The following is a 57,671-nucleotide window of genomic DNA, read 5'->3' on the forward strand; positions in this document are numbered from 1 at the left end:
CTCATGACCGACAGTGACGAACCGAGCACGAGCACGGCGCCGGCCGCCTCGACGAGTCCGAAGCAGCGCTCGACGAGCGCCTTGGGCACGGACTCGCCGAAGAAGACCACGTCGGGCTTGACGGTGTCGTTGCCGCAGACGAGGCAGCGCGGCGCGTGGAAGGACTCGACGAGGGCGTCGGCCAGCACGATGTCGCCGTCAGGCCGCACCTGCTCGCCCCACTGCGACCCGACGGACGTCGCGGCCTCGGCGAAGCGTGCCATGAAGCCGGGGTTGGCCTCCGTCATCCTCTCGTGCAGGCCGATTCGCGAGGTGTACTCGCCGCAGGTCAGGCACACCGCGCGCTCCAGCGACCCGTGCAGCTCGACGACGTCGGTCGCGCCGGCAGCTTGGTGCAGGCCGTCGACGTTCTGGGTGATGACCGGGCCGAGGTAGCCCGCACGTTGGAGGTCGGTGACGACCCGGTGGCCCTCGTTGGGGGACGCGGCTTTGAACCGCTGCCACCCGATGTAGCTGCGGGCCCAGTAGCGGCGGCGCGCGTCGCTGCTGCCCGCGAACTCGCCGTACGTCATCGGCTCGACCCGGCGCGTCCCGTCGGGACCCCGGTAGTCGGGGATGCCCGACTCGGTGGACAGGCCCGCGCCGCTCAGGACGACCACGCCACCGGCACTGACGAGGTCGACGAGGTCGTCGAAGGTGCCGAGGTCGTGCGTCTGCAGCGGCAGCGTGCGCGACGTCKACAGCCGGGTCGTCGCGCCCACCGCGCCCGCAGCGCCTGTCGGGTGCGTCGCCCGAGGGGGTATGCCGGTCGGCTGGTGCACCCGGCCAGCCTACGTGGGCGACGCGACCCCTCTCGAGCGCGCGGAACTCACAGGATTCCATAATCACCGGTTATGATCGGTGCATGATCGACGCTGCTGGCCTCCGGGTCATGAAGGCCATTGCCGACGAGGGAAGCTTCACGAGCGCCGCCAACGCGCTCGGCTTCACCCAGCCGGCCATCTCCCAGATGGTGCGGCGCCTCGAGCAGCGCACCGGCACGGTGCTCGTCGAGCGCTACGGCCGGCAGGTCCGCCTCACCGAGGCGGGGCAGGTGCTGGCCCGCCACGCCGTCGGCGTCCTCGCCGCGCTCGACGCCGCCGAGGAGGAGATCACCGCGATCGCCGGGCTGCGCGCCGGTCGCGTGCGCATGCAAGCCTTCCCGAGCTCGTCGGCGACCCTCGTGCCCCGCACCCTGGCGATCCTCAAGTCCAAGCACCCCGACATCACGGTGACCTTCACCGAGGCCGAGCCGCCCGAGTCGCTCGCCGCCCTGCGCAACGGCGACTGCGACGTCGCCGTGGCGTTCGCCTACGAGGGCGCTGACCTCGGCGAGCTCGAGGAGGACCTCTCGCTGCTCGTCACGCGACGCCTCATGGACGACGAGGTGCGCCTCGTCGTGCCGGGCCACCACCCCCACGCGGGCGACGCGGCCGCCGTGCTCACGGACTTCTCCGGCGACGAGTGGATCGCCGGCTGTCCCCGGTGTCGCGGCCACCTGCTCTCGCTCGCCGACACGGCCGGCTTCCGACCCAACGTCGCCTTTGAGACGGAGGACTACGTCGCGCAGCTCGGCCTCGTCACCGCAGGCCTCGGTGTTGCGCTCGTGCCCGACCTCATCCTCAACGCGGCCAAGCACGACGAGGTCGCGACCCTGCCGCTGTCGCCCGCCTCACGTCGCCAGATCCTCGCGGTGACCACCCCCGACCTTCAGCGAGTGCCCGCCGTGGCCGCAGCGCTCGACGCGCTCTGCGAGGCCGCCGGCGCCGACCCGGCGACGTCCACGGCCAAGCTCGTCGGCGCCAAGGCCTGACACTCACACTCTTCACACCGCGCCGGACGCGCTCGTGACCGGCAGAATGCGGTCATGACACGGGTCGCTCTCGCCGCCACCGGTCCGGCTCCACTCGAGGCCGGGCTCGAGGCCGCGGCCGACGGCGGCAACGCGGTGGATGCGGCCATCGCTGCGGCTCTCAGCGCGATGAGCACCGAACCGGGCGTCGTCAGCCTGATGGGGGGCGCCTACGTCAACGTCTGGCCGGCCGGCTCCGACCCCGTCGTCGTCGACGGCAACGTCGAGATGCCCGGCCGCGGCCTCGACGGCACGGCCTTCGGTCACGGCGTGCGTGAGGTGCGCACCGACTACGGCGGCGGCGTCACCATCGGCGCCGGGCACGGCTCGGTCGCGAACTCCGGTGCCCTGCAAGCCCTCTCGCTCGCACGAGACAGGTTCGCGGTGCTGCCGTGGCGGCGGCTCGTGGAGCCGTCTGCGCGAGCCTGCCGCGAGGGCTACCGCATCGGGGCGGCCGCGGCGCTCTACCTCGGCATCGTCCGAGACACCCTCTTCGGAGCCGACGCCGAGGCGCATGCCCTCGTCACCGGGGCGGACGGCGGCGCCGTGCAACCCGGCGAGACCTGCCTCAACGTCGACCTCGCCGACATCCTCGAGCTGCTCGCCGTGCAGGGCGTCTCGCTCTTCACCACCGGCGCCGTCGGGCGGGTGCTCGTCGACGACATGGCCGCGAACGGAGGGCTCGTCACCGCAGCCGACCTGACGGCGTACGAGGCCGTGGTGCGAGCCCCGACGATGCGGTCGGTCGGCACCTGGAGGGTCGCGCTCAACCCGCCACCGTCCGTCGGTGGTCCGATGCTGGCGGCGATGCTCGGGCAGCTTGCACGCCACGAGCACTGGACCTGGCCCGAGGTGATCGACATCCAGCGCCGCGTCCTCGCCTACCGCCTCTCGGTGCACGACCGGTCTCGCGACCTCGACGCCGACGGACATGCCCTGCTCGAGTCGGTCGAGCGGCACGGGCTCGCCGGCCTGCCGACGTCGGCCTCCACCGCCCACGTCTCCGCCGTCGACGAGCAGGGGAACGCTTGTGCCATCACGATGTCGGCGGGCTACGGCGCCGGCATGGTGATCCCGGGCACCGGCATCCTGCTCAACAACGCCCTCGGCGAGCCCGAGCTGAACCGGCTGGGGCTGCACGCGGTCCCGCCCGGAACCCGGCTCGCCTCGAACATGGCACCCACCACCGCCCGGAGCGCGATGGGGTCCGCGCTCGCGGTCGGCTCCCCCGGCGCCGACCGCATCACGACGGCGTTGATGCAGGTGCTGGGACGCAGCCTTCTGCTCGGCGATGAGCTGCAGCACGCCATCGACGCACCGCGCCTGCACGTGCGCTTCCTCGACGACGGCTCGCCGCGCGTCGAGCACGAGCCGTCGGACGACATCGCCGCGGCCGCTGCGGCGGGGGGCCTGCCCGCGCACCGCTACCCGGGACCCCACATGTACTTCGGCGGTGTCGGTGCAGCCCTGCTCGGAGGCGACGGCCTGCTCGCGGCGGGCGACGCGCGGCGGGAGGCGGCCGTCGGGGTATCTCCTTGATGGCTGACGCGACCCACCGCCTCCCGGCACGACGCACCGCCTCCCGGTGCGACGGACGCCACGCGGCGCGGCACCAATCCGGGCCGCCGCCTGCGCCGAACATCTCGCGTCGACCCCTACGAGAGGCCACCTGCGATGACCATGACCGACGACCGCCCCGACGCCGAAGCCTCCCTGACGGCGCCGCCGAGGCCCGCCCGACCCGACGCGGTCGCCGCCCGGGTGGCCGCCGTCGTCGCTCCGCTCTTCGGGGGCCGGCTCCCGGTGCGCCTCAAGGCCTGGGACGGCAGCGTCGAGGGCCCGGCGGACGCTCCCACGGTCGTGCTGCGCGATCCCGGGGCTCTGCGCCGGCTCGTGCGCCATCCCGGCGAGCTCGGGCTGGCCCAGGCGTACGTCACCGGCGAGCTCGACGTCGAGGGTGACCTGCTCGACGGGTTCCGTCGGGTGTGGTCGACGGCGCGCTCGCTCTCCGGCGGGCGGCCCTCCGCCGCCACCCTGGCCTCCGTCGCGAGGACCGGCATCAAGGTGGCGCTCGACCTCGGCGTGGTCGGCCTCCCGCCCGAGCCCCCGGTCTCGCAGGCGCGGCTGCGAGGTCGGCTGCACACGAAGTCGCGCGACCGCAGCGCCATCGAGCACCACTACAACCTCTCCAACGACTTCTACGCCCTCATCCTCGACCCGCACATGGCGTACTCCTGCGGCTACTGGACGAACACCGACGCCGGCTACACCGTCGAGGACGCCCAGCGCGACAAGCTCGACCTCGTCTGCCGCAAGCTGGGCATCCAGCCCGGCGGGCGGCACCTCGACATCGGCTGCGGCTGGGGCTCGCTCTCCCTCCACGCCGCTGAGCAGTTCGGCGCGCAGGTCGTCGGTGTGACGATCTCGAGCGAGCAGAAGGCGTTCATCGACGGGCGCATCCGCGAGCGTGGGCTCCAGGGTCGGGTCGAGATCCGACTGCAGGACTACCGCGAGGTGCCCGACGGGCCGTTCGACACCGTCAGCTCGATCGAGATGGGCGAGCACGTCGGCCAGCGGAACTACCCCCCCTTCACCCGCCAGATCGAGCAGCTGCTGCGTCCGGGCGGCCGTGCGCTCATCCAGCAGATGTCGCGCACGTCGCGGCCGGGGGGCGGCCCCTTCATCGAGGCGTTCATCGCCCCCGACATGCACATGCGGCCCGTCGGCGAGACGATCGGGCTCATCGAGCAGGCTGGCCTCGAGGTGCGCGACGTGCACGCTCTGCGCGAGCACTACGTCTGGACCGTGAACGCCTGGTACGACACGTTCGAGGCCAACTGGGACCGCGTCGTCGAGATGGTCGGCGAGGAGGTCGCGCGGGTCTGGCGGCTCTATCTCGTCGGCGGCGCCCTCGCCTTCGAGGAGGGTCGGATGGGAGTCGACCAGATCCTCGCGGTCAAGCCCACGCGCGACGGGCTCAGCAGCATGCCGCCGGTCCGGGCCTGGTGACGGCGTGGGCTTCGTCGGGGTGATGCTCAGCACGGCTCTCGCCGTCGTCGTGATGCTGGGAATCACGTTCCTCGCCGCGCTGCGGGTCGGGAAGCAGGCGGTCATCGACGTGACGTGGGGGCTGGGCTTCGTCGCGATCGCCCTCACCGCGTTCGTCGTGACCGGCGGACAGGGCGACCCGCTGCGTCGGTGGTCGGCGCTGCTGCTGACCGCGGCGTGGGGGCTACGGCTGGCCACGCACATCTACCTGCGCTCGCGCGGGAAGGGCGAGGACCCCCGCTACGAGGCGATGCTCGCCCGAGCCGACGGCAACCCCAACGCGTACGCCCTCATGCACATCTACCTGCCGCAGGGCGTCATCATGTGGTTCGTCTCGCTGCCCGTGCAGGTCGCGATGGTCGTTCGTGGTGGCCTCGGGTGGGTGCTGTGGGTCGGTGTGGCCGTGTGGGCGGTCGGGTTCTTCTTCGAGTCGGTGGGCGACCTTCAGCTCACGCGGTTCCGGGGCAACCCGTCCAACAAGGGCAAAGTGCTCGACACGGGCCTGTGGCACTACACGCGTCACCCCAACTACTTCGGCGACGCGTGCGTGTGGACAGGCCTCTTCCTCGTGGCCGCCAGCGCCTGGCCCGGCGTGCTGACGATCCTTTCGCCGGCCGTGATGGTCTGGAACCTCTACGGCGGAACGGGAAAGAAGCTGCTGGAGAAGGACATCGGCGACCGTCGACCTGAGTACGCCGAGTACGTCCGCCGCACGAGCGGCTTCTTCCCCCTACCTCCGAAGCGGGCCCGCTGACCCCTCGCGGTTCGTTCGGCCGCGCGCCACGAGGTAGGCCGCCGAATCGACGAAGATGGGGGCATGCGCCCGCCACTCGCCGACGTCCTCGACCTGCAACCGCACCCGGAGGGCGGCTGGTACCGCCAGACGTGGGTCGCCCCCGAGACCGTGACGCTTCCCGACGGCCGCACGCGGGCCACCGCGACCCTGATCCACTTCCTGCTGCCGGCGGGTGAGTCGTCTGCGTGGCACCGCGTCGCCTCCGACGAGGTGTGGATCGCTCACACGGGCTCGGTCGTGCTCGAGCTCGGTGGTGGCGGTGGCGCGCCCGACGCATCCTTGCAGTCGGTCGTCGTCGGCCTCGATCTCACGGGCGGCGAGGTGGCCCAGGCCGTCGTGCCTGCCGGCGTCTGGCAGCGCACCGTGCCCGGGCCGGCGGATGCGCTCGTCAGCTGTCTCGTCTCCCCCGGCTTCGACTTCGACGACTTCGAGCTGGTCGAGGACGCCGACGTGCAACGAGCCACGGCGGGCCCGGAGGACGAGCCCATCGCCCCCGAGGCGCCCACGAACCCAGCCTGAGCGACGGGTCAGCCAGACACGGCTGAGACTTCGGTGCCGTCGGCGCCGTCGGTGACGATCGCGACGTCACCCTCGGTGTCGGTGCGATGAACGGCAAAACCTCTGTCCTGCAAGGCTTTCATGGTCGCCGGGGCAGGATGGCCGTAGTCATTGCCCTCTCCGACACTGATCACAGCCAGACGGCCTGCGACCCGGTCGAGGATGCGGTCGTCTCGGTTGCTGGAGCCGTGGTGAGCCACCTTCAGGACGTCGATGCTGCCCCAGCGCGCCGGGTCGAGCTGCGACTCGCGCACCACCTGCGCGGCGGCCTCCCTTTCGATGTCGCCGGCGAGAAGCACGGTGACACCACGGACGTGCATCGTGAGCACGACCGAGCCGTTGTTCGGGACCGAGCCCGCATCGATGCGACGCGCCGGCCACCACACGTCCGCGGTGACGCCGCCGACGCTCAGCGACTCGCCCGCTCGCAGCTCACCGAGAGGTGTGCGGTGGGCCGCAGCGAGCTGGGACACGCGCCGTGCCTCGGCAGGAGGATCGAGCACCGGTGAGCCGCGGATCTCCGCCACCGGACGCTCGAGCACCGCGGTGAGGCCACCCACGTGGTCCGCGTGGTAGTGGGTGAGCACGACGAGGTCGATGGCAGTGGCCCCGATGCGGTCGAGGCACCGGCGCATGGGCTCCGGCTCGGGACCCGTGTCGATGACGACCACGTGACCCGCGCCGTTGTCGGCAACGAGCCCGTCTCCTTGCCCGACGTCGCAGGCGATGAGAACCCAGCCGGGCGGCGGCCACGAGATCGCGGTCGTCGGCACCGCCATACCGGATGTCAGGACGACGACTGCCACCGCGACCGTCGGCCGGTGCCGGGTGCGGTGCCAGGCCCAGGGCGCCATCGCGATGACGGCGACCGTGATCGCCGCCAGCAGCAATGCCGCACCGGCCGAGTCGCCCCAGCCGACGCTCCCGAACGGCAGACCTCCGCTCCAGCGTGCGACGGTGGCGATCGCCTGCGCCGGCGCGGCTGCTGCCCACGCCAGCCAGGTGGCGCCCGTGATCCAGGCCACCGACACGACGGCCACCGCGACCCCGACGACGGTGGTGGGCGCCACGAAGGGCGCGGCGAGCAGGTTCGCGAGCACGGCGACGAGCGAGACACTGCCCTGGAGCGGCACGACGACCGGCGCGCACACGGCCTGTGCGGCGAGCGGGATGGCGAAGACCGGCCCGAGAGGCTTGAGCGGCCCCGGCAGCAGGCGGGAGATGGACCTCCCCCACGAGGCCGCGAGGACGAGCAGGCCGAGGGTCGCGATGCTGGACAGGGCGAAGCCGTAGGAGCGGGCGAGCCAGGGGTCCCACACGAGGAGCAGGGTGATGGCGCCGGCGAGCGCCGGGATGCCCGCGCGCCGCCTCGAGGTCGACAGGGCCAGCAGGCCGACGAGTCCCATGACGGCGGCGCGCACGACGCTCGGCTCGGGCCTGGCGAGGATGACGAACCCGAGCAGGGCAAGCACCGCGACCGGCGGACGCCATCGGCGACGCACCCCGACGAGGCTGCAGCCCCACATCACGCTCGCCAACACGAAGGTGACGTTGCTGCCCGAGACCGCGCTGAGGTGTGACAGTCCGGTGTCGAGCATGGCCACCGTCAGGTCAGGAGGGGTGCGCGAGGTGTCGCCGACGACGAGGGCCGGAACGAGCCCTCGGGCATCGGGCCAGACGGCGTCGGTGGCCGCACGGAACCTCTCGCGCACGACGTCGGCGGCCGCGAAGACGCCCCCCGCGTGAGCCACCAGCGTCGTCGGCCCCTTGGGACTCGCCACGGCGACGACGTCGTCACCGGGCTCTGCCGGCTCGAGCCGCACGACGGCGTGGACCTCGTCGTGCCACCGCAACCCGGCCCAGGCCGGACCGCTGCCGATGACCAGCACCGGCGAGGCCACGGTGGTCATGCGTCCCCGCCCGACCACCTGGGTCACGTCGAGACGCACCACGCTCAGGGCCGGGGCGCTGCGGCCTGGACCACCGCCGCGGTCGGTGCGCACCGGACGAGGCTCGGCAGCGACGGTGGCCGTCAGGGTCACGACGGCCCGTTCGGCCGCCAAGGTTTCGAGCGGGCCCACCGAGGCCACGGCTCGATGACCGGCTGCGGCACCCAGCAGCAGGGCCAGGACCGCGCAGCCCACCCCCAGGCCCCGCACCGCCGCCCGGCCCCTGACGAGGATCGCGACGACTGCGGCACCGATGGCAGCCAGGGCCACGCACCAGACCGGGGCGACGAGTCCCCAGAAAGCCATGACCGGCCAGGTGACGAGCACGGGCACGAGCAGCCGCAGGTCGAGACGTCGGCCGGTCAGAGGCCGCACCCGGCGCACGGTCGAGCGACCTGTCAGGACCACGAGCGACGGACCTCGCGGTTGCTGCTCCCGTGCTGCCCCGCGCGCTGCCTGCCGGGCCGCACTCCCGGTCGGTGCGCGGCCGGCCGTCACAGCGTGACCCGGGGACGGAGCCGCTCGAGCAGCTTGTCGCCGATGCCGCTCACCTCGCCGAGCTCGTCGACGGACGTGAAGCGGCCGTGCTCTGCGCGCCAGTCGATGATCCGCTGCGCCAGAACCGGGCCGACGCCGGGCAGCGAGTCCAGCGCAGCGGTATCCGCCGTGTTGAGGCTCACGGACGCCCCTGACGCCGTCCCGGACCCGGATCCGCCACCACCCGCAGCGGACCCGCCACCTGTTCCCGCCTCACGACCCGCTGCGGCGACGGCGTCGCCCGGCCGGGGCACCCTGATCTGCTCCCCATCCACGACGAGACGAGCAAGGTTGAGGGCGGCGACGTCGGCGCCGGCTCGCGCACCTCCAGCCTGCTTGATCGCGTCGGCGACCCGCGAGCCGGGACGCAGGCGGACGAGTCCCGGACGCAGGACCTGCCCGACGACGTCCACGACGAGCTCGGCGCCGGCCGTGGGAGTGGCTGCGCCGGTGGGCTCGCCCGCGCCCGTGGACCCCAGGCCACCGGTTGCGGGCATCGAGGCCCGGGCGGGAGCCGTGCCGCCGACGACCTGGACGGAGCGGGACGGACCCGGCGCGACGTCGGGCGTCGACGCGGACCTCTCGGCCCAGAGCACCCGCAGCACGAACGCGCACCCCACGGCCACCACGAGGGCGAGCAGCGAGACGAGCGCCGCGCTGCTGACGGCGCGCCGACCCGACCGCAGCTCGTCGGGAACGGTCAGCAGTCCCGGCCGACGCGCGCGACGCAGGTCGGCGTCGAGCTTCGACACCTCGTCGTCGGGCGCGCGCGTCATCCGGCGGCGCACGGCAGCCTCGGCCGCCGATACCGAGCCAGCCACAGAGCCCGCCACCGAAGCCGGCGACAGCGACCTCGACGCTCCCGGAGGCGGTGGCACCCAGCCCCCGTCGGGCGGCAGCTGCACCGCCCCCTCCCCCGGGTCGATGACCGGATCGTCCGCCTCCTCCATCGCCCGACCAGAGTCGAGATCAGCGGGCCAGACACCGTCGGTGTCGTGCCGACGCGCACCGAGCACCCGAGCCGCCCGCTCGAGGTCGGTCGGTCTCTGGGAGGCACGGAACGGCATACGTCGACGGTAGGAAGCCCTTCACACCTGGGCCGGAAGCTGGCACGGCACTGGGGACAACGGGCCCCGGCGCCGAGGGGGTGTGGACGGCCACAGCCCGAGACGGCCCGCGCGTCGATTCACGCCAGCCCGGCCGGCTGGGCCACACTGCTCCAATGGCTCGGCACATCATGACCCTCACCTGCGACGACCGCCCCGGCATCGTCGCAGCCGTCTCGTCGGCGCTGCTCAAGGTCCAGGCCAACATCGTCGAGAACCAGCAGTACTCCGACGAGGACACTGACCTCTTCTTCATGCGCACCGTCTTCGACGCCGAGGCCGAGGACGTGGAGCAGGTGCTGGACGCCCTCCGCGAGAGCCCGGCCATCGCGCACCAGCACCTCGCCGTGCGCCCAGAGGACGAGCACTGCCGCACCATCATCCTGGTGAGCAAGTTCGACCACTGCCTGCTCGACCTGCTCTACCGCTGGAAGTCAGGCGACCTGCCCATCGACATCGTCGGTGTCGTCTCCAACCACGAGGACTGCCGCGCGCTCGTCGAGTACTACGGACTGCCCTTCACCGTGATCCCGGTGACGGCGGACACGAAGGCTGACGCCGAGGCCGAGCTGCTGCGCCTCGTCGACACCAACGGCGTCGGGCTCGTCGTGCTCGCCCGCTACATGCAGATCCTCAGCGACTCGCTGTGCCGCGCGCTCGAGGGTCGCGCGATCAACATCCACCACTCGTTCCTGCCCGGCTTCAAGGGTGCCAAGCCCTACCACCAGGCGCACGACCGTGGTGTGAAGCTCATCGGGGCCTCCGCGCACTACGTGACCGCCGATCTCGACGAGGGCCCGATCATCGAGCAGGACGTCGTCCGCGTGACGCACGCCGAGACGCCCTCCCGGCTCGTCGCGCTCGGCCGCGACGTCGAGCGCCGCGTCCTCTCGCGTGCCGTCCGCGACCACGCCGAGTCACGGGTCTTCCTCTCGGGGCGCCGCACGATCGTCTTCTGACCGACCGAGGACGTATGCCGCCCGGCGGGGTCATCCCGTCACCGCCGGTAGCGTGCGTGGCATGAGCGACAGGGAGTTCGTCGTCGGTCGGCCACACTTCGGGCGCTTCACGCGAACGCCCGAGGAGAACGCGGAGGCCCTGGCGGAGGCCCGCGACGCCCTCACCAGAGCCCTTGCCGCCGACCCCACGCAGCCCGGGGCCGCCGACCTGCTCGATGCCACCGTCGACCTGGCCGAGGCCCTCACCATCGCGGGCCGCGAGACCGAGGCGATCACGCTGGCAGGCCCGGCCGCACAGCTCGCCCGCGACGCCGGCCGCACCGAGAGCCTCGGCTGGGCGCTTCTGGCACTCGCGACGGCTGAGCACTACGCGGGGCGTCCCGCCGACGCCGGGCCGCACTTCGACGAGGCGCTGAGGGCGGCCCGGACGGTCGCAGACCGCGTGCTCGAGCACTACGCGTTGCACCACCTCGGCCGGTTCCTCGTGGACGAGGGACGCACCGACGAGGCCGTCGAGGCCTTCACGGCGTCGTTGGCCATCCGCGAACGGCTCGGCGAGCCACGTGCGGCGAGCACCCGCGCCGCCCTCGAGGCGTTGCTCAGGTCTCGCCGCTGAGGTGCCGCTGACGCCACCAGCCGACGACGTTGTTCTTGTGGCGGGCGAGCACCAGCAGCCCGATCGCCGTGAGCCACAGGCCGGTCCACACATCGCCAGGTGCCCGCCCGGTCCAGATGACGACTGCCACCACGAGCATCGCGAGCGATCCGAAGATCGAGCCGGCCGCGACCCATCGGGTCAGGGCGACGCCCACCGCGAAGACCACGACGACCACGAGCGCGACCCACGGGTGCACGCCGAGCAGGGCGCCGAGCGTCGTCGCGACCCCCTTGCCGCCGCGACCCCTGAGGTAGGGCGACCAGATGTGGCCGAGCACGGCGGCGACACCCGCGGCGTAGGCCAGGTGTGCGCCACCGAACCAGTGGCCGGCCACGAACGCCGGCACCAGGCCCTTGAGCACGTCGAGCACCCCGACGACGACGCCCCACTTGCGCCCGAGCACCCGACCGGCATTGGTGGCCCCGGGGTTGCCGGAGCCCGATGAGGCGAGGTCCTTCCCGAGCAGCCTCGCGATCATCGTCGCCGGGTTGAGCGCTCCGATGAAGAAGGCCCCGAGGACCACTGCGGCCCAGGTGAGCACGGTGGCGGTGCTCACGACCCGGCGTGCCCGTCGGGAACCTGGGCCGGCGGCTCGGGGAGGGGCTCGCCCGGGTGCGGGGACACGGCGATGGCCACGGTGCCGGGACCGACGTGGGCGCCGACGACGGCACCGAGCTCGACGACGACCACCTTCGGCGAGCCGGGGACCAGCTCGCGCAGCTCGGCGGCGATCTGCTCGGCTCGCGCGGCGGCGTCGAGGTGGTGCACGGCGACGTCGGCGACGTCTCCGCCCTTCTCGACGTGCTCGACGACCATGGCCTCGATGCGGGCGACGGCTCGCGAGGAGGTGCGCACCTTCTCCACGGGGACGATGCGGCCGCCGCGCACGGCGAGGATGGGCTTGATCGCGAGTGCCGACCCGAGCAGCGCCGAGGCAGCCCCGATGCGACCGCCCCGCCGCAGGTGCTCGAGGGTGTCGACGTAGAAGAGGACGCCGGAGGGCTCCAGACGTGCACGGATGACCTCGAGAACCGTTGGCACGTCAGCGCCCCCGGCTGCCGACTCCGCGGCCGCGACGACCGCGAAACCCATCGCCATCCCGATGGTCTCGCTGTCGACCACCTCGACGGGAACGGACGCTTCTGCGGCCGCGAGCCGGGCAGCCTCGACGGTGCCCGACATCTGCGAGGAGAGGTGGACCGAGACGATCGCGGTCGCGCCCTCGTCGGCGAGGCGTTGGTAGGTCTCGGCGAACACCTGCGGGGTCGGCCGCGAGGTGGTGACGATGGTGTAGTCGCGCAGCGCGGCGGCGACCTGCTGGGCCGAGATGTCGCGACCTTCGATGTGGTCGCGGCCGCCGACGACGACGTGCAGCGGCACGACCTCGACGTCGTGCTGCTCGATGACGTCGGCCGGCAGGTAGGCCGTCGAGTCGGTGACGATCCGCGTGGTCACGTCGCGCTCCTTCCGCAGGTCGGCCGGTGGCTGGTCTCAACCTAGCGTCGCCCGCCACGCGCACGCGGCAGCCCGCGCGCGGTCGTGCACCAGATCGGGCACCAGATCGGGCGCTCGGTCAGACGGGGACGACGTTGACGAGCTTCGGGGCGCGCACGATGACCGTGCGGATGCCGCCCTCGGTCGCGGCCCTGACCTTCTCGCGGCCGAGTGCCAGCTCGCGCAGGTCGTCCTCGGAGATGTCGGGGCTCACCTCGACGCGGTCGCGCACCTTGCCCTTGATCTGGATGACGCAGGTGACCTGCTCCTCCACGATCTTGGCGGTGTCGCTCACGGGGAAGGCGGCATACGCCACCCCGCCCTCGTGGCCGAGCCGCTGCCACATCTCCTCCGCGATGTGCGGCGCGACGGGCGCGAGCATGAGGACCATCGCCTCGACGACCTCCCGCGGAGGCGCGTCGAGCTTCGTCACGGCGTTGTTCAGCTCGATGAGCTTCGCGATGGCCGTGTTGAAGCGCAGGCCCTCGAAGTCCTCGCGGACGCCGGCGATCGTCTGGTGCAGCTGGGTCGTCAGCGCCTGGCCGACCTCGACGTCGGCGACGCGCACCTCACCGGTCGACTCGTCGACGACGTTGCGCCACAGCCGCTGCAGGAAGCGCTGCGAACCCACGACGGCGCGGATCTCCCACGGCTTGGACAGCTCGAGCGGGCCCATCGACATCTCGTAGACGCGGAAGGTGTCGGCGCCGTACGCGTCGTACATCTCGTCGGGGCTGACGGAGTTCTTCAGCGACTTGCCGATCTTGCCGTACTCGCGGTTGACGGGCTCGCCCTCCCACGTGAAGGTCGGCTCGGTGCCGTGGCTCCCCGCGTGCTCCTCGACCTCGGACGCCGTGACGTACTGGCCGCGGCTGTCGGTGTAGGCGTACGCCTGGATGTAGCCCTGCGAGAAGTACTTCCGGAACGGCTCCTCGCTGCGCACGTGGCCGAGGTCGAAGAGGACCTTGTGCCAGAAGCGCGCGTACAGCAGGTGCAGCACGGCGTGCTCGACGCCGCCGACGTAGAGGTCGACGCCGCCGGGGTCGCGCGTGCCGGCGGGCGCACCGGCGACCGCCTCGTCGTGACGGCCCAGCCAGTACGCCTCGTTGGCCGGGTCGACGAACGCGTCGTGGTTCGCCGGGTCGAGGTAGCGCAGGTAGTACCAGCACGAGCCGGCCCAGTTGGGCATGGTGTTGGTCTCGCGGCGGAACTTCCGCAGCCCTCGCCCGTCGCCGAGGTCCTTCTCGACCTCGACCCACTCGGGCACGCGCGACAGCGGCGGCTCGGGGCTGCTCTGGGCGTCGTCGGGCTCGAACGTCTTGGGGCTGTAGTCGGGCACGTCGGGCAGGGCCAGCGGCAGGTCGTCCTCCGGCACGGCGTACGCGACGCCGTCCTCGTCGAACAGGATGGGGAACGGCTCGCCCCAGTAGCGCTGGCGGCTGAACAGCCAGTCGCGGATGCGGTAGCTGATCGTGCCCTCACCCATGCCCTCGGCCTCGAGGAACTCGATGGTGAGGGCCTTCGCGTCGGCAACGTGGAGGCCGTCCAGCGAGACCCGGTCGTTGCTCGAGTTGATGGCGACGCCGTCGCCGAGGAACGGCTGGTCGTCGGGGTGGCCCTCGTCGGGCTGCACCGTGCGCACGATGGGCAGGTCGAACTTCTCGGCGTACTCCCAGTCGCGGGTGTCCTGGCCGGGCACGGCCATGATCGCGCCGGTGCCGTAGCCCATCAGCACATAGTCGGCGACGAAGACCGGGATGCGCTCCCCCGTAACGGGATTCGTCGCCCACGAGCCGGTGAAGACACCGGTCTTGTCCTTGCCCTCGGTCTGGCGCTCGACGTCACCCTTGCGCGAGGCAGCCAGCTGGTATGCCGTCACGGCCTCCCTCGGGGTCGCGATCGCGTCGGCATCCGCGCCCTTCCAGGCGTCCTTGGTGCCATCAGGCCAGTTTCCTTGCGGCACCAAGGAATCCACGAGCGGATGCTCGGGAGCGATGACCATGAACGTGGCGCCGAAGATCGTGTCGGGGCGCGTGGTGAAGATGTCGATGCCGTCCTGCTCCCCCGTGCCCGTGACGACGGGAAAGGTGACGCGAGCACCCTTGGACCGACCGATCCAGTTGCGCTGCATGAGCTTGACCTTCTCGGGCCAGTCGACACCGTCGAGGTCGTCGGCCAGCCGGTCGGCATACGCGGTGATGCGCATCTTCCACTGGCTGAGGTTGCGGCGGAAGACCGGGAAGTTGCCGCGCTCGGAGCGGCCCTCGTTGGTGACCTCCTCGTTGGAGAGCACGGTGCCGAGGCCCGGGCACCAGTTCACCGGCGCCTCGGACGTGTAGGCCAGGCGGTGGCGCTCCAAGACAGTGGCGCGCTCGGTCGCGGACAGGTCGGCCCAGCCGCGACCGTCGGCCTCGACGACCGCACGCCGGCCGGACTCGAACTCCTCCACGAGCTCGCTGATCGGGCGCGCCCTGCCTCGCCCGCCGTCCTCACGCACCGCATCGACGTCGTACCAGGCGTCCCAGATCTGCAGGAAGATCCACTGCGTCCAGCGGTAGTACTCGTCGTCGATCGTCGCGAAGGTGCGGCGGTTGTCGAAGCCCAGCCCCAGACGGCGCAGCTGGCGCTTCATGTTGGTCATGTTCTCCTCGGTGGTCTTCCGAGGGTGCTGCCCGGTCTGGACGGCGTACTGCTCGGCGGGCAGCCCGAACGCGTCGTAGCCGAGGGCGTGCAGGACGTTCTTGCCGAGCATCCGGTGGAAGCGGCTGTAGACGTCGGTCGCGATGTAGCCGAGAGGGTGGCCCACGTGCAGGCCGACACCTGAGGGGTACGGGAACATGTCGAGGACGATGAGCTTCTCGCCGCGGGCCGCGACCTTCTCCGGCTCGGCCCACGGGCCGGCGGGGTTGGGGGCGTTGAAGGTCCCCTCCTCCTCCCAGCGGTCCTGCCAGGCCGTCTCGATCTGCTGCGCCATCGCGGCCGTGTAGCGGAAGGGAGTCTCGTTCGTCTGCTCGCTCATGTCGTCTCTCTCGTCGCTGCTCGTCGGGGCAAAAGAAAACCCCTCACACAGGAGGGGAAGCCGCGTTGATGTCGGGAGTCCCGACGTTCGTCAACGCGGCTGCGGAAGGAGCAGCAGGCCAGCCATGCGCCAAGGTTAGCGCAGCCCGTGACGAGCCCGCGTGGCGGTTTCGCCGGCCGTGCGCGCCAACGGCCCGACCGGCTCTGCCGGGAGCGTCAGCGGAGGAGCGCGACGACGATGAGGGTCTGGGCCAGGTGGTAGGTGACGATCACCGTCAACGGTGCCCAGCGGCGCTCCCGCACGAAGCGGTCGTGCCCCAGCACGGCGTCGGACGTGACGAAGACGGCGCAGCCGAGCAGCAGCAGCCAGTCGCCCCGCGAGGCAGCGACGAGCAGCAGTGCGCTGAGGACGAGCTGGTAGACGAGCACCGGCACCTTCTGCGCACCGGAGTGGCGCACGATGTCGCGGCCGACCTTCGCGTGCAGCAGGACCACCGCCGGCACCGCGACGAGCAGCAACCAGGGGAAGCCGTCGGCCGCCGGCGTCTCGAGGATCGCCCAGACGTAGGCGACATGCGCGAGCAGGAAGGCGCCCAGCCCCACGAGGAAGCGGGTCTCGGTCGAGTCGAGCAGCGCGACGTCGCCGACGAGGCAGAGGCCGAGCGCCACCAGGACCGGCAGGAGGGGCGGCGACCCCGGCACCCGCCCCTCGAGGAAGAGCGACCACGCGAGGCCCAGCAGCAGCACGACGACGAGGGGCTTGGTGACGCGTTCGACGACCTGCTCGCCGAGCAGCACGGAGCGCCAGTTGATGAGCGCCGTCACGGCGAGCGCCACGCTGAGGACCCAGAGGTGGGTGGTCACGGGGGCCACGCTCTCAGCCGCGGACGGCTTTCGCCTGCCGAACACGCGGCGTGCGCGCACCACCTGTCGAGACGAGTCGGCAGACGATCCGTTCTCTGCCAGACTCGTCCAATGCCCATGCGCAAGTTCCAGCACACCGTCACCGCAGACGACACGGCTGCCCAGGTCGGCAGTGGTGACCTCGACGTCCTCGCCACGCCACGCATCATCACGTGGTGCGAGAGCGCCGCCTTCCAGGTCTGCAAGCAGAACGTCGACTCCGACCACACCACCGTCGGCACGATGGTCAAGATCGAGCACATCAAGGGCAGCCCCGTCGGCTCCGAGGTGACCGTGCACTGCGCCGAGCCGATCAACGACGGCCGTCGTCTCGTCTGCCACGTCACCGTGACCGACCCCGAGGGCGAGGAGCTCGCCAAGGGCGAGATCCACCGCGCGGTCGTCGATCCCGACCGCTTCATGAGCAAGTGCCAGCGCGTCCTCTGACGCGCCCGGCTCACCGACGACGCAACCGCTCGATCTCGGCGGCCACCTGCACCTCGCTGGGGTCGTCACGCACGTACGCCTCGTAGAAGTTGGCGACGAGCCCGATGCCCCATCCGGCGAGCACGAAGACGGGCCAGAAGAAGCCATGGCTGGTCATGGCCCACACGACGAGGACCACGGCGTTGACGAGGCAGTAGATCAGCAGGTGTGGCCGGACGCCGAGCGTGCGGCAGATCACCCTGTGCTCAGGCCGACAACGGTCAGAGCACGTACGCGTCGCCGTCACGGCGCAGACCGAGCCCCGCATAGTACGGCTCGACCATGCCGGGCGGGGGCAGGAACCGGCGGTAGCCGCGGCCGCGCAGCAGTCCGTCCTTGCCGAGGATGAACTCTCCCGGCGAGAGGTCGCGGTGCCGGGGCGTCACCCAGTCGAGGAGCAGCTGGGCGGTGCCGTTGCCGGCGTCGCGGCCGATGACGACCCCGACCGTCTCGTCGCCCTTGAGCACGAGGTAGCAGACGTCGCCCGAGAACGGGTCGTAGACGAAGTCGGGGTTGTATCGGCGGACGTCGGCCTCGTGAATACGCAGCACGTGGCGCAGGTAGGTGTCGTCACCGGCCACCTGGAGCACCTCGTACGCGCGGGCGTCGTGCTTCTCGCGCGACATCCGCGCGAGGTAGAAGACGTTGATCCCGGCGAGGACGACGTTGAGCCCGACCATCGGCCAGACGTGGTTGACGGTGTTGTAGCCGATCAGGACGACGCAGCCCACGAGGTTGATGATGCGCAGCCGGCGCAGCTGCGTCTGGAGCAGCGACCAGACGAGCACCGCCGACCCGATCCAACCGATGACCTCGAGCCACCACGAACCCATGCGGTGACACTAGTGCGACGGAGCCAGCGCGGCGAGTGCTTCGCCGACCGGGGTCGGCGAGGCACTCGCCACCGGCTCAGGCGTCCGGCGCCACCAGCTCGGGCAGCGTCGCCTCGAACTGCGTGTCGAGGGTGCGGGACGGAAGGACCTGGCCCTGCTTCTGGGCGGCCTTGGCCACCGACCATCCCCACGTGGACGCCCGGAGCCGCTGGTTCGGCGTGCCGTGGTGCCCGTCGCTCGCGAAGTTGCAGTCGCCGACCTGGAAGAAGGATTGTTCCGCCTCGAGGACACGCGCGGCGTTGAGCGCGAGACCGCGCTTGTGCGTCACGAAGTACGTGCCGAAGGCGTCAGCCATCAGCTCGGTGCGGCGGGTCGCCTCCGCGCCCGTGAGGGGCGAGGGCGTGAGGTTCGCGTCGTACTGCACGTGGTGGGCGTACTCGTGCCCGAGCACGGCGCGCGGGCCGACGTCACCCACCCCGACGGCCTGCAGCGCGTCGAGCATGCCGTCGCCGAAGACGAGCTTGTCGGGGATCGCCGAGATGACCGGGTCGGTCTGGCCCGCGGCGGTGAAGGCGAACGCGTTGAGCGTGAAGATCGGGCTCTGGCCGCCCTTCAGCCCCGGGTCGGCGGCGACGACCTGGACGAGGATCGCCGCAATGCCCTGCGCGTCCGCCCGAGGCAGCCCGAAGAGGGTCTCGAGCAGCCGGGCGAGACGGGCCGGGTCGGTCATGAGGTCACCGTGCATCGCCATGAGCTGGATGTCGGAGCCGTCGGTGTCCCAGAACTTCTGGGCGGCGCGGAACGAGTGGGACAGCTCGCCCACGTACGCCTTGGGCAGGGCGTAGCGCGGGTCGCCCGGTGCCCCGAAGAGGATCGCGTCGAAGGTCGCGAAATCGAACGCACCGACGCTGCCGAGGACGGCCAGGCTCGTCGGGTCGATGCCCGAGAGGACGCCGCCGACGTACGCGTCGAGCCGGGTCGGGGCGCACTGGTACTGGGTCGGGTCGATGGCCCGCTCCACGGCTTCCTGCGCTGCCGACCGCTCGACCCCGAGCTGGCTGAGGGCGGCGGTCTGTCGGGCCGTCCAGTCAGCCGGCAGCTTCGCCCGGAGGGCGGCGAGCAGGCTCGCGGCACCCGGGTCGGTGGTCGGACCGGCTGCCGCCGCACTGGCGCCCGCGGCGCTCATCGACGTCGGCGTGGCTGCCGAGGCGACGGCTGCGCCGGTGGCCCCCGAGATGGCCAGCGACGTGACGAGAGCGATCGACCAGGTCGTGGTCCTGCGCACGTGAGAGTCCCTTCGTGTCGTGCCCCGGCCGACTGCCGCGGGCGACGCGCCCATCATCACCGGGCACTCCGACATCGCACCACGGAACCGGACAACCAGGTCCACTTCCCGGCAACCGGACCGGAAGACCCATCCGGTCAGCATGGCCCGGTCAGGCCTCCGGCGACTCCGATCGGGCCGGCCCCGACCCGGACGCGGGGCCTGACGACTCGGGCTGGTGCGGCGTCTCGTGGCCGACCAGCTTGAGCCCGATGACAGCTCCGACGATGCCGGTCAGCAGCAGCACCCGGACGAGCGAGAAGGCCTCTCCGCCCGTGGCCATCGCCCACGTCACCGTCAGGGCGGCACCCACACCGGTCCAGACGGCATACGCCGTGCCGATCGGGATGACCCGGACCGCGCGGGCGAGCCCGACCATGCTGAGCGCGCCCGCGACGATGAAGACGCCGGTGGGAACGGGGCGGCTCAACCCGTCCGAGGCGCCCAGGGCCGAGGCCCAGACCGCCTCGAGCACGGCGCTGGCGAGAAGCACGACCCACGGCATCACGCCACCGCCTTGAGGCCGGCGACGCACGCCACGAGGACGAGGAGCAGCACGGCACGGGCCGCGCCGAGGCGTTCCTCGCCCCGCGCGACCGCGAGCAGCACGGTGCCGACGGCACCGATGCCGACCCACACGGCATACGCGGTGCCCGTGGGGAGTCCCGTCATCGCCCACGCGAGACCGAGCATGCTCAGCACGAGGGACACGGCGAAGAGAAGGGTCGGTCGGCGGCGACGGAAGCCGTCGGAGGCGGCGAGCGCAGTGGCCCAGACCGCCTCGAGCGCGCCGGAGAGGATGAGGACGAGCCAGAGCATGGCGTTCCGATCTGGCCGTCTTGTCGCTGGGCGGGTACGGCTCCCTCGTCCGCGAACGCGGCGTACGCGTTCGGCACAATTCTACCGACACGACGCGTTCGGGTCGAAACGACGTATCAGGCAGGCACCCCCGGCGTACTGTCTTCTGCAAGCGCGTTCCTGCGGACAGAGGATCGCCATGGGTCGTGAGTACTTCGACTTCGACGTCGCCGTTACCCGTGAGGGCCAGGGATATACCGCCCACGTGGTGGCGTCGCCCGCCGGTGAGACGTCGGCTCCGTTCACCCTCCCGTTCGCCGCGACCGACCTCGCGCAGTTCATGATCGCCGTCGGGCCGCCCCGGGTTGCGTCGCGCCGGCTCGTGCCGGCCGAGGCCCGGGTGGTCGACGTCAAGGAGTACGGTCGGCGGCTCGGCGACGCGCTGCTGGGCGGCGACGTCGGACGCGTCTTCCGCGAGAGCTTGACCACCGCCGGCGAGCAGGGGCGCGACCTGCGGCTGCGGCTGCGGCTCGACGCCGTGCCCGACCTCGACCCGGTGCCGTGGGAGTACCTCTACGACTCGAGGCTGGGCCGGTTCCTCACCCTGTCGCAGGAGACCCCCGTGGTCCGGCTGATCGACTCGCTGGAGCGGCCACCGGTCGTCACCGTCGACGCGCCGCTGCGCGTGCTGGTGATGGTCTCCAGTCCGAGCGACGTGCCCGCGCTTGCCGTCGACCGCGAGGAGCAGCTGCTGCGGGCCACCACCGGAGACCTGGTCGCGAGCGGCCGGCTCACCATCACGGTGCTCGACGATGCGACCCTGACCGGGTTGCAGCGGGCGCTGCTCGACGACTACCACGTGTTCCACTTCATCGGCCACGGCGGCTTCGACCCGCAGGCCCAAGAGGGCGTGCTCGTGCTCGAACGCGAGGACGGCACTGCCCACCGGGTCTCCGGCGCCCGCCTCGGAACCCTGCTCCACGACGCCCGGACGATGCAGCTGGCCGTGCTCAACGCGTGCGAGGGCGCCCGCACGTCGGGCCGCGACGCCTTCTCCGGCGTGGGGCAGGCACTCGCGCGGCAGGGGCTGCCCGCCGTCGTCGCGATGCAGACGGAGATCTCCGACCGGGCCGCCCTCGTCTTCAGCCACGAGTTCTACTGGTTCCTCACCCGGGGCCTCGGCATCGACGCCGCCATCTGCGAGGTGCGCAAGGCGATGGCCGTCTCCGACGAGGCCTCCGAGTGGGGCACCGCGGTGCTGCTGCGGTCGGGCGCCGACCAGCCGTTCAGCTTCACCGCGAGCGCCACCGCAGCAGCGGACCGTCCCGAGAGCCGGCTCGAGTCCCTCTACGACGCCGCCCAGGGAGCGATCAAGGCCGACGCCCCGGCCATGGCCCTGCCGCTGCTCGAGCAGATCGCCAGGCAGCGCCCCGACTACCAGGACGTCACGCAGCTGCTCGAGCGCGTGCGACCGGCGGCCCAGCAGGAGCTGGACGCCGGACCTGAGCCGATCCCGCGGTCCGGACCGGCCACGGCCGAGCCCACCCCGCCGATCGCGACCGAGCCGATAGTCCGGCCGATGGCGACCGAGCAGATCGCGACCGAGCCGATCCCGGCCGAGCCGAGTCCCTCCCCCACCCGCGACCAGGCGGATCGCCGCCGGCGGAAGCGGCCGGTCGGCACGTGGGTCCGGGCGATCCTGCTCGTGGTGGTGCTCGTGGCGGGCTGGTTCGCGTGGCGTGTCCTGCCGACGCTGCTGCAGAAGGCCGACCCGCTCGTGTCGGCGGCCTGCGGGTCCAGCGCGGCCAAGCCCGGGACGACCGACCTCATCATCGGCTGCGCCCCGATCGCGCCGACGGTCGACGGCTCGTTCGACGACTGGAGGTCGGTTCCGGAGCATGACATCGACGCCGCCGTCTTCGGCGCAGCCAACCGGCGGCCCGGTCTCACGGGCACGTGGCAGGGCCTGTGGGACGGCGAGGCCCTCTACCTCCACGCCGTGGTCGCCGACCCGGTCGTCACTCCGGCTGAGGGGGTGGCGCCGCAGTGGTGGAACGGCGATGCCGTCTCGTTCGAGATCGGTCCCGACGCGCGCACGCTCGGCCGCACCGCTGCCCTGCGCAAGGGACAGGACTTCCACGTCATCCTCGCCGTGCGCGGCGGCACCGACCGTCGAGCGGCGGCCGACGTCAACACGGTCGGGCTCAGCTCGAAGGGCAGGCCGGTCTTCGCGACGGGCGCCGAGCAGCCGAAGATCTCGGTCGTCGCACGCTTGGGCGACGGCGGCTACGAGCTCGAGGCGCGGGTCCCGTGGTCCGCAATCGGGCGCACCGTCGCGCCGCAACGCGGCGACGTGCTGGCGATGAACGTCAACATCAGCGACGCAAAGGGTTCCGGTGCCGACTGGACGCTGCGCACCATGCTGAGCAGCAATCCGCAACGCACCGGTCCCAACCAGAACCTGCCGGCCCGCTGGCAGAGCGTCGCGCTCGGCGACTCGGGCTGACCGGTGGCCGGCCGGCTCTATGCCCTTCTCGTCGGGATCGACGCCTACCCGTCACCGATCCCGCCCCTGTCGGGGTGTGTCAACGACGTCGACGGGATGGCGGCCCTGCTGCGAGAACGTGTCGGAGACGCGGACCTCGACCTCACCGTCCTCGTCGACGCGGAGGCGACCCGGGTGGCCGTCACCGACGGGTGCGCGCAGCACCTGGGCCGGGCCGGCCCCGAGGACGTCGCGCTCTTCTACTACAGCGGCCACGGGTCGCAGCAGGCCACGCCCGAGGAGCTCTGGGACCTCGAGCCGGACCACCGCAACGAGACCCTCGTGTGCGTCGACAGCCGCACCGAGGGCAGCTGGGACCTCGCCGACAAGGAGCTCGCCGGCCTGTTGCACGGCATCGCCTCGTCGGGCTGTCACACGCTCGTGGTCCTCGACTGCTGCCATGCCGGCGACGGCACCCGCGACGCCGACGACGTCGTGCGCCTGGCCCCGCCCGACCCGAGGCCCCGGCCGGCATCGACCTTCCTCGGCCACGACCTCGGCGAGGCAGCGCCGGCCAAGCGATCGGGGCGGTGGACCCCAGCCGGCCGGCACGTGCTGCTCGCCGCCTGCCGCTCGTCCGAGACGGCCAAGGAGGTCACGATCCAAGGCCGTCAGCGTGGGGCCCTGTCGGCGGCACTCGAGGCCGCCGTCCTGGACACGGACGGGCGACCGTCCTACAGGGACGTCCTGCGCATCGTGACCGCCGACGTGTCGAGCCGGGTGCGAGACCAGCACCCGCAGGTCGAGACCGCCGACGCGACCGAGCTCGACCGACCCTTCCTCGGCGGCGCCATCCCGTCCACGCCGCGACCGCTCACCCTGAGCCGCCTGCCCGACGGCTGGTCGATCGACTCGGGGGCCGTGCACGGCGTCCCCGCCCCGATCGGCGACGACACGACCGAGCTCGCCGTCTACCCGCTCGGCGGGGAGACTTCCGGGTCACCGCTCGCGACCGCGGCAGTCACGAAGGTGCTGCCCGATCGCAGCATCGTCGCCCTCACCCCGGCCCTCGACCCGGCCTTCGTCTACCGCGCCGTCGTGACGTCGATCCCGCTCAAGCCGGTGCTCGTCGGCGTCGTCGGCGACAGCGCGGGCACGGCCGCCCTCCGCAAGGCTGCCGACGAGGCCGACCAGACGCTCCTCGACCTCGCCGAGGGCACGGAGGCGGCGCAGGCCGACCTGCTCGTCGAGGCGACCGCCGACGGGTTCGTGATCACGCGTCCCGGCGTGACGCGACCACTCGTGCCGGTCGTCGAGGGCGACGCCAGGGAGGAACGCACCATCCGTGCGCTCGAGCAGGTGGCCCGCTGGCTGCGCCTGTCGGCCCTCGCCAACCCGGCCAGCCGCCTGCCCGACGACGCGGTGCACGTCGAGGTCGACGCCGGCACGGGGGCCGTCCGAGCGGGAGGCACCCTCACGGTCGCGTATGCCGGCAGCGCACCTCCACGGTTCACCGTACGTCTCGCGAACACCACCACCCGCCCGCTCTGGGCCGCCCTCATCGACCTCACCGAGACGTACGGCATCTTCACCGACGCCTTCCCGGCCGGGTCGGTCGCGCTCGGCCCCGGGGAGTCGACCGCCCTCGACCTCGTCGGGCAGGTCGCGGACGCCCTGTGGCAGGCCGGGACCGTGTCGCTCCGCGACCAGCTGATGGTCGTCACCAGCACGATCGAGTTCGACCCGCGCAGTCTCGAGCAGGAGGAGCTCGACGTCAGCGTGGCGCCGTCGATGACGGCGGGCGCGAACCGCAGTGCCGACACCCCGGCTGTCGCTTCGAACCTGGAGCGGGCGCTCAGCGGCACGAGGACCCGGCGGCTCGGGGCGAGCACCGGCACCGCCGCGGTCGCCGACTGGCGCACGGACTCGGTCTTCGTCGTGACCAACCGGGCCCGGCCCTGAGCCGGTGGAGCTGAGGGAGCCGTCGGCTCCGCCGCACTCCACCTCCCCCGAGTCCCCATGCTTTCCGCAAACGCAGAGAAGGACCGGACGCCAAGCGCGTCCGGTCCTTCTTCGTTTTGTGGAGCTGAGGGGACTCGAACCCCTGACCCCCTGCATGCCATGCAGGTGCGCTACCAGCTGCGCCACAGCCCCGTTCGGGTGGCCGCTCCGTGAAGCGACTGCGTAACCATAGCGAATGGTCTGCCCTTCGCCAAAATCGGGGGCGGCCCTCGGCGTCAGACGTTCCAGGGGCCGAGGTTCCAGCCACTGATGCGCCACCGGGTGAGCGCGGAGAAGCTCTTGCCGACCTCGACGAGCTCGATCCAGTGGCAGTTGCCAAGACCGCGGAAGACGGCGTCCGACACGTCCTGGTCGAGGCCGACGAGGTCGCTGGCCGCGACCCGCGCAGACACCCCGTGGGCCACCACGACGGCGGTCTCACCGGGCAGCAGCTCGCGGGCGACCTCGCGCAGGACGGCCCCGGCCCGCACGGCGACCTCGGCGCGGGTCTCGCCCGTGACACCCCGCGGCGGGTCCTCTCCGCGGTCGAGCGCGGCGACGAGGTCGGGGTACTGCTCCCGCACGTCGTCGGCGTGCATGCCCTGCCACTCCCCGACGTGCACCTCGCGCAGCCTGTCGTCGAGGCGCACCTCGACACCGGTGAGTCCGGCGATCGCGTCGGCGGTCGAGGCCGCTCGCTGGAGGTCGCTCGAGACGATGAGGACCGGGTCGTAGGCCGCGAGGTGCGGCGCCGCGGCCGCGACCTGTTCGCGCCCCAGCTCCGAGAGAGCGGTGTCCTTGTGGCCCTGCCAGACGCGCGCCGCGTTGTCGACGGTCTCGGCGTGCCGGACGAGGACGATCCGCCGCGGAGCCGGCGAACCGGACGTCACGCCTCCTCGACCTCGGGCTCTGCGTCGTCCGCCGGCTTGGCCGGTGCGTCGACGGTCGACAGGTCGATCTCCGGGCAGTCCTTCCAGAGGCGCTCGAGCGCGTAGTACTCGCGCTCCTCCTCGTGCTGCACGTGCACGATGATGTCGCCGAAGTCGATGAGCACCCAGCGTCCCTCACGCTCGCCCTCGCGCCGCACGGGCTTGCTGCCGAGGTCGCGCAGCCGGTCCTCGACCTCGTCGACGATGGCGCCGACCTGACGCTCCGACGGCGCCGACGCGATGACGAAGACGTCGGTCAGCGGCATCTGCTCGCTGACGTCGATGGCGAGCACCTTCTCGGCGAGCTTCTCCTCGGCGGCGAGGCCGGCGGCCTTGGCGAGCTGGAGCGAACGGTCTGCTGCGGTCACGGGTCTCCTTGTGGCACTGCCGACGACGTCGCCGGCGCGGGGCCTGCGCTCGCCAGGTCGGCGGCATACAGGCGGTACTTGTTGATGTACTGGACGACCCCGTCGGGGACGAGGTACCAGACCGGCTCACTGCCGGCGACGCGCACCCGGCAGTCGGTCGAGCTGATCGCCATCGCGGGCACCACCTGGAGGGTGACCCGGTGCTCCGGCAGTCCCTTGTCGGACAGCTCGTGCCCCGGCCGGGTGACGCCGACGAAGTGGGCCAGCTCGAACAGCTGCTCGGCGTCCTTCCAGGAGAGGATCTCGGCGAGGGCGTCGGCTCCGGTGATGAAGAACAGCTCGTCGTCAGGACGTTCGGCCTTGATGTCGCGCAACGTGTCGATCGTGTAGGTCGGTCCGGGCCGGTCGATGTCGACCCGGCTGACCGTGAAGCGCGGGTTGGACGCCGTCGCGATGACGGTCATCAGGTAGCGGTCCTCGGCTGGGGAGACGTGGCGGTCGGCCTTCTGCCAGGGCTGACCGGTGGGCACGAAGACGACCTCGTCGAGGTCGAAGAGCGACTGGACCTCGCTGGCGGCCACCAGGTGGCCGTGGTGGATCGGGTCGAACGTCCCACCCATGACGCCGAGGCGCATGGTCAGTGATGGGCTCCGTCGGATCCGCTCGCCGGGCCGTGCGTGCCCTCGCCGCGACGCGGCGCCTGCACCTTGTAGGCGGTGTTGCGGAAGCTCCACGTCACGGCCAGGGCCACGAGGAAGAGCGCGAAGGTGATGAGGAAGTAGGCGATCACCGGCATCGGAAGCTCGCGCGCGGCTTCCTCCCCCTCGGTGACGAGTGCGAGGACACGATCAGACATGCGGCCAGCCTAGCGCCCGGAGCCGTGCCCCGACCCACCAGCCGCCCCGGCGCCTGCCGAGGCCCGCCGCAGCCAGTCGTGCCCCACTGCCGCTCGGTGGTCAGGTCGACGTGGACGCGGACGTGCTTCGACTCGGGATAGAACCCGGCGGCATACGCCCCGTCGTGCGGCACGAGGGACACCCAGGCGTGCTCCTCGATGAAGTCCGCCCCCGGCCGCACGCAGCGGGTCCCGGCGGGCGCGTACCACCAGTGCCCGGACTCGTCCGCGCCCAGCTAGTGACCGACCCACAGGGCGCAGGCGACAGCCCGGCCACAGCGGGGTGACAGCGGCAGCCCCACCAGCGGCCGTACCCTTGTTCGCATGGTTCCTGAGTTGTCCGTGGTCATCCCGATGTACAACGAGGAGGAGGTGCTCCCCCTCCTGGTCGAACGGCTCCGTCCGCTTCTCGACGGCATGGGCACGACCTACGAGGTCGTCGCGGTCGACGACGGCAGCAAGGACCTCACCGCGGCACTGCTCCAGCGCTACCACCGTGAGTGGCCGCTGCTGCGTGTCGTGCGACTGCGCGCCAACGCCGGCCACCAGGCAGCCATCTCCGCAGGACTGGTCAGCGCCCTCGGCGACTACGTGGTCACCATCGACGCCGACCTGCAGGACCCGCCCGAGATCATCCCCGAGATGCTCGCGGCGGCGAAGGACGACGGTGTCGACGTCGTCTACGGCGTGCGCAACGACCGGTCGACCGACACGTGGTTCAAGCGCGTGTCGGCGCAGGCCTTCTACAAGCTGATCGGCCTCATGTCGCAGACCTCGGCGCACGCCGACGCCGGCGACTACCGCCTCATGTCACGGGCCACCATCGACGCCATCAACAGCCTCCCCGAGCACAACCGGGTGCTGCGCTTCATCGTGCCGGCGCTCAACTTCCCCTCCGACACGGTGGAGTACAAGCGCGAGGAGCGCGCGGCCGGCGCATCGAAGTACCCCCTCATCAAGATGGTCAAGCTCTCGCTCGACTCCCTCACGGGCTTCTCGACGGCCCCGCTGCGGCTGGCCACGTTCGCCGGCTTCGGCGGCGCGGTGCTCGCTGTCCTGCTCGTGCTCTACACCCTCATCTCGCGGTCGCAGGGGCACACCGTCGCAGGCTGGACCTCCACCGTGGCCATCGTCGCCGGCGTCGGCGCCGTCCAGCTCGTCTGCGTCGGCATCCTCGGCGAGTACATCGGCCGGATGTACTCCCACATGCAGGGGCGCCCGACCTACTTCATCGCCTACGACTCGCTCACGACCGACACAGGGGCGCACGGCCCGACCGACACGCCGTTGCCCGCGCAGCCGAGCGAGGCCCACATCCCCACGACGAGCGCGGCCGCGACGGCGTCGACGGCTGCCGCCACGGCTTCCTCCGGGCTCGCGCCGGCCACCCCGGCCGCAGCCGGGTCGGCAGCCACGGCCAACGGGTCGGCGCAGGCCGCCGAGCCCGCCCGGAGTCAGCTGCGCGGCTGAGCCCGCACCAGCAGGCTGACGCCCGGCAGCTGCTTGACCGGCAGGTAGCGCTCGGCGGTGATGATCGTGCGCAGCCCGAAGTTCACGACGGGGTGCAGGTCGTCGAGGTCAGAGCCTGAGCTCACCTTGCGACGCATCGCCACGACCGGGCGCAGCAGCACGTTCCAGGAACGCACGTCCTTGACGTCGAAGCCGCCCCGGTCGAGCAGCGAGAGCAGCCCGTCGCGGGTGTAGCGACGCACGTGGTCGACGGCCTCGTCGTGGCTCGACCACAGCTTGGGGTCGGCCGGGACCGCCACGAGGTAGGTGCCGTTGGGCTTGAGCACGCGATGCACCTCGCCGACGGCGGCGTCGTCGTCGTGCAGGTGCTCGAGCAGGTCGAAGGCCATGACGAGGTCGAGGGAGTCGTCGGCCAGCGGCAGCCGGGTGGCGTCTGCCCGAAGGGTCGCGAGACCTCGCCTCTGGGCGACCTCGGCACCGTCAGAGCCGTACTCCAGAGCCACCGCGTCCCAGCCGTGATCACGCAGGACGCGCGTGTTTCCGCCTCCCGCCGCTCCGATGTCGAGAGCGCGTCCGGGGGTGAGCCCCGAGATGGCCTTGGCCAGGAGGTGGCGCCGCTCGCGGTACCACCAGTGGTCGTCCTCCAGCTCAGCGAGCTTGCGGACCTCGGTGCCTTCCATGGACGGACATCATGCCACCCGGCCGGGGTGGGCGTTCCGGCGCCCGTCAGCGGGTGTGGCCGTCGCCCTCGACGACCCATTTCGTCGTCGTCAGCTCAGGCAGGGCCATCGGACCGCGGGCATGGAGCTTCTGCGTCGAGATGCCGATCTCGGCGCCGAAACCGAACTCGCCACCGTCGGTGAAGCGCGTACTTGCGTTGACCATGACGGCCGCTGCGTCGACCTCGGAGGTGAAGCGTCGGGCTGCCGCGCGGTCCTCCGTCACGATCGCCTCGGTGTGGCCGGTGCCGTAGCGGCGGATGCGGTCCATCGCCTCGTCGACGTCGTCGACCACGGCCACGCTCATCTCGAGGCCGTGCCACTCGGTGCCGAAGTCGGCCTCGCCGGCGAGGTCGTATGCCGCACCGGCGGCCTCGGCGTACTCGGTGACCTCGGGCGCCACGTGCAGTCGCACGCCCGCGCCGGCCAGGTCGGTGAGGGCCTTGGGCAGGAAGTCGGCGGCGACGTCGCGGTGCACGAGCAGGGACTCCGCTGCGTTGCAGACGCTCGGTCGCTGGGTCTTGGCGTTGAGGGTGATGGCCTGCGCCTTGTCGAGGTCGGCGGCGCGGTCGACGTAGACGTGGCAGACGCCGACGCCGGTCTCGATGACGGGCACGGTGGACTCGCGCACGACCGTCTGGATGAGGTCGGCTCCGCCGCGCGGGATGACCAGGTCGACGCGGCCCCGGGCGGTCATCAGGGCCCGGGCGGCGTCGCGACCACCCTCCTCGAGCAGGGTGATGGCTTCAACCGGAAGCCCTTGCGCCGCAAGGGAGTCGCGCATCGCCTGGACGAGGGCGTGGTTGCTGCTGGCCGCGGCGGACCCGCCTCGCAGCAGAACCGCGTTGCCGGACTTCAGGCAGAGACCGGCGGCGTCCACCGTGACGTTGGGCCGCGCCTCGTAGATCATCCCGATGACGCCCATGGGGACGCGCACCTGCCGGATCTGGAGGCCGTTGGCGAGCGTCGAGCCGCGGACGATCTCGCCGACCGGATCGGGCAGGGCGGCCACGTCGCGCAAGGCCTGGGCCACCGCGGCGACGCGTGCCTCGTCGAGACGAAGGCGGTCCTGCAGGCTCTCGCTCATGCCACCGGCCCGACCGCGCTCGATGTCCTCCGCGTTGGCCTCGATGATCGCCGGGGTGGCGGCCTCGACGGCATCCGCGAGGCGCAGCAGCACGGCGTCCTTCTCGGCGCGGGACATGAGGGCGAGCCGCCGGGAGGCGACGCGGGCCCGCTCGGCGAGCGCCGTCACCTGTTCGACGACGGCGGGATCGATCGTCTGGGACATGCGACCAGCGTAATTCGTGCCGGCGTAGGCGCGCCGAGGCTTCCGCGCCATGGACGACATGTGGTCGCTCCGACTGCCGGCCGACGGCCGTCACTAGGCTGGCCACGTGTCTCCTCGGTCCGTCATCAGCAGCGCGCGCCGACTCGTCATCAAGGTCGGCTCGAGCTCGCTGACGGGGGTCGACGGGGGCCTCGACCACGCGCGGCTCGTGGCTCTCTCCAACGCCCTCGCCCGCAAGCACCTCGACGGCACGCAGATCGTCCTGGTCAGCTCGGGCGCCATCGCGGCCGGCATCCACCCGCTAGGCCTCGCCACCCGTCCCCGTGACCTCGCGACCCAGCAGGCAGCGGCCTCCGTCGGCCAGGGGGCGCTCCTGGCGGCATACACCCTCGCGTTCGCCGGGCACGACATCACCGTCGGCCAGGTGCTGCTCACCGCCGACGACGTCACCCGACGCACCCACTACGCGAACGCCCGCCGCACGCTCGAGCGCCTGCTCGACCTCGGGGTCCTGCCGATCGTCAACGAGAACGACACGGTCGCCACGAGCGAGATCCGGTTCGGCGACAACGACCGGCTCGCCGCGCTCGTCGCGCACCTCATCGACGCCGACGCCCTCGTGCTGCTCTCCGACGTCGACGCGCTCTACGACGGACCCCCGAGCCATCCTGGCGCCCAACGGATTCCGATCGTGCGCGGCCCCCACGACCTCGTCGACGTCGTGATCGGCGGCACGGGGTCGAAGGTCGGCACCGGCGGCATGACGACGAAGATCGAGGCCGCACGCATCGCCACCGCCGCCGGGGTCATCACCTCGGTGACCGCCGCCGACCGTGTCACCCAGGTGCTCGCAGGCGAGGACGTCGGCACGGTCTTCCTCCCCATCGGCGTGCGTGGCCGATCGCGCCGGCTCTGGCTGCAGCACGCCACCACCGCGCGCGGACGCCTCGTCATCGACGACGGCGCCGTGGCCGCACTGGTGCACCGCAAGAAGTCGCTGCTCCCCGCCGGCATCACCGCGGTCGAGGGCAGCTTCCACGACGGCGACCCGGTCGACGTCTGCTCACCCGACGGCACGCCCGTCGCGCGGGGCCTCGTCAACTACGACTCGAACGAGCTGCCCGCCCTGCTCGGCCGGTCCACCAAGGACCTCGCCCACGACCTCGGGCCCGAGTACGAGCGAGAGGTCATCCACCGCGACGACCTCGTCATCCTCTGACCCGCGACGGTGGCACGTGTGCGCGGTTCGGCCAGGAGTGGGCGACGCACCGTCCATCCGTAGCGGAAGCCCGCACCTCTGACGGCAGAGTGCACCCCGGACATGCGGGTGGCCGTGCACCTCGCGGTGCACGGCCACCCGACCACTGGTCGCTCCCCTGTCGATGCGACCTCAGTGCTTGGTCGCTGCTTCGGCGCCGTGGCCGGTGAGCGAGCGGACCTCCATCTCGGCGTACTTCGCCGCGTTGTACTCCTTGCTCGTGACGGTGCCGATGTAGCCGAGCAGGAAACCGAGCGGGATCGAGATGATGCCCGGGTTGTCGAGCGGGAACCAGTGGAAGTCGACGCCCTGGAGCATCGAGGGGCTCTTCTTGGTGACCGGGTCGATGGCCTTGCCCGAGACGACCGGGCTGAAGACGATGAGCGTGATCGCGCTGACCAGGCCGCCGTAGATGCTCCACAGCGCACCGCGAGTGTTGAACCGCTTCCAGAACAGCGAGTAGAGGATCGTCGGCAGGTTCGCGCTCGCGGCGATGGCGAAGGCGAGGGCGACGAGGAACGCGATGTTCTGTCCGAGGGCGAAGATGCCACCGACGATCGCGATCGCGCCGAGCACGAGTGCCGCGATGCGGGCGACCTTGACCTCCTCCTCCGGCGTGGCCCGGCCCTGCTTCACGACGGTGTTGTAGATGTCGTGCGACAGGGAGGCGCTGGCCGTGATGGTGAGCCCCGCGACCACCGCGAGGATCGTCGCGAACGCCACGGCGGAGATGATGCCGAGGAGGATCTCGCCACCGAGCTTGAAGGCGAGCAGCGGGGCGGCGGAGTTCACGGCGCCGGGCGCGTTCTTGATCTCTGCGGCACCGACGAGGTCGGCTGCACCGAAGCCCAGCACCAGCGTGAACAGGTAGAAGATGCCGATGAGCCAGATCGCCCAGACGACCGAGCGACGGGCCTCGCGCGAGGTCGGCACCGTGTAGAAGCGCATCAGCACGTGGGGCAGGCCCGCGGTGCCGAACACCAGCGCCATCGACAGCGAGATGAAGTCGATCGGGTTCTTGTACTGCAGCCCGGGCTGGAGCAGGTCCTTGCCGCCGGCGGACTGCGAGGCCGTCGAGGCGTCACCGAGCAGCGAGCTGAGGTTGAGTCCGAACTTGCCGAGCACCCAGACCGTCATGATGCCGGCGCCGATGATGAGCAGCACGGCCTTGATGATCTGCACCCAGGTCGTGCCCTTCATGCCGCCGTAGATGACGTAGAAGATCATGATGATGCCGACCACGACGATGACCAGCCGCTGGCCGACCGCACCCTCGATGCCGAGCAGCAGCGCCACCAGGCCGCCTGCTCCGGCCATCTGGGCGAGCAGGTAGAAGAACGAGACGACGAGGGTCGAGATGGCAGCCGCGATGCGCACCGGGCGCTGTCGCAGCCGGAAGCTGAGCACGTCGGCCATCGTGTACTTACCGACGTTGCGCAGCAGCTCGGCGACGAGCAGCAGGGCGACGAGCCAGGCGACGAGGAAGCCGATCGAGTAGAGGAAGCCGTCGTAGCCGTTGAGCGCGATGGCGCCCGCGATGCCGAGGAACGATGCGGCAGAGAGGTAGTCGCCGGCGATGGCGATGCCGTTCTGCCGACCGGTGAAGGCACGACCGCCGGCGTAGTACTCGGCCGCGCTGCGGTTGTTGCGTGACGCACGGATGACGATCGCGAGGGTCACGACGACGAACAGGGCGAAGATGCCGATGTTGATCGCCGGGTTGCCGACGGTGGTCGCCGCTGGTGCGATGGACGGGGCGGACACGACGAGCGCGCTCACTTCTGCTCCCCCATCTTGCGGGCGAGGGCTTCGGCCTCGGGGTCGAAGACGCGGTCGGCCCAGCGGGCGTAGACCATCGTGATCACGAAGGTCGACACGAACTGCAGGAGCCCCAGGATCAGGCCCCACGTCACGTTGCCGACGACACGGGTGCCCATGAAGTCCCTGGCGAACACGGACAGCAGGACGTAGAGGAAGTACCACGCGAGGAAAAGCGCGGTCAGCGGGAAGACGAACTTGCGGAACTTGCTACGCAGCTGGGCGAACTCGTCTGAGTTCTGCATGGCGACATTGGCGTCGTCCACCACGCGCTCTGGAGCTTCTTTGCTCACGGGCCACCTCCGGGGCGGTTGGTCGTCACGGCCACACGGCCGGCGACACCCAAGGTAGGAGCGCGCGAGCTCCCCCGGCAGCCGCAGCATCCGGGCCATCGCCCAGTGGCGCCGAGCGCTCGCCGTGCGCGGGATCAGCTGCGACGAACGGTCGTTCCCGGGCGACGAGCGGTCGGCTCACCGTTCCCGTATGCCGGATGCTGCCCCGTCGGCGTCGGCGTCGCCGCGGTCGCGGGGTCGGTCGGCTCAGAGGAAGGCCGGGCCGTGGCGGCGTCGAGCGAGGCGCCAACGGCGCGGGCGGGCCTGCGGTTCCAGCGTTCTGGGTGGAACGAGCCACGGTTGAGGTCGATGTGCTCCGGAGCGTGGAGCCGGACCATCGTCTGGGCCACGTGCTCGGGAGCCCGCGACCGGGTCGCGAGCGAGACGAGAACCATCGTCGCGAACGACAGGGGCACGCTGACGGCTGCCGGCTGCGTCATGACGACACCGAACCACCCGGCGCTGCCGAGACCGAACGTCGTCGAGAGCACCGCGCCCATCGAGAGCCCACCGCCGACGAGCAGACCTGCCATCGCGCCAGCGGCGGTCAGCCCGCGCCACCAGATGCCGAGCAGGAGCATCGGGCAGAACGTCGACGCGGCGACGGCGAACGTCAGCTCGACCGCTCTGGCCACCGGGACGCCTGCGGCCACGAGGGTGAGCCCGAGCGAGACGGCGACGACGATGACGGTCGAGATGCGGAAGGCGCGAATTCCCTGACGGTGACCACCTCCCCACCGCACGAGGTCCTGGCTCAGCACTCCTGCGACAGAGACGACCAGGCCGGTGGACGTGGACAGGAAGGCGGCGAACGCGCCGGCGGCCAGCAGCGCCGTGAGCCCCTCGGCCAGTGGCCCGTCGAAGACCCGGCTCGGCAGCTCGAGCACCACCGAGTCGGCACGGCCGGCAGCCACGAGGTCGGAGGCGAACCAGCGCCCGAGCGCGCCATAGGCGACCGGCAGCAGGTAGAAGCCGGACAGGATCACGAGCACCGCGAGCGTCGTGCGGCGCGAGGCCCGGCCGTCGGGGTTGGTGTAGAAGCGGACGACGACGTGGGGCAGCCCCATCGTGCCGAAGAAGGTCGCGAGCACGAGCGAGTAGGTGAGGTAGAGCGCGTTGTCGCCACCGAGCGGCTCGACCCAGTCGGAGACGAAGACGGCGCCGACGTCGGGACCGCCGCTGCGCGAGCCGACGGCGCCGAGGAAGAAGAAGAGCGGCGTCAGCAGGGCGAACAGCTTGAGCCAGTAGTGGAATGCCTGCACGAGCGTGACGCTGCGCATGCCGCCGGGCAGCACGTTGAGGCAGACGACGAGGGCGACCACGAGCTGTCCGGTCCAGGACGGCGCCCCCGTCAGGGTGCGCAGGGTCAGGCCCGCACCCTGGAACTGCGGGATGAGGTAGAGAAGGCCGATGGCCACCACGAGCAGGCTCGAGACCCGGCGCGCGACGACGGACTCCAGCCGCAGCTGGGCGAAGTCGGGCAGCGTGTAGGCCCCGGAGCGGCGCAGCGGTGCCGCGACGAAGACCAGCAGCAGCAGGTAGCCCGCGGTCCAGCCGATCGGCAGCCACAGCATGTCGACACCACGAGCCAGGATGAGACCGGCAACGCCGAGGAACGATGCGGCAGAGAGGTACTCGCCGCTGATCGCGGACGCGTTGAGCACCGGGCTGACGCCCCGGGACGCGACGTAGAAGTCGCTCATGGTGCGGGAGAGACGCAGCCCGAAGGCGCCGACGCCGAGCGACGCGATCGACACGAGGATGACGGCGACGATGCTGGCGGTGTTGCTCACGACTCGCTCCCCCACGTTGCGCGCACGGCCCTCACCGGCCCTCGAGCAGGTCGCTGAAAGTCGCCTCGTTGCGCTCGGCGCGCCGCACGTAGACCCACCCGAGCGTGATGATCTCGGCGAACGCCACGACGGTGAGAAGCAGCCACGGCAGGGGCACCCCGAGCAGGTCGATGCGTCCGAGCTCGGGGAAGAGGTGGAACGCGAGCGGGAGCAGCCCGAGGGTCGACGTGAGCACGAGCAGCACCCCGAGGGCGAGGCGCAGCTGGCTGCGCATGAGGGAGGTGATGTAGACCTCGCCGAGCCGGGTCTGCTCGTCGATCTCGGAGGCGATCGAGACCGTACGCGTGCGCGCGGCCGAGGTGCGCGGGCTCGTCACCCGCACCCTCGCGCGCGGCGGACGGGCATCGGGCGTACGCGGGTCGGAGCCCGGCGGGTCGACCTGCGGGCGCTCCCCCTCACCCGGCGGCATACGGCCTGGGGCTGCGTGGTGCTCGCTCACGACCCACCCCGCCCGAGCGGCTGCGCGCGGCGCACCAGCAGGTCGCGCAGGGCGCGGGTGTGCCGACGGCTCACGACGAGCTCGTGGCCGCCCACGACGACCGTCGTGCGACCACCCTCCGTGCGCCACTCGCTGATGTGGCCGAGGGCGACGAGCGAGGACCGGTGGATCCGCACGAACCCGGCCTCGCGCCACTGGTCGGCGAGCGTCGACAGCGGCACGCGCACGAGGTGGCTCTCGCCGGCCGTGTGCAGACGCGCGTAGTCGCCCTGGGCCTCGACGTAGAGCACCTCCGACCGCGGAACGAGCCGGCTGACCCCGGCCAGCTCCACGACGATCTGCTCGTCGTCGTCGGTCTCGGCCGCGCTCTCACGGCCGTGCAGCTGGCGCACCACGCGGCGTACGGCCTGGTCGAGCCGCTCGTCACGCACCGGCTTGAGCACGTAGTCGACGACGTTGAGCTCGAACGCATCCACCGCGTGCTGCTCGTGCGCAGTGACGAAGACAACGGGTGGCTGCGTCGAGAACCGCGAGAGGACGCGCGCGAGGTCGAGTCCGCTGAGGCCGGGCATCTGCACGTCCATGAAGATCGCGTCGACCTGCTGCTCGTGCAGCACCCGCAGCGCGGCCTCACCCGACCCGGCGGGCACGACCTGGCGCACGCACGCGTGGCGACCCAGCATCCAGACGAGCTCGTCGAGGGCAGGAGCCTCGTCGTCGACGGCGAGCACCCGGAGCAGCTGGTTGCCGTCGGTCTCCGGGCTGTTCGGACCGGTGCTCACACGTGCACCCCCGGCCTGAACTTCGGCAGCCGTACGACCACCTTGGTGCCCGCTCCCGGTGCCGTCTCGACGACGAGCCCGTAGTCGTCGCCGAACGCCGTGCGGAGCCGCTCGTCAACGTTGGCCAGCCCCACGGAGTCGCTGCCGGGATCGCCCGCGAGCACCCGGCGTACGCGCTCGGGGTCCTCCCCGACCCCGTTGTCCTCGATCGTCACGACGCACTCGTGGTCGACGTCCTGGGCGAGGATGCTGATCTGCCCGTCGCCGGCGCGGCCCTCGATGCCGTGCTGCACGGCGTTCTCGACGAGCGGCTGCAGGCAGAGGAACGGCACGACGACGGGCAGCACCTCGGGAGCGACCCTCACGGTGACGGTCAGCCGGTCGCCGAACCGGGCCTTCTCGATGACGAGATAGGCCTCGATGGAGCGCAGCTCCTCGGCGAGCGTCGTGAACTCGCCGTGCCGACGGAAGGAGTAGCGCGTGAACTCGGCGAGGTCGACGAGCAGCTCACGGGCCCGCTCCGGGTCGGTGCGGGTGAACGACGCGATCGCGGTGAGCGAGTTGTAGATGAAGTGCGGGCTGATCTGGGCGCGCAGGGCACGCACCTCGGCCTCCATGAGGCGGGTGCGCGAGGCATCGAGCTCGGCCAGCTCGAGCTGCCCCGAGACCCAGCGAGCCACCTCTGTGGTCGCACGCACCAGCCCCGCGGAGGCGTTGCCCGTGAAGACCTGCAGGGTGCCGACGACCTTCTCGTCGACGTCCAACGGCGCGACGATCGCCTGCCTGATGACGCACGACGCCTCGAGGCACGACACGTCGGCGCCGTCCACGACCGTCGTGCGACCGTGGCCGAGAGTGCCCGCGGAGATGACGGCCGGCTGGTGCGAGTGGTGCGACCGTCCGCCGTCCCAGGCGAGCAGGCCACTCGTGTCGGTCATCGCCACGGCCGGCGCCCCGAGCAGGGATCGCAGGTGCTTGAGCGAGCGCTCGGCCGCCGCCGGGGTGAGGCCCGACCGCAACGGTGGCGAGGCCAGCAGGGCGGTGTGCAGGGTGCGGTAGGTGGCGCGGTCGGCCTCGGTGCCGAGGTGACCGCGACGCCACAACGCGCCCCACGAGCTCATGCGGACACCCTAAGGTGCGGAGCGACGACGCAGGCCGGCATCCGCCATCGCGCACGCGCTCGGCCCCGCAGATCCTCGTCGAGTGCCCACTTTCCGACGTAGGCAATTGCGCCTTGGACTGACCTAAGCCGTCGAGAACTGCGCACTCGACCGACGTACGCCGTCGAGAACTGCGCACTCGGCGTGGGGCGAGCTGGTCTACCGTCGAGTGSCCACGGTCGAGGTGCCACAGGCCGGAACGACGCTCGGCCTCGAGCTCCTCCTGGGTGGCGGCGCGCGCGGCGTACCGGTCCTTCTGGGCCTCGCGCTTCTCGTCGCGGGTCGGGCGTGAACCCTCCGCGAGCCGGAGGTCGGTGCCGCGCGAGCCGAGCAGCTCGGCGCCGGCCTGCAGGGTCGGCTCCCAGTCGAAGACGACGGCATCCTCGGCGGTGCCGATGACGACCGTGTCGCCGGCGACGGCGCCGACCTTGTAGAGCTCGTCCTCGACGCCGAGGCGACCGAGCCGGTCGGCGAGGTAGCCGACGGCCTCGTCGTTGCTGAAGTCCGTCTGGCGCACCCAGCGGTACGGCCGCTCCCCCGCGACCCGGAAGATCGGCCCGTCGGGTCCGTTCTCCTTGACGATCGTGAAGCCCTTGTCGTCGACCGACTTCGGCCGCAGCACGACGCGCTTCGGGACGGCGGCCTCGGCCTCGACCTCCGCGCGGGCGGCCTCGACGTGCCGGGCCATCGCGTAGGTCAGCTCGTTTAGGCCCTGGTGGGCCACCGCCGAGACGATGAAGACCTCGATGCCGCGCGCCTCGAGGTCGGGCTTGACCATCTCGGCGAGCTCGCGGGCCTCGGGCACGTCGGCCTTGTTGAGCACGACGATGCGGGTGCGGTCGGAGAGCGGCTTGCCGCCGAGGTCGGCGTCGGGCACGTAGAGCGACAGCTCGTTCTCGATGACGTCGAGGTCGGACATCGGGTCGCGGCCCGGCTCGAGCGTCGCGCAGTCGATGACGTGGACGAGCACCGAGCAGCGCTCGACGTGGCGCAGGAACTCGAGGCCGAGCCCCTTGCCCTCGTGCGCGCCGGGGATGAGACCGGGCACGTCGGCGACGGTGAAGCGGGCCGAGCCGGCGGTGACGACGCCGAGGTTGGGCACGAGGGTTGTGAACGGGTAGTCGGCGATCTTCGGCTTGGCGGCCGACAGCACCGACACGAGCGACGACTTGCCGGCGCTCGGGAAGCCGATGAGCGCGACGTCGGCGAGCGTCTTGAGCTCGAGGACGACGTCGACCTCCTCGCCCGGCTCGCCGAGCAGGGCGAAGCCGGGCGCCTTGCGGCGGGCCGACGACAGGGCCCTGTTGCCGAGACCACCGCGGCCACCGCGCGCGATGACGTGCTCGGTGCCCATGCCGACGAGGTCCATGATGATGCGGCCCTCGGCGTCCTTGACGACCGTGCCCTCGGGCACAGACAGCACGAGGTCGTCGCCGTCGGCGCCGTTCTTCTCGTCACCAGCACCGGGCAGGCCGTTGACCGCCTTGCGGTGGGGGTGGCGGTGGTAGTCGAGCAGCGTCGTCGCCTGGGGGTCGACGCGGAGGATGACGGAACCACCGTGGCCGCCGTTGCCGCCATCGGGACCGCCCAGCGGCTTGAACTTCTCGCGCTTGACGGAGGCCACACCGTGGCCGCCGGCGCCGGCGCTGAGGTGCAGCACGACGCGGTCGACGAAGGTCACTGCCATGGGGGTCACTCTTCCAGATCAAGGTGGGCTGACGACGTTCCGGAATGAGGTGGCGCTCGCAAGCTCGCGAGTGCCACCTCCCCGGCTCCAGCCATCAGCCGGGAAAGGCGGAAGGGCGGGCCGCGCGGGCCCGCCCTTCCGGATGAAACTCAGTCGGTGATCAGGCGATCACTCAGCAGCGGCCGTCTCCGGCTGCTCGATGTTCACGGTCTTGCGGCCGCGCTTGGTGCCGAACTTGACGGCGCCGGCGACGAGGGCGAACAGCGTGTCGTCGCCACCGCGACCGACGCCCTCACCCGGGTGGAAGTGCGTGCCGCGCTGACGGACGAGGATCTCGCCCGCGTTGACCTTCTGGCCACCGAAACGCTTGACGCCGAGGAACTGTGCGTTCGAGTCGCGACCGTTGCGGGTCGAGGACGCACCCTTCTTGTGTGCCATGTCAGTTACTCCTTGAGAGGTTCTGTGCCGAGCCGGTCAGGCGTCGATCACGCGGTGATGTCAGTGATCTTGACCTGGGTCAGCGGCTGGCGGTGACCCTGACGCTTGCGGTAGCCGGTCTTGTTCTTGTACTTCATGATGACGATCTTGGGGCCCTTGGCGGCCTTGACGACCTCAGCCTTGACCGACACCTTGGACAGCTTGTCGGCGTCGGACGTGACGGTCGTGCCGTCCACGAGGAGCAGCGGCGTGAGCTCGATGGCATCGCCGGGCTGACCCGTCACCTTGTCGACGAGCAGGACATCGCCCACCGACACCTTTTCCTGGCGACCGCCAGCGCGAACAATCGCGTACACAGTGAAACTCACTCTCTCATCAGGATTCGGAACGCCGCTTTCGGCACCGGCCCGTCAACACGGGCCCGGTGGGCGCACCAAGGAACAAGATTACCGGCTGGGACGGCCCAGCTCCAAACCGAGGTCAGCCCTCGCCCGCGGACTCGGACCCACCGCTCGCGCGGGGCGGCCCGGCAGGTGCGACGACACGGCCCCGACGGCGACGGCCCCGCGGCGCCGGCGCCACCTCGACGACCGCCTCGACCGGCGCGGTGCCGTCGGACTCGACGGTGGCCACAACCTGCGGCTCGGCCTGCTCGATGAAGGCGTCACGGCCCGGGCCGGACGTCGCATCGGCGCCGGTCTCGTCGGTCACGTCCGACTCGAGCTCGACGTGTGAGCCGCCCTGAGTTGCCTGGTCGTCGGACGAACCCTGCTCGTGGGCGTCGTCACCGGACCACGGCCCCGAGTCATCGGGGAACGCGTGCGCGTGGCCGTCAGCGTGGGCATCGACCGAGCTCTGGGCGCTCACCTCGGCGATGGCCTCGGCGGCGGCCTCACCAGCGGGCTGGCCGGAAGCGCTCTTGAGCGCCGCCGCATGGGCCGCCGCTGCGATCTGTGCGGCGGTGGGCCCGCTCGGCTTGCCCTCCGCGGCGGAGGCCTGCTGGTCCTTGCCCTGGGTGTTGCCCTGCGAGGCTCCCTGCGAGGCACTCTGACCGCCGCCCTGGCTGCTCCCGGACGAGCTGCCGCCCTGGTTGGTGCCCTGGTTGGTGCCCTGGTTGCTGCCCTGGCCTCGCCCACGCCGGCGGCTGCTGCCCCCGTCACCCTGCGCGGGCTCGTGCGGGTGCGCCCCACGGTCGACAGGGTCGGTGTGGATGATGAAGCCGCGCCCGTTGCAGTGGTCGCACGTCTCGGAGAAGACCTCGATCAGGCCCGAGCCGACCCGCTTGCGCGTCATCTGGACCAGACCGAGCGAGGTGACTTCGGCGACCTGGTGCTTGGTGCGGTCGCGACCGAGGCACTCGAGCAGGCGCCGGACGACCAGCTCACGGTTGCTCTCGAGCACCATGTCGATGAAGTCGATGACGATGATGCCGCCGATGTCGCGCAGCCGGAGCTGACGCACGATCTCCTCGGCCGCCTCGATGTTGTTCTTGGTGACGGTCTCCTCGAGGTTGCCGCCGGATCCGACGAACTTGCCCGTGTTGACGTCGACGACCGTCATCGCCTCGGTGCGGTCGATGACGAGCGAGCCACCGCTGGGCAGCCAGACCTTGCGGTCCATCGCCTTGGAGAGCTGCTCGTCGACGCGGTGGTGCGTGAAGAGGTCCTCCTCCGAGGTCCACTTCGTGACGCGGTCGGCCAGGTCGGGCGCGACGGCGCTGATGTAGGGGTGGATCTCGTTCCACGCCTGGTCTCCGGCGACGACGAGCTGCTTGAAGTCCTCGTTGAAGACGTCGCGGATGACCCGGACCGTCAGGTCGGGCTCGCCGTGCAGCAGCATCGGGGCCTGGCCGCCGGTCGCGGAGCCCGAGCCGCCGTTCTTCTTCTTGCCCTTGCTCTTGCCGGCTCGGGGCGATGCCGCCCCTTCCGCCTTGGCCTGGATGTCCTCCCACGTACGCGTGAGGCGCTCGACGTCGGCGCGCAGCTCCTCCTCGCTCGCTCCCTCGGCAGCGGTGCGCACGATCACGCCGGCCGAGTCCGGGACGACCTCGCGGAGGATCTTCTTCAGGCGGGCCCGCTCGGTGTCGGGCAGCTTGCGGCTGATGCCGGTCATCGAACTGTTGGGCACGTAGACGAGGTAGCGGCCGGGCAGCGAGATCTGCGACGTCAGGCGGGCACCCTTGTGGCCGATCGGGTCCTTCGTCACCTGCACGAGCACGGTCTGGCCCGAGCCCAGCGCGTTCTCGATGCGCTTGGGCTGGTTGGCCTCGAGGCCGGCGGCATCCCAGTTGACCTCGCCGGCGTAGAGCACGGCGTTGCGGCCCTTGCCGATGTCGACGAAGGCGGCCTCCATCGACGGCAGCACGTTCTGCACGCGGCCGAGGTAGATGTTGCCGGCCATCGACACGTTGGTGGCCTGGTCGATGTAGTGCTCCACGAGGACGCCGTCCTCGAGCACACCCATCTGCGTGCGGCCGTCCTTGTTACGCACGACCATGACGCGGTCAACGGCCTCCCGGCGGGCGAGGAACTCGGCCTCGGTGATGACCGTGCGCCGGCGTCCGGCCTCACGACCCTCACGGCGTCGCTGCTTCTTGGCCTCGAGACGGGTCGAGCCCTTGACGGCCACCGGCTCGTCGCTCTGGGTGCGCGGCTGGCGGACGCGGGTCGAGACGTTGGGGGTGTCGTCGCCCGAGTCGGTCGAGGAGCCCGCGCGACGGCGACGACGGCGTCGTCTGCTCGAGCCACCCTCGTCGTCTGCGTCGCCCTCGGCCTCGCCGGAGGCGTCGTCGGACGCCTCGGAGTCGGCGTCGTCGTGGTCGGCGGCAGGGCGACGCGAGCCGCCCTCCTCGTCACCCTCGTCGGAGGACTGGTCCTGCGACTCGTCCTCGTCGGAGGCGCGGCCGCGCCTGCCCTTGCCACCGCGGCGGCGGCGCGAGCGGCGGGGCGTGCCCTCGTCGTCGGTCTGATCGTCCGACGCGGCCTGGTCGTCCTCGGTGTCTTCGGGCTCCGGCACCTCGTCGGCGGGCACCACCGCCTGCTCGGGCGCGGTGGCAGCGCGCCGGCGACGGGTCGGGGTCGCCGTGCTGGCGTCGGGTGCCTGGAAGAGCACGCTGAAGCTGGGGACGGCGGTCGGCCGCTCGTCCGAGGCGTCGGAGTCCGAGCCCTCGGCACCGGTCTCTCCGAACGTCTCGTCGGTGCCCTCCTCGAGCGCCTCGACGTCGATGAGGTCGTCGAGTGCGCTCGGGTCGAGCTGCGCCTCGACGGGCACCGCTGCCGACACGTCGTCGGACCGGGTKCGCGAGGTGTCGGCGGTCTCGACCTCGGCCACGAGCTCCTCCAGGGCCGCTGCAGCCCTGTCGGCCTTGTCGGCCTTGGCGCGTGAGCTGCGACGCGTCGTCGTCTTCGCGGCCGGAGCGGTCTCCTCGACGTCAGCAGCCTTCTTGCGCGTCGCCCGCTTGCGGRCCGGACGCTTGGCAGCCGGTGCGTCGTCGGTCGCGACGTCCGTGCCCCCTGCGCCAGCGGCCTCCGCGCCGTCAGCCTGCACGCCGTCAGCCTGCACGTCGGCGGGCTCCGTGGCGGGCTCAATGGTCGGCTCGGGGGACGTCTCGGCGCCCGGCTCGGTGGCCGGGTCGGGCTGGGCCGTGGCCTTCTTCGTGGTGCGGCGCGTGGCCCTGCGGCGGGGCGCCTTCTCGGCGGCGGGGGCCTCGGCGGCGAACAGCGTCGCGTCGCCGGAGCTGCCGTCGTTGCTCTCGCCGGTGGTGTCGCCGTGGATGTTGTCGTTGGGTGCCATCAGGCAGTCTCCCGTCAGGTGCGGTGTGACCCACACGCGGCCGGGGCCGTCAACACCGCACGAGTGCGGTTGCAGTCGTCGCGCCGCGTGTGCGGCGGGACGGAAGTCGTCTCGCTACACCCGAAAACGGTTCGCGCTGGGCGCGGCCCCGTGATCGAATGCCGTCGGCGTTCTTGTCGGCAACCGCTTCGTCGTCATGACCTGGTGGGTCATTCCAGCGGGTCGGTCACCCTCACGTTTGCGGTGTCGAGCGGTCCCTGCGCCAGACGCGTCACCAATGGCGGACGCGGAGGCTGCAGGTCGGCGGTCTCACGCAGCGCGGTCAGAATGTCGTCGGGGCGTACAGCAGGTGTGGTGTGCCGTACGACCATGCGCAGTATCGCACAGTCGGCGCCCGCAACGTGAGTCGCCACGACGTCGGCGAGCGCGTCCGCCGAGGTCAGCACGCGTGCTGACACGATGGATCCCCGCACGTCGAAGGTGCGCGGGCCCGACTTCGTCAGGCGTGTCACCTCGGCCGTGTCGCGAGCCAGGAGTGCACTGACGGCCGACTCGAGGACCTCGGTCGACAGGCCGGCGAACTCGAGCACCCAGTCGCTCGCCTCGAGCCGGTCGGCGAGCGCCCCGGGCGTCGCCTCGACGACCTGGAGGATGTCGATCCCCTCGGGCAGGGCCTCGTCGAGGGCCTCACGGACGGACTCGACGTCGACGCGCTGGGTCACCGAGATCTCGAAGTACTCGGCCTCGCTCGCCGTGCCCGTGGCCGCCGCGTTCGCGTAGCTGATCTTGGGGTGGGGGTGGAAGCCGGCGGAGAAAGCCATCGGCACGTCGGCGCGGCGAAGGGCCCGCTCGAGCGCTCGCTGGAAGTCTCTGCTCGAGGTGAACCGGAGGCGCCCCCGCTTCGTGTAGCGGATCCGGAGCTTCTGGACCGCGGCGTCCGGGGCCGGACCCTCGGGGACGCGCTGACGTGCCTGACGAGCCATGCCCGGAAGGCTACCCGCGCCCGTGCGGTGCTCCGTCCAGCCCGCGGCCAGACCTTCTGGCGCCCGGAGCAGCCCGCCCCGCGCAGTCCGAGGGCGTCAGGAGTCTGACGAGAAGCCGCGTCGCTCGGCGGCCCGACGCTGCCGCTCGGCCGACTCGGCCTCGTCGAGCCGGCTCGCCTCGGCGAGGGTCGGGGCCGTGCCGCCCATGCTCGCCGGGAGGTACTTGAGATCCGGACCTGTGAGCGGCTCGTAGGCCGCCCGCGCGATGTCGAGCATGTGGGCCATCACGGCCTTGTAGCGGGCGGTCACCTCCTCGGGGTCGGCGTTGGCAGCGACCGGGATCGGCTCGGCGACGGACATGATGATCGGCACGTTGGTGCGTCCGAGGCGCTTCGGGTGGCCCTTGGTCCAGACCCGCTGCGAGCCCCAGATGACGACGGGCAGGATGGGCACGCCGGCCTCGGCGGCCATCCGGGCGGCGCCGGTCTTGAACTCCTTGAGCTCGAACGACCGCGAGATGGTGGCCTCCGGGAAGACGCCCACGATCTCGCCGGCCCGAAGCGCGTCGACCGCGGCGGCATACGAGGCAGCCCCTGCCGTGCGGTCGACGGGGATGTGCTTCATGCCCCGCATCAGCGGCCCGCTGACGGCGTGCGAGAACACGCCGTCCTTGGCCATGAACCGCACCAGTCGGCCGGACTTCTGCGCGGCCAGTCCCGCGTAGGCGAAGTCGAAGTAGCCAGTGTGGTTGACGACCATGACGGCGCCACCGGTGCGCGGCACGTTGTCGTCGCCGAGGATGGTGAACTTCAGCCCCTGCATCGCGAAGACCCCGCGGGCGACGCCGATGACGGACGAGTAGACGGGCTCCATGAGGGACACTCTGCCCTGCGCGGCTACGCTTCGGCACGCTGATGGCCCGCACGCCTCGTGGCGCGGGCTGACGACAGGGGACGACGTGAGCAGCATCACCGGGCAGGTCATGGCGTATGCCGCCGTCCCCGCCCTCGTGGACCGTGACACCGTCGTGGGCGCCTCGCTCCTGGGACTCGTCCCGCTCGCGCTCGCCGGTCTCGTCGTCCTCGTCAAGTGGTGGCGCGGACGCGACGAGGTGTTCGACGCCGTCACGCCCGGCCTCGTGCCGGACGACCCCCAGCACGCTCCGCGACACCGGGCGCGCGGCGGCGAGTGGTCGGGCACCGTGGCGCCGGCCTTCGCTCCCCCGCGCGACGTGCGGCCGGGCGTCGTCGGCACCGTCATCGACGGCGTCGCGCACGCGCATGACGTGAGCGCGACACTGGTCGACCTCGCCGTACGCGGGTGGTTCCGGATCGTCGAGGTCGGCGCCGAGGGCCCTGTGTCCCACGATGCGACCGAACGGGCGGGCGACACCGGTCGAGGCACGCCCCGCGACTGGGAGCTGCGCCGGGCCGACACCGCGCCGGACGAGACGCCGAGCGACTTCGAGCAGCTGCTCCTCGACCGTCTCTTCGACGGACGCGACAGCGTGCGCCTCTCCAGCCTCCGGGGCACCTTCGCGATGACGATGCGCGAGGCCCAGATCGGGCTGTACCGCGAGGTCGTCGACCGCGGCTGGTACGCCCGGCACCCACGCGCCCGCAACGGGCGCACCCGGGCGATCGGCCTCTTCGTGCTGGTCCCCCTGACGCTCCTCGCAGCCGGGGTCGTGGTCACCGACCTGGCGGACGCACACGACTGGTCGCTCACACCGCTGCTCGTGGGGCTCGTGCTCGCCCTCGTGGTCCTCGCCCGCTGGGGCGGCTCCCGCACACCTCGAACGGCCGAGGGCAGCGCGCTGCGCATCCAGGCGCTCGGATTCCGCGAGTACCTCGCGACCGCAGAGGCTGACCGGCTCCGGTTCGAGGAGAAGCGCGCCCTGCTGAGCGGCTACCTGCCGTATGCCGTCGCGTTCGGACTCACCGGCCACTTCGCTGCGCTGCTGCGCGAGCTGGCGAAGGACAGCCACTGGACCGACTACGTCGACGGGCTCGACTGGTACGACCTCGGCGTCGGAGATGGCGACGTCTCGCTCGGCGACGCGCTGTCCGACCTCGGCGACGCGACCGGCGACCTGGGCGACCTCGTGGACGTCGGTGACGTCTTCGACGGCGTCGACGGGTTCACCGACTCGACCGACTCCCTCTTCTCGTTCGACGGCCTGGCCGGCTGCGGCGACGGGTTCGACGGGTTCAACGGCTGCGACGGGTGCGACGGGTGCGACCTGCCGGGCTGCGACTTCTGACCGGCGCCGGCCGCACCGGTCGCGTTTCGGGCGCGCACCCGGCCGGACGGCATACGCCCTGAAAGCCGGTCGAGGGCACCCGTTCGCCCATGGAAGGATTGGGCGCATGACTGACGCACCTGACACCACTGACTCGCGGATCCCCGAGCGGCCCACGCTCGACGGCCTCGAGGAGAAGTGGATGCAGGTATGGGCGCAGGAGGGCACATACTCCTTCGACCGCGAGAAGGCCCTGGCGGCGCCGCGCGAGCAGGTCTTCGCCATCGACACGCCCCCGCCGACGGCGAGCGGGTCGCTGCACGTCGGACACGTGTTCTCCTACACGCACACCGACTGCATGGCTCGCTACAAGCGCATGCAGGGCTTCGAGGTCTTCTACCCTATCGGCTGGGACGACAACGGGCTGCCGACCGAGCGCCGCGTGCAGAACTACTACGGCGTGCGCGGCGACGCGACGCTGGCGTACGTCGACGGCTACGAACCGCCGTTCAGCGAGGGCGTCGACGCCAAGGGCAAGGCGATCAAGGCCGCCGACCAGCAGGCCATCAGCCGCAAGAACTTCATCGAGCTGTGCGACATCCTCACCGTCAAGGACGAGGTGACGTTCGAATCGCTCTTCCGCCGGCTCGGCTTCTCGCTCGACTGGGACATCACCTACCGCACCATCGACGAGCGCTCCCGCGCCGTGGCGCAGCAGGCCTTCCTGCGCAACCTCGAGCGCGGCGAGGCCTATCAGAGCGAGGCCCCCGGCCTGTGGGACGTCACGTTCCAGACGGCCGTGGCGCAGGCCGAGCTCGAGGCCCGCGACTACCCCGGCGCCTACCACCGGGTCGCCTTCCACCGCACGGGCGACGCCGGCGAGGCCATCCACATCGAGACGACCCGTCCCGAGCTCATCCCCTCGGTCGTGGCGCTCATCGCCCATCCCGACGACGAGCGCTACCAGCCGCTGTTCGGCACGACCGTGACGTCGCCGCTCTTCGGCGTCGAGGTGCCCGTGGTGGCCCACCGGGCCGCCGAGATGGACAAGGGCGCCGGCATCGCCATGTGCTGCACGTTCGGCGACCTCACCGACGTGATGTGGTGGCGCGAGCTCCAGCTGCCGATCCGCTCGATCATCACGCGCAACGGACGCCTGCAGGCCGAGACGCCCGAGTGGATCGCCGGGGGCCCCGGCGAGGCGCTCTACGCCGAGTCGCTCGCCACGAAGACGACCTTCAGCGCCCGCGAGGCGGTCGTGGCGGCGCTGCGCGAGTCCGGCGACCTCGACGGCGAGCCGCAGAAGACCCAGCGCAAGGCGAACTTCTACGAGAAGGGCGACAAGCCGCTCGAGATCGTCACGTCGCGCCAGTGGTACATCCGCAACGGTGGCCGTGAGGAGTCGCTGCGCAGCAAGCTCGTCGGCATGGGCGACGCCGTCGACTTCCACCCCGCCTTCATGCGGTCGCGCTACAAGAACTGGGTCGAGGGCCTCAACGGCGACTGGCTGATCTCACGCCAGCGCTTCTTCGGGGTGCCCTTCCCCGTCTGGTACCCCGTGACGGCCGAGGGTGAGACCGACTACGACCACCCCCTCGTCGCGCCCGAGGCCGCCCTTCCCGTCGACCCGCAGGTCGACGCGCCCCTCGGCTACGACGAGTCGCAGCGCGGCGTGCCCGGCGGCTTCGTCGCCGACCCCGACATCATGGACACGTGGGCCACGTCGTCGCTGACGCCCCAGATCGCGGCCGGGTGGCCCGTGCGCGAGGGGGCGCCCGACGGCGATCGCCTCGGCTCGGACGAGCCCTTGTTCGCGTCGATCTTCCCCTACGACATGCGTCCTCAGGGCCACGACATCATCCGCACCTGGCTCTTCGCGACGGTGACCCGGTCCTTCTTCGAGCACGGCGTCGCGCCGTGGCGCCACGCCGCCATCAGCGGCTGGATCCTCGACCCCGACCGCAAGAAGATGAGCAAGTCCAAGGGCAACGCCGAGACGCCGGAGGACGTCGTCAAGGCCAACGGCGCCGACGCCGTCCGCTACTGGGCTGCCTCCGGCCGCCTCGGCACCGACGCCGCCTACGACACCGGTCAGATGAAGGTCGGCCGACGGCTCGCGATCAAGGTTCTCAACGCGAGCAAGTTCGCCCTCGGCTTCGGTGACGTCTCGGGCGACCTGCGTGCCGCCGTCACGAATCCCCTTGACCTGTCGATGCTCTCGGCCCTCGCCGAGGTCGTCGACAAGGCCACGCAGGGCTTCGAGGGCTGGGACTACACCCGCTCGCTCGAAGTCACCGAGACATTCTTCTGGACCTTCTGCGACGACTACCTCGAGCTCGTCAAGGACCGTGCCTACGGTGGTCAGGGCGACGAGGCGGCGGCGAGCGCCCGGGCCGCCCTCCGTCTCGCGCTCGAGACGCTGCTGCGCCTGCTCGCGCCGTTCATCCCGTACGCCACCGAGGAGGTCTGGTCGTGGTTCGGCGATGGCTCGGTGCACCGCCAGACCTGGCCGACCCGTGACGAGCTGCCCTCCGGAGGCGACGCTGCGGTGCTGCCCGCGGTCGGGGCGGCGCTGGCGGGTGTCCGCAAGGTCAAGTCCGAGGCCAAGGTGGGCATGCGAGCGGAGGTGCGCACGATGACCCTCGTCGCTCCCGCGGTCTCCGTGGAGCGCATCCGGGCGGCGGAGGCCGACCTGCGGGCGAGCGGCCGCATCAGTGAGCTCGCGTACGCCGAGGGTGAGGCCGTCGAGGTGCGTGACGCCGAGCTCGTCCCCGTCGAGAAGCCGCCGGCTCAGGCCTGAGCCACGGGTCGTTGCCGTCCCGACCTTTCGGGACGGCAACGATCCGTGCCCAATCGGGGGTCTGCGTGCCCCCTCTGCAATATGGTTTCGCGCATGCCGAGACGGGGGGTGCAGCTGGCCATCACCGGTGGTGTCGTCGTCATGGCCGCCCTCGTCGTGGCGTCCACCGGTCGACCGGTGCCGCTGCTCGTGCGGCCCTCGGCCGCGCTTCCCACGATCCCGCCGGGGCCCACCGCCACGACGTCGCGCGCGACAGAGACCGCGCCGTCGCTGACCATCACCCCGACCGGGGCGCCCTTCGAACCCTCGCCGATCCTCGTCGCCTTCGTGCAGATCCTGATCGTCGGCGCCGCGCTGGTGCTGCTGCTCGCTCTCGCGCGGCTGCTCGTTGCCGTCGTGCGCAAGCCCCACCTCACCGTCCACGAGGAACCGACCTTCACCGTCCCGCTCGTTCCGGCCGAGCTGCTCGAGGCAGCGCGCCGCCGGCTGCACGACCTCGACTCGGGAGAACCCCGCAACGCCATCGTCGCGGCCTGGCTCGACCTCGAGGGGTCGGCGGCAGCGACGGGTCTGCCCCGGCTGCCTGCCGAGACCTCGACGGAGTACACCGAGAGGGTCATCACCGTGTGGGCCGTCGACCGCGAGTGCCTCGCCGACCTGGCAGCCCTCTACCGCGAGGCACGCTTCTCGGTGCACCCCCTGGGTGAGGAGCACCGCGCGCGGGCGATCGGCGACCTTCGCGTGCTCATCGCAGACCTCGAGCGCGTGGCCGACGAGCAGGCCGGCGCCGACGTGGCTGCGCACGCCGCTGGCCGGCCCGCGCACGCCGATGGCCGGGGCGGCGCAGGCGTGGTCGGTCGACGAGACCCGGGGTCGCCATGAGCGTCCAGCCGTCGCGCGTCGAGGCGCTGCGGATCGCCCTGCGACCGTGGAGGCGCCGACTCGTCGGCCTCGGCGTGGCCTGGGCGGGCATCGCGCTGATGACGGCCGCTCTCGGCCTCCAGCCCGACGTGCCGGGCCTTCTCGCGGTGCTGCTCGCCATCGCGCTCCTCGTCTGGCACGTCCTCGACCACACCGCGCCGCAGCACCTCACCGTCTGGCCCCTCGTCGACAGCGAGCTCGGCAACCTGGGCCGCGGAAACGACTTCCGGGTGGCCAACCTCGCCGGCCGGCTCGAAGCCGCGGACACGAGGGGCGAGGGCCGCGAGTCATTGGTCCACGACCTGCACCTGCAGCTGCAGGTGCTCATCCGGGAGCGGCTCTTCGCCAAGCACGGCATCCTCGCCGAGGAGGAGCCCAAGTGGGCTCAGGGAGTCACCCCGCCCGACCTCTGGGACCTCCTCGTCGGGCTGCCGCCGCCCGACCTCTACCGTCCGCAGCGACTCGACCCCATCCTCCGACGAATCGAGCAATGGTGACCATGACCGACATGCCCCTCTCCCGCGTCAGCGAGCGCAGCCGCGCGGTCCTCGACGAGGTCGGCCGGGCCGTCGTCGGCAAGGACGAGGCGCTGCGGCTCGTGCTCTCCGGCGTCCTCGCCGGCGGCCACGTGCTCATGGAGGACTTCCCGGGCCTCGGCAAAACGCTGGCCGCCCGCAGCTTCGCGCAGACGCTGGGGCTCGAGTTCAAGCGGGCACAGTTCACACCCGACCTGTTGCCGGGTGACATCACGGGGTCGTTCATCTACGACCAGCGGGTGGGCGACTTCGAGTTCCGAGCCGGTCCCCTCTTCGCCGGGCTGCTGCTCGCCGACGAGATCAACCGCACGCCGCCCAAGACGCAGGCAGCCCTGCTCGAGGCGATGCAGGAGAAGCAGGTCACCGTCGAGGGGCGGACCTTCCAGCTGCCCCGGCCCTTCCACGTGCTCGCGACCGCCAACCCCGTCGAGTACGAGGGCACCTATCCTCTGCCCGAGGCCCAGCTCGACCGCTTCCTGATGCGCATCTCGTTCGGCTACCCCTCTCTCGACGAGGAGTGGCAGATCCTCTCGAACCGCATGGCGCGCCAGCAGGAGGAGCAGCAGCTGCAGGCCGTCGTCGACGCGGAGACGCTGCTGCAGATGCAGGCCGCGATCGAGGCCACCGTCGTCGACGAGTCGATCGGCCGCTACTGCGTCGCCCTCACCGCCGCCACGCGCAGCCACGGAGACGTCCTCATGGGCGCGTCGCCGCGTGGTGCCCTCGGCCTGCTGCTCTGCTCCCGGGCGTATGCCGTCGTCGACGGACGCGACTACGTGACCCCCGAGGACGTCAAGGCGGTGGCGGTGCCCGTGCTGGCCCACCGCATCACCGTCAAGCCCGAGCTCTGGATGAGCAACGCCTCCGGCACGGGAGTCGTCGAGAGCCTGCTGCGCACCGTCACCACGCCGTCGGCGCGTGAGGCCGTCGTCCCGCGTCCCACGGCAGGCTGACGACCTGTGCCCACCTGGCGACCGCACCGCACCGCCTCTCGCCCTCTCGGCGTCTGGGAGTCGACCGCTGCGCACCAGCGGGCGATCGTCCTCGGCGCCGCGGGTGCGGTCACCGCCGTGGTGGGCCGTCGCCCCGACCTGCTGGTGATCGTGACGCCCCTGGTCGTGGCCGCAGTGTGGGGACACCTCACCCGGCCACGCACCGAGGTGACGGGCACGGCACGGCTCGGCGACACGACGCTGCGCGAGGGCTCGGTGACCGGCCTCTACGTGCACACCACCCCGGTGCTGCCCGACGTGCACGGCGTCGTGACCGTGGCGCGCGTGCGCTGGGTGGAGCGCAAGCCGTCCAGCGGCATCGCCGAGCTCGACGACGGCTCGGCGACCATCGGGCTGCGCTCCACCCGGTGGGGGCGCCGCCGCATCGGGACCGTCAGCATCGCCCTCGTCAGCTCCTGGGGAGCGTTCCGGGTCGGGCCCGTCGACCTGCCCGACCTCGACTCGGCCACGCTTCCGGTACCGGCCTCGTTCGACGCGAGCGCGCCGACACCCCATCCCCGAGGGATCGTCGGGCTCAACCGCTCGAACCGTCCCGGGTCGGGGTCCGAGTTCAACACGATCCGCCGGTTCCACCCCGGCGACCGGCTGCGCCGCATCCACTGGCCGGTCTCGATGCGCACCGGCAACCTGCACGTCACCTCGACCTTCACCGACGAGGACGCTCACGTCTTCCTGCTCGTCGACTGCTTCAGCGACCTCGGGCCCCGCGAGGGCATCGACGGGCGACCGACGAGCCTCGACGTCACCGTCCGGGCCGCCGGCGCCATCAGCGAGCACTTCCTCCGCAGCAACGACCGGCTCACGCTGAGGACCGTCGGGGCGGTTGAGGTGCCCACACTCGGCGTCGGCTCGGGCACCAACCACCTGCGGCGCGTCCTCGACACCCTCGCGGCGATCGCCCCCGCGACCGAACGCCGCGACACCGGTGAGCACGCCATCCGCGGGGTCGACCCGATGGCGCTGTGCCTCGTGCTGTCCCCGCTCGTCGAGCCGACCATGGTCAAGCTCGCCCACACGCTCGCCGCCCGGGGCATGACCGTCGTCGTCGTCGACACCTTCCCCGGCCACCTGGTCAACGACCCGAAGAGCGTCTACCCGGCGCTCGCGTGGCGGATCCGGCTCCTCGGTCGTGAGGCGGACGTGCACAACCTCCGGCAGCGCGGGGTCCCGGTCGTGCCGTGGCACGGGCCCGGTTCCCTCGACAACGTGCTGCGCGACATCGCGCGCCGCGCCTCGGCGCCGCGCCTGGCGAGGCGGTTACCGTGCTCCCCCAACCACACGACCGCCCCGACGACCCCGTGCACCCCGGCCACCCGAGCGACCCTGCGGACGCCGTCGGACCCGCTGAACCCGCCGCTCCCGGCACCGCCGTCCGGACGGCTGCCGTGACCGGGCCTGTCGCACACCACCCGGTGCGCCGCACCGTGCACTTCGGCGCCGGACCCGAGTGGTCGCTCAGCCAGCTCGGCGCGACCGCAGCGGCCATGGGCGGCGTGCTGGTCTACCTGGCGAGCCTGTCCCTGGCCGCCGGCGGGTTCGACCCCGTGTGGTGGTCGCTGGTCCTGCTGCCCCTGGTCACGATGGTGTGGACGGGGTCTGCTGCACCGCTCTTCTACTGGGGGCTGCTGCTCTTCGGGTGGTTCACCCTGACCGCCGCCGGCAGCTTCTCGTGGTGGTCGCTCCCGGCCGCAGCCGGGTGCGTCATCGGCCATGCTGCCACGGCGTTGTCCGCGTCGTCCCCGCCGGCAGGCTCGTTCACGGCCCGCACGGCACGCCGCTGGGTGCGGCACACCGCCGGCGCCCTGCTGGCCGCGCTGCCGGTGGTGCTCCTCGCCGGGCTGCTGTCCGGGCGGTCGATCCCGCTCACGCCGGCGGCATACGTCATCGGGCTGCTTGGCGTGTCGGTCGGGGTGTGGTTGGTGCGCACGAACCCTCCGACCGAGCGCGAATGACGGCGTCGGTCGGCGGCTGACCGGCGTCGTTTGCAGTTTGCCGATTCGCGTTCTACTCTTTGGATGAAACGAAACAGTTTCGTTTCATCGAGTCGAGAGGGGGCCGGATGAGCACGAGCCCAAGCACCGCGGGCACGCAGCCCGCCAGCCGTCCACGCGTCGCCGGTGACCGCGAGGTCGAGATCCTCGAGTCGGCCATCGACGTGCTGCGCGACCGCGGCTACGACCGTCTCACCTTCGATGCCGTGGCCGCGGCAGCGCGGGCGTCCAAGGCGACGCTCTACCGGCGCTGGCCGCACAAGCGCGACCTCGTCATCGACGCGGTGGGTCTGTTCATCGACTGTCCCGCCGAGCAGGACCCCGACACCGGCTCGCTGCGCGGCGACCTGCTCGCGCAGGCGTGCGCCGACGGCGGGCTCGACGACGAGGTCGTCATCGGCACCTGGAGCGCCCTGCTCCCGGTCATCCACCGCGAGCCCGAGCTGGCCTGCGGCATCCACGAGCGGTTCCTGGCCCCGAAGATCGCGGCCACCCGCACCATCTTCGAGAACGCCCGACAGCGAGGCGAGGTGGGCGCCGACGCCGACCTCGACACCCTGCTGATGATCCTGCCGTCCCTGTCGATCCACGAGGCGCTGCTCTCGGGCAGGCGGCCAGGACCCGAGCGCATCGCCGAGTTCGTCGACACCGTCGTGCTCCCGGCGTGCGCCGCCACGTTGACACCCGCACCGGCCGACGGCTGACGCGGAGACCGCACCACCGCACCACCAGCCGCACCGCACCGCACCACCGACTCAACGCGGGCCCTGACCCGGCCCCGACGCCATCGCGCCCGTCAACGCTGCCGCGCGCCGATCACGCACGCGCTCACCGCGCACACCGTTCCGCACGCCTCGACGCGCGCTCCCGAGAGGAAAACCCATGTCTTCGACCACGGCCGTGGAGGTGCAGGAGCCCACCGGCGACTTCACCTCCCACGACAGCCCACCCAAGCGGCTCGGCCTGGCGCTGTTCGTCATCTGCGCCGCCCAGCTCATGATCGTGCTCGACGGCACGATCGTGAACATCGCCCTCCCCCACATCGAGACCGACCTCGGCTTCAGCCAGGCCAACCTCCAGTGGGTCATCACCATCTACACGCTCGCCTTCGGTGGCGTGCTGCTGCTCGGCGGACGCCTCGGCGACCTCTACGGCCGCCGCCGAATGTTCGTCTGGGGCGTCGCGCTCTTCACGCTCGCCTCGCTCGTGGCCGGCGTCGCCCAGAACGAGGCGATGATGCTCGGCGCCCGCGCCCTGCAGGGCCTCGGTGGCGCCCTCGCGGCCCCGAACGCGCTGGCACTGATCACGACGACCTTTCCCGCCGGCAAGGAGCGCAACCGAGCGATGGGCGTCTTCGCCGCCATGTCGGGCGCCGGCGCCGCGATCGGCCTCATCCTCGGTGGCGCGCTCACCGAGGTCGACTGGCGCTGGAACTTCTTCATCAACCTGCCGATCGGCATCGTCGTCGCCTTCTTCGCGCAGCGCATCCTCACCGAGTCCGAGGACGGGCGTGGCTCGCTCGACGTACCGGGCGCGATCACCTCGATCGTGGGCCTGTCGGCCCTCGTCTACGGCCTGACGCACGCGGCGAGCACCTCATGGGGCGACACGACCACCGTCACCTACCTCGCGATCGGCGTCGCCCTCCTCGTGGCCTTCGTCGTCATCGAGACCCGCGTCGCGCACCCCCTGCTGCCGATGCGCATCCCCGGTGACCGCACCCGCGGCACGTCCTACTTCGTCATGCTCGTCGTCGGCGCCGGCATGTTCGCGATGTTCTACTTCCTCGGCATCTACATCCAGACGATCCTCGGCTACTCCCCGCTCAAGACGGGCCTCGCGTTCCTCCCCTTCTCGGTCGGCATCGTCGTGGCCGCGCAGGTCGCGTCGTTCCTCATCGCCAAGGTCGACCCGCGCTGGATCTCTGGTGCGGGCGCGGGCTTCGCGGCGCTCGGCATGTGGGGCTTCACCCACCTGACGCCGCAGAGCACGTACGCCGCGAACCTCCTGCCGTGGATCGTCGTCCTCGCCTTCGGCCTGGGCCTGATCTTCGTGCCGCTCACGCTGACGGCCGTGCACGGGGTCGCCCACGAGGACTCATCGGTGGCCTCGGCCGTGCTCAACACGATGCAGCAGGTCGGCGGCACGCTCGGCCTCGCGACGCTGAGCACGATCTTCGTCAACAACATGGGCGACAAGGTCGCCGAGCTGACCGCGAAGATGCCGCAGGGTGGTCCGGCTCCCTCCAAGGAGGCGGTGGCCGCGGCCCAGAAGATGATCGCCGACGAGGCGTTCAGCTATGGCGCCAGCCGCGCCTACCTCGTCGCGGCCATCATGATCGCCGTCGCCGGCGTCATCACCCTCGTCGCGCTCAACGTGCGGCACAAGGAGCTCGCGAGCGACGGAGCCGCCCCCGCCCACATGGGCTGAGCGCCCAACCGTCGAGAGGCCGGAGTTTGCGGCCCCGTTGCAGTCGAGAGGCCACTGTCCGTCACGGACAGTGKCCTCTCGACGTGCGCGAGGCCGCGAAGAATGGCCTTTCGACGGTTTCTAGGTGCTCGGGTCGGCCCAGACGGCGGCCCAGGGGTAGTCCCAACCGCCGATCTGGAGGCGACGCTCGACGAAGGCGTGCTGCGGCAGGTCGACCACCCGCCCGGCCGACGGCTCGTAGACGTCGAGCTCCTGCTCACCCGTCGGGGGCATGACGAGCACGACGTGACGCGGGCTCCACGCGTTGCCGACGTAGAGCAGGGCCGGACGGCCGCTGCGCACGCGAGCGCGCAGGTCGGCATACGTATGCTCGAGGCCCACGCGACCTCGCTGGCGGAACCAGCTCACGTCGTAGTCCGCGTCGGGCTCGGATGCGCCGAACTCGAGCTCGCCCCGCGCACCCCAGGGTGGGGTGCCGAGCGCTCGCGGCCACGGCAGCTGGAGGCGCCGGCCCGCACCGACCAGTGCGTTGGTGCGGGCTGCGACGACCTGCTCGTAGGCGGCGAACCGCTGCACCTCGGTGCCGGCGTCGGGAACGTCTCCCTCGCGCGCATCCTTGCGTGTGCCGTCACGGATCCACGCGGCGAAGGCCGGGTTCACGAGCATCCGGGCGACGGTCA

51 protein-coding genes, 1 tRNA gene, 1 pseudogene and 1 riboswitch (2 of these 54 cut by a window edge) are annotated in these 57,671 nt (G+C 71.5%); of the genes and pseudogenes, 21 read left to right on the plus strand and 32 right to left on the minus strand.

Annotated elements, in window-relative coordinates:
- Window positions 1-821 carry the 5' portion of a Sir2 family NAD-dependent protein deacetylase gene (locus AC1DE0_RS14840; RefSeq protein ID WP_478101861.1) on the minus strand. It extends 154 nt beyond the left edge of the window, so 821 of the gene's 975 nt are visible here — the first part of the coding sequence; the start codon lies at window positions 819-821; its stop codon lies beyond the left edge, outside the window.
- A gap of 83 nt (window positions 822-904) precedes the next feature.
- Between AC1DE0_RS14840 and AC1DE0_RS14845 the strand changes: the two genes are divergently transcribed.
- The 5 genes from AC1DE0_RS14845 to AC1DE0_RS14865 all read left to right on the plus strand — a co-directional run bounded on the left by AC1DE0_RS14845 (window position 905) and on the right by AC1DE0_RS14865 (window position 6,254).
- A complete protein-coding gene (locus AC1DE0_RS14845; RefSeq protein WP_478101863.1) occupies window positions 905-1,852 on the plus strand; it encodes a LysR family transcriptional regulator in 948 nt (315 codons plus the stop codon).
- Between the two features lie 54 nt (window positions 1,853-1,906).
- Window positions 1,907-3,430, plus strand: a complete 1,524-nt coding sequence (locus AC1DE0_RS14850) for a gamma-glutamyltransferase (protein ID WP_478101865.1) — start codon at window positions 1,907-1,909, stop codon at window positions 3,428-3,430.
- A 135-nt stretch (window positions 3,431-3,565) separates the two neighbouring features.
- A complete protein-coding gene (locus AC1DE0_RS14855) occupies window positions 3,566-4,900 on the plus strand; it encodes a class I SAM-dependent methyltransferase (protein WP_478101867.1) in 1,335 nt (444 codons plus the stop codon).
- Window positions 4,901-4,904: 4 nt separating this feature from the next.
- Window positions 4,905-5,693 carry a DUF1295 domain-containing protein gene (locus AC1DE0_RS14860; protein ID WP_478101869.1) on the plus strand — a complete coding sequence of 263 codons (789 nt, stop codon included), beginning with the start codon at window positions 4,905-4,907 and terminating at the stop codon, window positions 5,691-5,693.
- Window positions 5,694-5,756: 63 nt separating this feature from the next.
- A complete protein-coding gene (locus AC1DE0_RS14865; protein WP_478101871.1) occupies window positions 5,757-6,254 on the plus strand; it encodes a cupin domain-containing protein in 498 nt (165 codons plus the stop codon).
- Window positions 6,255-6,262: 8 nt separating this feature from the next.
- Here the strand turns inward: AC1DE0_RS14865 and AC1DE0_RS14870 are convergent, their stop codons facing one another.
- Complete coding sequence (locus AC1DE0_RS14870; RefSeq protein WP_478101873.1) at window positions 6,263-8,617, minus strand: ComEC/Rec2 family competence protein; 2,355 nt, start codon at window positions 8,615-8,617, stop codon at window positions 6,263-6,265.
- A 119-nt stretch (window positions 8,618-8,736) separates the two neighbouring features.
- Entirely contained in the window at window positions 8,737-9,846 is a 1,110-nt protein-coding gene (locus AC1DE0_RS14875; protein ID WP_478101875.1) for a ComEA family DNA-binding protein, read from the minus strand.
- Between the two features lie 155 nt (window positions 9,847-10,001).
- On the opposite strand from AC1DE0_RS14875, the gene purU reads away from it, so the two are divergent.
- Window positions 10,002-10,844, plus strand: a complete 843-nt coding sequence (gene purU, locus AC1DE0_RS14880) for a formyltetrahydrofolate deformylase (protein WP_478101877.1) — start codon at window positions 10,002-10,004, stop codon at window positions 10,842-10,844.
- Window positions 10,845-10,905: 61 nt separating this feature from the next.
- A complete protein-coding gene (locus AC1DE0_RS14885; RefSeq protein ID WP_478101879.1) occupies window positions 10,906-11,460 on the plus strand; it encodes a hypothetical protein in 555 nt (184 codons plus the stop codon).
- On the opposite strand, the gene AC1DE0_RS14890 is transcribed toward AC1DE0_RS14885, so the two are convergent.
- The 4 genes from AC1DE0_RS14890 to AC1DE0_RS14905 form a co-directional block, all read right to left on the minus strand.
- Window positions 11,444-12,058, minus strand: a complete 615-nt coding sequence (locus AC1DE0_RS14890; protein WP_478101881.1) for a glycerol-3-phosphate acyltransferase — start codon at window positions 12,056-12,058, stop codon at window positions 11,444-11,446. The genes AC1DE0_RS14885 and AC1DE0_RS14890 overlap by 17 nt on opposite strands.
- A complete protein-coding gene (locus AC1DE0_RS14895) occupies window positions 12,055-12,957 on the minus strand; it encodes a DegV family protein (protein ID WP_478101883.1) in 903 nt (300 codons plus the stop codon). Before AC1DE0_RS14895 ends, AC1DE0_RS14890 begins: the two co-directional genes overlap by 4 nt.
- A gap of 118 nt (window positions 12,958-13,075) precedes the next feature.
- Window positions 13,076-16,015, minus strand: coding sequence for a leucine--tRNA ligase (locus AC1DE0_RS14900; protein WP_478101885.1), 2,940 nt, complete (start codon window positions 16,013-16,015; stop codon window positions 13,076-13,078).
- A gap of 215 nt (window positions 16,016-16,230) precedes the next feature.
- On the minus strand, window positions 16,231-16,878 hold the full coding sequence (locus tag AC1DE0_RS14905; protein ID WP_478101887.1) for a lysoplasmalogenase: 648 nt from the start codon (window positions 16,876-16,878) through the stop codon (window positions 16,231-16,233).
- A gap of 111 nt (window positions 16,879-16,989) precedes the next feature.
- On the opposite strand from AC1DE0_RS14905, the gene AC1DE0_RS14910 reads away from it, so the two are divergent.
- Window positions 16,990-17,364, plus strand: a complete 375-nt coding sequence (locus tag AC1DE0_RS14910) for a thioesterase family protein (RefSeq protein WP_478101889.1) — start codon at window positions 16,990-16,992, stop codon at window positions 17,362-17,364.
- Window positions 17,365-17,374: 10 nt separating this feature from the next.
- Here the strand turns inward: AC1DE0_RS14910 and AC1DE0_RS14915 are convergent, their stop codons facing one another.
- The 5 genes from AC1DE0_RS14915 to AC1DE0_RS14935 all read right to left on the minus strand — a co-directional run bounded on the left by AC1DE0_RS14915 (window position 17,375) and on the right by AC1DE0_RS14935 (window position 20,379).
- Window positions 17,375-17,602, minus strand: coding sequence for a 2TM domain-containing protein (locus AC1DE0_RS14915; protein WP_478101891.1), 228 nt, complete (start codon window positions 17,600-17,602; stop codon window positions 17,375-17,377).
- Window positions 17,603-17,624: 22 nt separating this feature from the next.
- Complete coding sequence (locus AC1DE0_RS14920) at window positions 17,625-18,236, minus strand: hypothetical protein (RefSeq protein WP_478101893.1); 612 nt, start codon at window positions 18,234-18,236, stop codon at window positions 17,625-17,627.
- Between the two features lie 76 nt (window positions 18,237-18,312).
- Window positions 18,313-19,521 carry a hypothetical protein gene (locus AC1DE0_RS14925; RefSeq protein ID WP_478101895.1) on the minus strand — a complete coding sequence of 403 codons (1,209 nt, stop codon included), beginning with the start codon at window positions 19,519-19,521 and terminating at the stop codon, window positions 18,313-18,315.
- A gap of 151 nt (window positions 19,522-19,672) precedes the next feature.
- A complete protein-coding gene (locus AC1DE0_RS14930; RefSeq protein ID WP_478101897.1) occupies window positions 19,673-20,065 on the minus strand; it encodes a DMT family transporter in 393 nt (130 codons plus the stop codon).
- Entirely contained in the window at window positions 20,065-20,379 is a 315-nt protein-coding gene (locus tag AC1DE0_RS14935) for a DMT family transporter (RefSeq protein ID WP_478101899.1), read from the minus strand. The genes AC1DE0_RS14930 and AC1DE0_RS14935 overlap by 1 nt, the downstream gene beginning before the upstream one ends.
- Before the next feature lie 10 nt (window positions 20,380-20,389).
- Window positions 20,390-20,454: riboswitch (guanidine-III (ykkC-III) riboswitch) on the minus strand.
- A gap of 103 nt (window positions 20,455-20,557) precedes the next feature.
- On the opposite strand from AC1DE0_RS14935, the gene AC1DE0_RS14940 reads away from it, so the two are divergent.
- Together AC1DE0_RS14940 and AC1DE0_RS14945 are read left to right on the plus strand one after the other, a co-directional pair.
- Window positions 20,558-22,864, plus strand: coding sequence for a CHAT domain-containing protein (locus AC1DE0_RS14940; protein ID WP_478101901.1), 2,307 nt, complete (start codon window positions 20,558-20,560; stop codon window positions 22,862-22,864).
- A 3-nt stretch (window positions 22,865-22,867) separates the two neighbouring features.
- Window positions 22,868-24,805 carry a caspase family protein gene (locus tag AC1DE0_RS14945; protein ID WP_478101903.1) on the plus strand — a complete coding sequence of 646 codons (1,938 nt, stop codon included), beginning with the start codon at window positions 22,868-22,870 and terminating at the stop codon, window positions 24,803-24,805.
- A gap of 119 nt (window positions 24,806-24,924) precedes the next feature.
- On the opposite strand, the gene AC1DE0_RS14950 is transcribed toward AC1DE0_RS14945, so the two are convergent.
- The 5 genes from AC1DE0_RS14950 to AC1DE0_RS14970 all read right to left on the minus strand — a co-directional run bounded on the left by AC1DE0_RS14950 (window position 24,925) and on the right by AC1DE0_RS14970 (window position 26,997).
- Window positions 24,925-24,997, minus strand: a tRNA-Ala gene (locus tag AC1DE0_RS14950).
- An 83-nt stretch (window positions 24,998-25,080) separates the two neighbouring features.
- Window positions 25,081-25,734, minus strand: a complete 654-nt coding sequence (locus tag AC1DE0_RS14955) for a histidine phosphatase family protein (RefSeq protein WP_478101905.1) — start codon at window positions 25,732-25,734, stop codon at window positions 25,081-25,083.
- Complete coding sequence (gene rsfS, locus AC1DE0_RS14960) at window positions 25,731-26,141, minus strand: ribosome silencing factor (RefSeq protein ID WP_478101907.1); 411 nt, start codon at window positions 26,139-26,141, stop codon at window positions 25,731-25,733. The genes AC1DE0_RS14955 and rsfS overlap by 4 nt, the downstream gene beginning before the upstream one ends.
- Complete coding sequence (nadD, locus tag AC1DE0_RS14965; protein WP_478101909.1) at window positions 26,138-26,776, minus strand: nicotinate-nucleotide adenylyltransferase; 639 nt, start codon at window positions 26,774-26,776, stop codon at window positions 26,138-26,140. Before nadD ends, rsfS begins: the two co-directional genes overlap by 4 nt.
- Before the next feature lie 2 nt (window positions 26,777-26,778).
- Entirely contained in the window at window positions 26,779-26,997 is a 219-nt protein-coding gene (locus AC1DE0_RS14970; protein ID WP_478101911.1) for a hypothetical protein, read from the minus strand.
- A 363-nt stretch (window positions 26,998-27,360) separates the two neighbouring features.
- On the opposite strand from AC1DE0_RS14970, the gene AC1DE0_RS14975 reads away from it, so the two are divergent.
- Entirely contained in the window at window positions 27,361-28,506 is a 1,146-nt protein-coding gene (locus AC1DE0_RS14975) for a glycosyltransferase family 2 protein (protein ID WP_478101913.1), read from the plus strand.
- On the opposite strand, the gene AC1DE0_RS14980 is transcribed toward AC1DE0_RS14975, so the two are convergent.
- Both AC1DE0_RS14980 and AC1DE0_RS14985 read right to left on the minus strand, forming a co-directional pair.
- Window positions 28,491-29,186, minus strand: coding sequence for a class I SAM-dependent methyltransferase (locus AC1DE0_RS14980; RefSeq protein ID WP_478101915.1), 696 nt, complete (start codon window positions 29,184-29,186; stop codon window positions 28,491-28,493). The two genes, AC1DE0_RS14975 and AC1DE0_RS14980, sit on opposite strands and share 16 nt — an antisense overlap.
- A 46-nt stretch (window positions 29,187-29,232) precedes the next feature.
- Window positions 29,233-30,516: a glutamate-5-semialdehyde dehydrogenase gene (locus tag AC1DE0_RS14985; protein ID WP_478101917.1), complete on the minus strand. Its 1,284-nt coding sequence runs from the start codon at window positions 30,514-30,516 to the stop codon at window positions 29,233-29,235.
- A 106-nt stretch (window positions 30,517-30,622) separates the two neighbouring features.
- Between AC1DE0_RS14985 and proB the strand changes: the two genes are divergently transcribed.
- Entirely contained in the window at window positions 30,623-31,735 is a 1,113-nt protein-coding gene (gene proB, locus AC1DE0_RS14990) for a glutamate 5-kinase (protein WP_478101919.1), read from the plus strand.
- A 171-nt stretch (window positions 31,736-31,906) separates the two neighbouring features.
- Here proB and AC1DE0_RS14995 read toward each other — a convergent pair whose 3' ends face one another.
- The 12 genes and pseudogenes from AC1DE0_RS14995 to AC1DE0_RS15050 all read right to left on the minus strand — a co-directional run bounded on the left by AC1DE0_RS14995 (window position 31,907) and on the right by AC1DE0_RS15050 (window position 45,931).
- Window positions 31,907-33,553 carry a solute symporter family protein gene (locus AC1DE0_RS14995; protein ID WP_478101921.1) on the minus strand — a complete coding sequence of 549 codons (1,647 nt, stop codon included), beginning with the start codon at window positions 33,551-33,553 and terminating at the stop codon, window positions 31,907-31,909.
- Window positions 33,550-33,837: a DUF485 domain-containing protein gene (locus AC1DE0_RS15000; RefSeq protein ID WP_478101923.1), complete on the minus strand. Its 288-nt coding sequence runs from the start codon at window positions 33,835-33,837 to the stop codon at window positions 33,550-33,552. Before AC1DE0_RS15000 ends, AC1DE0_RS14995 begins: the two co-directional genes overlap by 4 nt.
- 182 nt (window positions 33,838-34,019) lie before the next feature.
- Window positions 34,020-35,717 (minus strand): sodium/solute symporter, encoded by a 1,698-nt coding sequence (locus AC1DE0_RS15005; protein ID WP_478101925.1) that lies wholly within the window; start codon window positions 35,715-35,717, stop codon window positions 34,020-34,022.
- Window positions 35,718-35,748: 31 nt separating this feature from the next.
- Entirely contained in the window at window positions 35,749-36,216 is a 468-nt protein-coding gene (locus AC1DE0_RS15010; RefSeq protein ID WP_478101927.1) for a hypothetical protein, read from the minus strand.
- Complete coding sequence (locus AC1DE0_RS15015; protein ID WP_478101929.1) at window positions 36,213-36,998, minus strand: LytR/AlgR family response regulator transcription factor; 786 nt, start codon at window positions 36,996-36,998, stop codon at window positions 36,213-36,215. Before AC1DE0_RS15015 ends, AC1DE0_RS15010 begins: the two co-directional genes overlap by 4 nt.
- Window positions 36,995-37,603, minus strand: coding sequence for a sensor histidine kinase (locus tag AC1DE0_RS15020; RefSeq protein WP_478101932.1), 609 nt, complete (start codon window positions 37,601-37,603; stop codon window positions 36,995-36,997). Before AC1DE0_RS15020 ends, AC1DE0_RS15015 begins: the two co-directional genes overlap by 4 nt.
- 742 nt (window positions 37,604-38,345) lie before the next feature.
- Window positions 38,346-39,845: pseudogene (obgE, locus tag AC1DE0_RS15025) on the minus strand (GTPase ObgE); the annotation flags it as partial.
- Window positions 39,846-40,013: 168 nt separating this feature from the next.
- Window positions 40,014-40,283: a 50S ribosomal protein L27 gene (gene rpmA / locus AC1DE0_RS15030; RefSeq protein WP_030200289.1), complete on the minus strand. Its 270-nt coding sequence runs from the start codon at window positions 40,281-40,283 to the stop codon at window positions 40,014-40,016.
- Window positions 40,284-40,330: 47 nt separating this feature from the next.
- Window positions 40,331-40,639, minus strand: a complete 309-nt coding sequence (rplU, locus tag AC1DE0_RS15035; RefSeq protein WP_045190103.1) for a 50S ribosomal protein L21 — start codon at window positions 40,637-40,639, stop codon at window positions 40,331-40,333.
- A 124-nt stretch (window positions 40,640-40,763) separates the two neighbouring features.
- The gene (locus tag AC1DE0_RS15040) at window positions 40,764-44,075 is read right to left on the minus strand and encodes an Rne/Rng family ribonuclease (protein ID WP_478101934.1); all 3,312 of its coding nucleotides are present in this window, start codon (window positions 44,073-44,075) and stop codon (window positions 40,764-40,766) included.
- Between the two features lie 209 nt (window positions 44,076-44,284).
- Window positions 44,285-45,058: a TIGR03936 family radical SAM-associated protein gene (locus tag AC1DE0_RS15045; protein WP_478101936.1), complete on the minus strand. Its 774-nt coding sequence runs from the start codon at window positions 45,056-45,058 to the stop codon at window positions 44,285-44,287.
- Window positions 45,059-45,154: 96 nt separating this feature from the next.
- Window positions 45,155-45,931 carry a lysophospholipid acyltransferase family protein gene (locus AC1DE0_RS15050; RefSeq protein WP_478101938.1) on the minus strand — a complete coding sequence of 259 codons (777 nt, stop codon included), beginning with the start codon at window positions 45,929-45,931 and terminating at the stop codon, window positions 45,155-45,157.
- An 85-nt stretch (window positions 45,932-46,016) separates the two neighbouring features.
- Between AC1DE0_RS15050 and AC1DE0_RS15055 the strand changes: the two genes are divergently transcribed.
- From AC1DE0_RS15055 to AC1DE0_RS15095, 9 genes are all read left to right on the plus strand, one after another.
- The gene (locus AC1DE0_RS15055; protein WP_478101940.1) at window positions 46,017-47,321 is read left to right on the plus strand and encodes a DUF2207 family protein; all 1,305 of its coding nucleotides are present in this window, start codon (window positions 46,017-46,019) and stop codon (window positions 47,319-47,321) included.
- Window positions 47,322-47,427: 106 nt separating this feature from the next.
- Entirely contained in the window at window positions 47,428-50,100 is a 2,673-nt protein-coding gene (gene valS / locus AC1DE0_RS15060; protein ID WP_478101942.1) for a valine--tRNA ligase, read from the plus strand.
- Between the two features lie 93 nt (window positions 50,101-50,193).
- Window positions 50,194-50,982: a DUF4129 domain-containing protein gene (locus AC1DE0_RS15065; RefSeq protein ID WP_478101944.1), complete on the plus strand. Its 789-nt coding sequence runs from the start codon at window positions 50,194-50,196 to the stop codon at window positions 50,980-50,982.
- Entirely contained in the window at window positions 50,979-51,518 is a 540-nt protein-coding gene (locus AC1DE0_RS15070; RefSeq protein WP_478101946.1) for a hypothetical protein, read from the plus strand. Before AC1DE0_RS15065 ends, AC1DE0_RS15070 begins: the two co-directional genes overlap by 4 nt.
- Window positions 51,519-51,520: 2 nt before the next feature.
- Window positions 51,521-52,510, plus strand: coding sequence for an AAA family ATPase (locus AC1DE0_RS15075; protein ID WP_478101948.1), 990 nt, complete (start codon window positions 51,521-51,523; stop codon window positions 52,508-52,510).
- A 6-nt stretch (window positions 52,511-52,516) separates the two neighbouring features.
- A complete protein-coding gene (locus AC1DE0_RS15080; RefSeq protein WP_478101950.1) occupies window positions 52,517-53,959 on the plus strand; it encodes a DUF58 domain-containing protein in 1,443 nt (480 codons plus the stop codon).
- Window positions 53,956-54,522 carry a hypothetical protein gene (locus AC1DE0_RS15085; protein WP_478101952.1) on the plus strand — a complete coding sequence of 189 codons (567 nt, stop codon included), beginning with the start codon at window positions 53,956-53,958 and terminating at the stop codon, window positions 54,520-54,522. The genes AC1DE0_RS15080 and AC1DE0_RS15085 overlap by 4 nt, the downstream gene beginning before the upstream one ends.
- 107 nt (window positions 54,523-54,629) lie before the next feature.
- A complete protein-coding gene (locus tag AC1DE0_RS15090; protein ID WP_478101954.1) occupies window positions 54,630-55,265 on the plus strand; it encodes a TetR-like C-terminal domain-containing protein in 636 nt (211 codons plus the stop codon).
- 178 nt (window positions 55,266-55,443) lie between these two features.
- A complete protein-coding gene (locus AC1DE0_RS15095) occupies window positions 55,444-56,991 on the plus strand; it encodes a DHA2 family efflux MFS transporter permease subunit (protein ID WP_478101956.1) in 1,548 nt (515 codons plus the stop codon).
- A 120-nt stretch (window positions 56,992-57,111) separates the two neighbouring features.
- On the opposite strand, the gene AC1DE0_RS15100 is transcribed toward AC1DE0_RS15095, so the two are convergent.
- Window positions 57,112-57,671 carry the 3' portion of a hypothetical protein gene (locus tag AC1DE0_RS15100; protein ID WP_478101958.1) on the minus strand. 79 nt of this gene lie beyond the right edge of the window, so the window shows 560 of its 639 coding nt (coding positions 80-639); the start codon falls outside the window, past its right edge; the stop codon is at window positions 57,112-57,114.

This window comes from Terrabacter sp. 05T424, assembly GCF_056396225.1.

What these genes read in the sequence shown, in the direction of transcription:
- AC1DE0_RS14845 (WP_478101863.1), top strand. Translation starts at nt 905, where the DNA reads ATGATCGACGCTGCTGGCCTCCGGGTCATGAAGGCCATTGCCGACGAG.
- AC1DE0_RS14850 (WP_478101865.1), top strand. Translation starts at nt 1,907, where the DNA reads ATGACACGGGTCGCTCTCGCCGCCACCGGTCCGGCTCCACTCGAGGCC.
- AC1DE0_RS14855 (WP_478101867.1), top strand. Translation starts at nt 3,566, where the DNA reads ATGACCATGACCGACGACCGCCCCGACGCCGAAGCCTCCCTGACGGCG.
- AC1DE0_RS14865 (WP_478101871.1), top strand. Translation starts at nt 5,757, where the DNA reads ATGCGCCCGCCACTCGCCGACGTCCTCGACCTGCAACCGCACCCGGAG.
- AC1DE0_RS14875 (WP_478101875.1), bottom strand. Translation starts at nt 9,846, where the DNA reads ATGCCGTTCCGTGCCTCCCAGAGACCGACCGACCTCGAGCGGGCGGCT.
- purU (WP_478101877.1), top strand. Translation starts at nt 10,002, where the DNA reads ATGGCTCGGCACATCATGACCCTCACCTGCGACGACCGCCCCGGCATC.
- AC1DE0_RS14885 (WP_478101879.1), top strand. Translation starts at nt 10,906, where the DNA reads ATGAGCGACAGGGAGTTCGTCGTCGGTCGGCCACACTTCGGGCGCTTC.
- AC1DE0_RS14900 (WP_478101885.1), bottom strand. Translation starts at nt 16,015, where the DNA reads ATGAGCGAGCAGACGAACGAGACTCCCTTCCGCTACACGGCCGCGATG.
- AC1DE0_RS14910 (WP_478101889.1), top strand. Translation starts at nt 16,990, where the DNA reads ATGCCCATGCGCAAGTTCCAGCACACCGTCACCGCAGACGACACGGCT.
- AC1DE0_RS14920 (WP_478101893.1), bottom strand. Translation starts at nt 18,236, where the DNA reads ATGGGTTCGTGGTGGCTCGAGGTCATCGGTTGGATCGGGTCGGCGGTG.
- AC1DE0_RS14930 (WP_478101897.1), bottom strand. Translation starts at nt 20,065, where the DNA reads ATGCCGTGGGTCGTGCTTCTCGCCAGCGCCGTGCTCGAGGCGGTCTGG.
- AC1DE0_RS14935 (WP_478101899.1), bottom strand. Translation starts at nt 20,379, where the DNA reads ATGCTCTGGCTCGTCCTCATCCTCTCCGGCGCGCTCGAGGCGGTCTGG.
- AC1DE0_RS14940 (WP_478101901.1), top strand. Translation starts at nt 20,558, where the DNA reads ATGGGTCGTGAGTACTTCGACTTCGACGTCGCCGTTACCCGTGAGGGC.
- nadD (WP_478101909.1), bottom strand. Translation starts at nt 26,776, where the DNA reads ATGCGCCTCGGCGTCATGGGTGGGACGTTCGACCCGATCCACCACGGC.
- AC1DE0_RS14970 (WP_478101911.1), bottom strand. Translation starts at nt 26,997, where the DNA reads ATGTCTGATCGTGTCCTCGCACTCGTCACCGAGGGGGAGGAAGCCGCG.
- AC1DE0_RS14975 (WP_478101913.1), top strand. Translation starts at nt 27,361, where the DNA reads ATGGTTCCTGAGTTGTCCGTGGTCATCCCGATGTACAACGAGGAGGAG.
- AC1DE0_RS14980 (WP_478101915.1), bottom strand. Translation starts at nt 29,186, where the DNA reads ATGGAAGGCACCGAGGTCCGCAAGCTCGCTGAGCTGGAGGACGACCAC.
- AC1DE0_RS14985 (WP_478101917.1), bottom strand. Translation starts at nt 30,516, where the DNA reads ATGTCCCAGACGATCGATCCCGCCGTCGTCGAACAGGTGACGGCGCTC.
- AC1DE0_RS15000 (WP_478101923.1), bottom strand. Translation starts at nt 33,837, where the DNA reads ATGCAGAACTCAGACGAGTTCGCCCAGCTGCGTAGCAAGTTCCGCAAG.
- rpmA (WP_030200289.1), bottom strand. Translation starts at nt 40,283, where the DNA reads ATGGCACACAAGAAGGGTGCGTCCTCGACCCGCAACGGTCGCGACTCG.
- AC1DE0_RS15045 (WP_478101936.1), bottom strand. Translation starts at nt 45,058, where the DNA reads ATGGCTCGTCAGGCACGTCAGCGCGTCCCCGAGGGTCCGGCCCCGGAC.
- AC1DE0_RS15050 (WP_478101938.1), bottom strand. Translation starts at nt 45,931, where the DNA reads ATGGAGCCCGTCTACTCGTCCGTCATCGGCGTCGCCCGCGGGGTCTTC.
- valS (WP_478101942.1), top strand. Translation starts at nt 47,428, where the DNA reads ATGACTGACGCACCTGACACCACTGACTCGCGGATCCCCGAGCGGCCC.
- AC1DE0_RS15065 (WP_478101944.1), top strand. Translation starts at nt 50,194, where the DNA reads ATGCCGAGACGGGGGGTGCAGCTGGCCATCACCGGTGGTGTCGTCGTC.
- AC1DE0_RS15070 (WP_478101946.1), top strand. Translation starts at nt 50,979, where the DNA reads ATGAGCGTCCAGCCGTCGCGCGTCGAGGCGCTGCGGATCGCCCTGCGA.
- AC1DE0_RS15075 (WP_478101948.1), top strand. Translation starts at nt 51,521, where the DNA reads ATGACCGACATGCCCCTCTCCCGCGTCAGCGAGCGCAGCCGCGCGGTC.
- AC1DE0_RS15090 (WP_478101954.1), top strand. Translation starts at nt 54,630, where the DNA reads ATGAGCACGAGCCCAAGCACCGCGGGCACGCAGCCCGCCAGCCGTCCA.
- AC1DE0_RS15095 (WP_478101956.1), top strand. Translation starts at nt 55,444, where the DNA reads ATGTCTTCGACCACGGCCGTGGAGGTGCAGGAGCCCACCGGCGACTTC.